The following is a 41561-nucleotide window of genomic DNA, read 5'->3' as shown; positions in this document are numbered from 1 at the left end:
GCTTCCACAAGGAAGCTCCTTATTTTAATGAGGAGAGGATGTCACGATAACATTAAGCATAATGATCTCATATCAAAAAAAGAACTAACATCGTTCGCGTAACGATGCCAGTTCAAGTCAAGTTAAGCTTTTTGAATGGAATGCAGTACTTCTTTATAATGCGGACTATGGATCAAGCCAATGATGTTTCCAAAAGGGTCTACGACCGATGCCGTGAACCAGTCGACACCACGCTCCGTTAGAGGCTCGTATTGCGTGGCACCCAGTTCCTCTAACTTCTTCAACATACCGACAACATCATCCACATGCCAGTATAGCGTCGCTCCTCCCACTCCAGCTAAGGTAGCTGTCTGGGGCGCGTATTTCTTATCAATGATGCCAAGCTCATCTTGGAAGTCCCCGATTCGATATTCAATATACGCTGGGTTTTCGGGATTCGGACTTTGGAAATACGGCTCCACACCCAATAGCTTAGTGTACCATTCTTTGGCCGTATTGAGATCCTCTGCCCAGAAACTCACATTTGCCATACCGCGTAATTGGGGTGTATTTGTCATCTTCATCAAGCTCCTTTAAGTGAATTGGTATAGTTTCTATAATTCAATAATAGAGGATGGATACCATGACTGTATTACAGAAATCCGCAGACATTTATAAAACAGGTGGGAAACTGGATCCTGACGGCTTCGAGCGGAATATTAACTTTGAAACCTATGTGCCGCCGGTCTGTCTGTCTCCATTCGTTAACCATTTTTGGACCATACGCTGGAATATGACGTCGGGGCAGCCCTACATATCGGAGCAAGTTATGCACAGGCCTTATGTCGATGTCTATTTATCTGCGCACGAATCAGGTATTCAGTGCTCATTCCGGGATAAACGGGATTACGAGGCAGCGGATAATGGCAGAATCATCGGTGCTCGATTTAAACCAGGCGCGTTCCACGCTTTTTGGCGCAGATCGCTGGCAGGCTTACACAACGAGACGATTGCATTGCAAGAAGTGTTTGCCGATGCCGACCATTCTTTTATTGAAAATACGCTGGCATTACAGGACGACACAGCTGTCGGCGCTCTTGCCGAGCTCCTGCAAGCACAAAACCCGCAATATGATCCTAACGTTGAAATCATCGACCGAATCATTACGGCGATTGAGTCAGATCATTTCCAGACAGTTGGCGATGTTGCGAAATGGGTTGGCAAAAGCGAGCGATGGCTCCAGCAGCTATTCCAGGACTATATTGGAATCGGGATAAAGTGGCAGCTCCAAAGGCATAAACTGCTTACTGCGGCAAAACTCATTCGTGAATGCGATCAACCAGATTGGGCGGATATTGCCTATGATCTTGGCTATAGCAGTCAACAGCATTTCATTACGGACTTTAAGCGTGTACTTGGTGAAACGCCTCTGCATTACAAGAAAAAACTGAGCTCCCAGGTATTCATCGAATAACTCATCGAATGGATTCGAGATCCTGCGGAATCGTCGCGTTCTTCTGTGATTCATAGGCCATGTCCCATCTTCCATCTCCCCGTGCTCGATGAATTTCGGCATAGCCTGGGGCTTTCATTCGTCCGGTCTCCATTAACTTCTCTGCTTTTCGCACGTTAATCAGGGACCATGGGCTTTTTGACCGCCTCGGCGAATACCTTTGTAAGTAATAAATACAAAAAATAATAAGCGCAGTATTACAAAAAGCCGCAGTGAAACTAAAAAAAGAACCTCTAAAACCAAAGGTTTTAGACGGCTCTTAGGCGAAAAATGCGAAAGGAGCATGGTGAGTCGCATAGTTACGAATCTATCAATATCCAATTCTGCTTAGCCCCTGTTAGAGCCTCGCGAACGTGATGTAATCAACCTGGACAGGCTCTGCCGATTCGATTCGAAGTCCCCGGTTGATCTGTCCCCGGTGATATTGCCCATGTAAGAGGACTTGCGACAGGATGTCCCGGGCGGACGTCCGGAACGGAACCCCGCTCTGGTTCGCATAGTCGATCATTTCGTCCAACTCGGATTCCTCGAGCCCTTCGATATAGGCGCGATATTGCTCGGCGTTTTCTTCGAACATCGTCCGGATCTCCGACAGGTCTTCCGCTTCCTCCCACAACGAATATTGCGCACTGCCCTTGCCCTGCAATCGAGACAGCCAGACTCGTTCCGCGACCGCAACGTGCCGAGCCAGCTTCAGAAGCTCCTTATTCTTCGTATCACTCTCCTCGAGCGCGTCCAAGATGCGTCCGTCCGCCCAGTACAGGTGTTCCATCATGCACTTGATCGTCTTCATTTCGGTTTCCCCCTCTTCGTCTCACCGATTACTTGAACCTGCTGTAGCTTGTCCGGCGTGACAGCTCCTAGAAATCCAATTGGTTAACGTAAACAATTTTCTTTTTTCCATATCGTGTTTTGATGGAACAAATACTCCTGAAAGAGTTCGTCAAAAACCTCCTGGCGATATTCCTGTATTAGCTGCTGCAATAACACAGGTACGTTGTCTGCAGAACTGTACGGTCCTATCAGCTTTCCCCATACATCGCTATTCCACTTAAGCAAACTTCTCCTCCGTTCCTAATTTCCAATTTCTATCCTTTCCACTTATTGTATCACATAAAAAACACTGGAATTAGTGCCCAACATCCTAACTCTCCCATGTCACTTAGGGTACTTCTTAACGGATATGATTCAACTATCGTTCTCCAATCTCTTTCTCTACAAAATGCCGCCCCACGGAGTAATATTCATCCTTATTCACGGCATCGTCCAGCCACTTCATCAGCTTCACCCCGTCCTGTTCGGCTTTGTAGAAATGATTTAATGGGGAGAGTGTATGTGGTGTCCTTCCCGTCTTCTCGTTAAGACCGTAATCAGTGATGTAGTAATAGTAGCCTTGCAATACTTCAGTTAGCTCCCCGGCAGATTGCAGCATGCGGGCCGACCAGCGGTGCACATATTCGCCATCGTCCGAAACGTCACCATTCAGATCCTTTTCAAAGTCGAACAGCAGCTCATCATAAAGCGTATTGGACTGCAAAAGTACCGCATTGTCCGGGAGCAGCTTACGGTTCGCCGTGAATGCGGACGAAATCAAATCGCCCTGGACTTCATAACCAAAAGTTGCTGCAAAGTTGGCCTTCCATTCGTTATCGATAATATCCGGCCAGCGAGCGGCATTTAAGTAGGAGCTGTCCGAATATTGATAAATACGGGCATCCGGGTAGCATTTCGCAATCTCAGGCACCCAGAAAGCAGCTCCGAATCCTCCGGCGCTTTCTCCCGCAATGAGGATCTTTTCCGGCGCGGCGAAATGGTTTGCAATCCATTCCAATGCTGCTCGCGTATTGGCTTGACCGTTGTAACGCATTGTAAACGTCTTGCCTTTATCATCCGTATATTCCTTGGATGCATTCCCGATATGCAGATCACCAGTAGAATAAGGGATATATACAATATTCCAATCCTTGAACGGATTGTCAGGGTTATTATTTTTCAACAGGCCGTCAAGCGTACTTACTTTAAAGAATGGGATGTTAGGGAAATAATATTTGATCTCACCACTCTTCATAACATTACTCAGACTAATCGGCTGCGCGGCAGTCCCAGCATCCCAAGCTACACCGCCCCCAGAAAAATAAATGATCAATTTATCTTCAGCAGCTGCTCCTTTATTGGCAAGTAAATAGTATTCCGAACCGTCGGCAGAAATGACTTGTGCATCCTGATCAAACTTGATTTTATTCCAGACATAGCGCTCCGCAGAATCCCATTCATCCGGTTCAGCAGGTTTTTCAAGAATGAAGAAATAAACATAACCCGCTAAAACACCCAAAACAAGTGCAAATCCGCCTATCGCAGTCAGGAGAATCTTGTTGATTCTTTTCACTGTTTTCTTTCTTGCCACACAAAGACCATCCTTTCAACCGTAAAGTTATAAACCCCGCTATGAACCGAGGAGCACTTGCGAAACTTCGCAAGTAACGACTGGTACATTGAAGCCTGGCAAAAGAAATCAAAATGGAACATTCTCATGCTGATTATACGGTCCAGTGTGATACTTCCACAACACCCCAATTTTTCGCCGTCACTTATGGTAAGGCTCAGCATATCCTTTCTAAGGCGAAATTTAAATTGCCGCTGCCTATCCGCCATAGGCATTAGTTGATTACGGAAGCCAAGTCGACATCTTCCACGCCATTTTGCTTGAAACAAAATGAAACGGCTAGCGCCGTCTTCTGGCGGCGACCGTTTCACGAGAAATATATGAACCTGATCAAAAGCAGTGCAAACTTATAAATTCTTATATTTTAAAAAAAGCCAGCCCCTAAAATGAGACTCGCTACAAAAATGTGTGTATTTTGTCTAAGCACTCATTGATTACTTCAGTCGGGGCTTTTCCGACGATATCAATGCGTCTAGCTCGCCAATCAAGATTTTTTATCTGATCCGTTAAAATGACCCCGTTAAACACCAAGCCAATGGGGAGCAGCACTTCGTATCCCCAGCCTCGGACCGTATGAGTGATTGGGCAAACCGAAACAAAACCCGTCGTTTCATTAAATGCTTTTGGTGACAGCACGATCGCAGACCTTCTCCCAGCTTGTTCGTGACCTGCTTGGGGATTAAAGTTTATCCATACTAGATCTCCTCGGTCTGCACTCATCTAAAGCAATTCCTTCCCTTCTACACCGAAATCCATTTCGTCGTGGCGATTTTCCGGGTTGCATTGGGCCAATAATTCTTCTAATGTCGGCTTTTTCTTCTTTGGTATTACGATGAGCGAATGATCATCACCCACAACCAAGTCAACTTCCGACCCTTGGCTGACCGCAATCCTTTCGGCTATCTGGCTCGGAATACGAATGCCTAGACTGTTTCCCCACTTCTGTACGGTGGTCGACATGGAGAGCCCTCCCTCTTTTCGATTGCTTTCGCTCATTTTATCACACCTTCCATCGACATGTATATACCAGTATATACAACGAAGTTGAAAATGATACCTTAGGCAAGGAGAAGGAGAGCGAATCAATGAAATACAGGCAAATAAGCCTAAAAAAAGAAGTGTCTAAGACATTGAGATGTTCTTTGCCGCTTGCTTAAAATGACATTGTGCTTACTTGTGATAAGGTTCACCGTAACATCTATAGAGCAAAATCGAAAGGCACCCGAGTTGGGTGCCTTTCACTGCCTTAGAATATTCAATATTTACCGTTGCCCTACCTGTCCGTTCCATCAAATAAAATATATAATCGGTTAGTATTCCCGCATATCCTTGCTGCCTCAGCATCGCGGTCCATTGCCCCTGTGATACGTCCCGTGGTTGATCTACATGCCACAGGAAGTCGGAGAAATGCAAATGCGTATCAAGACAGCCATACTTCGGATGCTCAATCGTCATTGTCTTGTCCGGATCAGGCGTACGCCCCAGCAAATCACGGAACTGTTCGGCGACGCCTGAGAACAATCGACGCATCTCGTCAACGATTCTGCCCTGCTCTTCCTCCACCCAGCCCGGCATCTTCGAAAAAATGACCTTGTTCGAAACTCCCGCTGACAACCATTGTCAGTGAAGTTCAATCGGAATCTTCGTCATAATGTTTGGCGATTCCATATGCCACTTCCTGGATCCGACGCTTTAGCTCCTGTGGCTCCCGAATGCGAATGGCTGTGCCGAATGTCATTAGATACATTGGTAGGTGCTTGTTCATCGTCGGGACGTCGAGTAGAAACCGCGCCTCTCGATCGGTCCGTTCCGTCAAATAGTGGCGCATATGCCAGTGGCGGCACACCGCGTTCAGCGTGTCTGGCTCTCCCTCGATGCGGATGACTGTCAGTGGTCCATCTGCCTCCCGTTCTCGCTCGGACTGGTCGCGGAAATAGACGGACGCCGAGAAACGCTCCGGCTTCTCGAACCGCGCTTCAGTCGGCTCCAGCCGCGTTATGCGGTCCACGCGAAACGTCCGTACCTCCTGCGACCGATGGCAGAACGCGACAGCGTACCACTCGTTTCGGTCGTAAGCCAACCCGTACGGATCAACTTCTCGTCCGTCGTCCTGCTCCGCATTCGCTTTGCGATAGGTAATGCGAACCGTTAGCCCGTCCTTCGCCGCCTGCTCTAGGTCACGCAACAACGGAACGACGGAAGGTAGACGCGACGGAGAAATTACATCCAAGCCATTCGACTGTTGGAACAGATCGTGGCTCTGCTCTTCGTGCAGCCCGTTCTCCACCTTCTTAAGCGCGCTTTCCAGCTCCTCTGTATATGGATAACCAGCGCCTTGCGCAAATTTAAACGCATCCACGAGCGCCTTCACCTCTACGGAGTTGAAGAACAATGGCGTCTCCTTGAAGCTTTCCAGAATACGAATGCCACCGTCATGGCCCGATTCCGCGACGACCGGCACACCACTGGCGCATAATGCGTCGATATATCGGTACACGCTGCGAACGCTGATCTCCAAACTGTCCGCGATCTGCGTGGCGGTGAGCTTCCTTCCGGTTCTAAGTATCCAAAGCATCGAAAGCATATTATCCCATTTCGCTATTGGAAGCACCCTCTTTTTCTTAAGAAAATGAAACTGATTTGAGCTACGGCTCCACAATCCTATGCTTATACCTTTACTGTATTGAATTCATCAACTCATAAAAATATTTGGGTTCTTGAGTCTTATTAAGACTATACCAGGCATCTAATGTTTGTGAAGAAAACACGCCCAGAGCTTTCAACACGTGTACAGCAAATTCCAACGGAGCTATTCCAGATGCAGTGATCAGTTTTCCATCAGTTACAACAGACTCCATTTTGTAATACTCTTTACCCGTGTAAGTGGGACAGATCATTTTAAGGTATTCCAGATCATTGCTTGTATGCGGGCGTGAATTCAGCAATCCTGCTTGGGCAAGTCCCATTGTTGCACCACAAATCGCTGCAACCAATATACCTTCCTTTAAACACCTCTGAGCGATTTTTAAGATGGGTTGGTGAATGGTTTCTGTCCATGTATTTCCACCGGGTAAAATCCATGCATCTGTGCTTTCAATGCTGCACTCATCAAGTTTAAGGTCTGGCCGTATTTTCAATCCGCCCATTGTAGTTACAGGAGTCTTTTCCATTCCCACGGTGACTACTTTGGATGGGGCCAGCCCCTTTTTATAAAATCTTCCCGAGTTCAGTTCGGCAGTTAAGTAACCTATTTCCCAGTCTGCCATTGTGTCAAACACATAAAGATATACCGTACTTTTCATTTGAAAATTCTCCTTAATGTACAATTCATCAAGTGATACCAACTATCCATCGGTGACCACTGACTATCATAATTATAAAATAGCTTCACTGACATCTGTTGTCAGTGAAGCTATTGAAGTTGATCATATTCATTCACTCCGACGCAACAGCAACAAGTTTTTCCTTCATCCAAAAAGAAAAAAGCAGCCAATATGGCAGCCAGCAGTTCGAACTATAACTTTCTTTTAACGGGGATCCAAACTTCACAAAATCGATTCCGTTTGGCTATCATCCGTCCAATAGTACTTTTCCAAGCAAGGCCCCTCAACTTGCTCGAAGCTCGCCGACGGGAACTACTCGGAGTAAATACGCTTCCAGACGTTTTCAACTTCGAGGCCCAGTTCTTCACTCTCAGGCACCTTCTCACGGCTGTCGAATACGGCATAAGTCTGGTCAGGAATAGATAGCATCGTAAATTCAGAGGGCACCGCATTTCCGTCCGGCAGAACGGTCCCAAAGAGATAGTGTCTGGTTCCATCTTCTCTAAAGTCTTTAAACGCCTTTTCCTCAACGATACGATAGTTCATTTCGGTTTCTCCTTTAATCTGAATTTGAAAGGAGAGACGAGGAAACGCTTTGAGCTTCACGTTCTTTTTCTTCGCTGCAAGCGGCGTTACCCCATGAATCCGTTGAAAAGCTTTGGCGAATGCCTCTGGACTTTCGTAACCATACTTCAGGGCAATATCGATGACTCTACTGTCAGACCCGGCCAACTCTTCCGTAGCTAACGTAAGTCGACGATTGAGTGCTTTGAATTGTCTCAAAAACTTGCCGTTACTTGTGGTAAAGTTCAGTTTAACGGGTCTATACCGCTACGCCGAAAGAAAATGCTGATGTTACCAAACCGAACATTTTCTTGCGCCCTGTATCCGTAAAATAACGAGTAATGATTGTGTTGTTTATTGCCGGGATAGCTGAAGCTCCTAATCCTTGAATGGCACGAAATAAAATAAGTGTGATGTAATTATCATGAAAACGGAACTCGCGGCATAAATCGCGATCCCAATCACCATAAGATGCTTCGGGCTGAACAAATCGCTAAGCTTCCCAAAGACAATCGATCCGATCCTCTTCCGGTATTCCTCTCCCGCTGTCTTTCACATCTATACCCACATACCCGTCTCCATCCTACGTTCCATGGCAAGCAGCTTGTGCTCTACTCCATGCGGCATGAATCTGTTGTTCCTCGAAACGATGCTCAACCGCAAATTGAATCAATGCTTCTATAGAAGCCGGGATATCTATTGAAGGAATATCCGCCATGATTTGATTCAGGGCCGACGTATCATATTCGTAACATGGTCCTGTAAGATAAGGGCTAAAGATACTTCCGACTGACCTATAGTAGATTTTCTCAAGACCTTTCAGGTTAATAGGCTTCTTATCGACAAATGCATAATTTGTAAATCCAACCGCATCCAATATACGGGATAAATACTCCGCATGATGTATTGATTTGGTCTGGACAATGTTTAATTGACTCCGGTTTGTGTGACTCAATCTCAAGCAAGCTTTTGCTACATAATCAACCGGAACGATATTCATCCCCGAGTTCGGGTTGATATGAATTCTTATCCCGTCTCCCGTATTTTTCTCTTTCATCATCCAGAAGAAACGTCCCCACCCGTAAATCACATCAAATTTAGAAGTATAATATAGAGGGGCGGTTAACAATCGGCCAACGACAACACTCGGCCTCGCAATTTGAATCGTCATCTGCTTTTTGGCACCATACTCTTGAATCATCGTTTCAATAGCCGCTTTAGATTGTTCATAAGGATTTCGATATACATCGGATGAAGAGTGAAGAAAATGATCATTTATTAATCCTGTTCGAATACCCGATGAGAATATCGTACTGATAAACATAAACCTGCAGTCATAGCTTTGCAGTGCATGCAGAAACGACTGTGTACCTAAAAAATTATGGTGAAACACGTCTTGTTCTGCTGCTTGACCCACATGCAAATTTACACTTCCGGCACTATGAAACACTTGGAGTCTAACACGGTCTGGAATATGCTTCTTTAAAATCTTTGCCAAGTCACGGTCTCGAATATCGCCCTCTATGATCTGTATATAATCCATGGCATGGTTGACAGATCCCTGTTGTAAAAAATCAGGAGTCCATGCATTTTGCAACAAACCGCGGATAAATGCCGCTCCATCTCTGCCTTCTTGCCTGCGAATAAGCAAATAGATTTTCCCCTGCTTATGCCCTCTTATGTATTCGGGTAGTTGTTCGTACAATATATGCTGACCAATTAATCCTGTACTTCCTGTAATTAATATATTCTGTTCCATTGTATTCTCCGATCTGTCCAGACTCTCCCTCTTCTTTTACGAGAAAGCGACCCGCGCCTATTCCTTAAGGAATCTATCTGCTTCCAAGCAAGTATAACCGACAAATGTCGAGATCTTATGCAGATTTTCCTCTTTTCTTGCGTGAACTTCTTCAAGAATCTGCTAGATCACGGTATAATTTTTGATAAACGGTGTATTCTCGCGAGTGGAAGCAGAATCAGACTAACTTGAAAAGATGTGATTGGAATGGAACCGAAATTGTTGCTTGTGGAGGACGAGCCGGACATGCTTGAGGAGATGCAAACCTATCTGCAACGTGAGGGGTTCCAGGTATTGACGGCCTGTACCGGCAAGGAAGCGCTCATGATTGCCAGGTCTGAACGGCCTGATCTCATCTTGCTTGATTGGATGCTCCCAGAGAAAAGCGGCATCGACGTATGCCGCGAAATCAGACAATTCTCGAATTGCGGTATTATTATGGTTACGGCCCGATCGGATGAATCGGATAAAATCGTCGGTCTGGAAATCGGTGCGGACGATTATTTGACGAAACCGTTCAGCTTGCGCGAGCTCGCTACGCGCATCCGGGCTTTACTTCGCCGCTTGCGCGGACCTGAAGACAGGTCGATGTTCTTGGAACGAGACAACCTGACCATTTCCGAGGCCAAATGTCAAGTATTCAAGGACGGCCAGCAGATCCAACTGACACCGACAGAATTCAAAATTTTGTACACGTTGGCTGCGCATCCCGGAATGGTATTCAGCCGCCTGCAATTATTAAAAACCGCACTCCAGGACGAATATATGGGCTACGAAAGAACGATGGATTCCCATATCCGGAATCTTCGCCGCAAGCTGGGAGACGATCCGGCGAGCCCTCGTTATGTTCAAACGGTCTACGGCTTCGGTTACCGATTCGGTGAACAATCATGACGCCCACGGTACGCCAAAAAATACTTGTCTACATGGGACTGCTCGTTTTTATTATCGGCGGTGCCTATGTCTTATATAATCAGGTTTACTTGGAGTTTTTGTTCGATCAATTCCGTAAGGAAGAAATCAGTGCAACTTTTTTGAATGCCCCGCCAGGGGAACAAATCGAGATCTTGAAAATTTACGTTATGGGCAAGATGAAGCTGTATTGGTTTGGGAAATGGGGCTTTTTCGTAGCTACCTGCCTATTCTTCAGTTTATGGATTTCGGGGGTACTGACGCGTCCGCTTCGAAAACTTATTGCCGCTATCGAACGCGTTGCACAAGGGGATCTGGAGGTGAGCGTTCCTGTACAAACAAAAGACGATTATGGTAAAGTTATCCAGACATTCAACGATATGACGCTTCGCCTGCGGGAAGCTGAGGACGCCCGCAGACGATTGGTGGCCGATGTCGCTCACGAGTTTCGCACGCCGCTGTCCATTATGCAGCTTAAACTGGAAAATTATCAGCAGGCCGGTCATCATGTCCCGCCGGAAATGCTTCGGATTCACGATGAAGTGATCCGATTGAGCCTGCTTGTAGATGATCTTCATGTCTTGTCACTCGCAGAAGCGGGCCGGTTATCACTCGATCGCAAACCGCTCGATCTGACGGCACACCTTGAACGAATCGTGGACGACGTGAAATACGAAGCGGAAGAAAACAGATTGGAAATTCGCCTCTCTACGACTTCAAGGCCGGTGACCGTAATGGCCGATGCCAGACGGATTACGCAGGTATTCATCAATTTGTTGACTAATGCAATCCGCTACACGCCGGAAGGCGGAAAGATTTCAGTTGTCATTCAAGACAAGGTCGTAGATCGGAATGCAGTCTATACATGTGTCTCCGTGATCGACACCGGCATCGGTATTCCGGCCGAAGAGCTGGCTCACTTATTCGATCGTTTTTATCGCGTGGAAAAAGCACGTTCACGGCATACAGGCGGAACGGGGCTCGGATTATCGATCGTTCATCATTTTGTCAGAGCCCACGGCGGGTTCATCCGCGTCGTTAGCGAGCCTGGTCAAGGTACGACATTTACTGTTTATTTGCCTATTAATAATGATATTAACATAAAGACTCTTTTCTGAGATAAACAATGTTTCGTTCACATGTTACCGCCTATCTAGTTACCCTGAAAAAGTCTGGCTTAGTCGAAACATCCTTGAACTAAAGCGGCCTCACTTATTAGGAGGGATTCGATTGCGAATCAATTTGAATATCATCATTTATGATAATTTCAACCTCTAGTTCTCAGCAAAAAACCAAGTGCTAAACAGGCACTTGGTTTTGACTGCATTTGTATAGGAAACTCATCACAAAGCAGCGTCAGGCTCGAACCCGTTCCAAAGCCTTACACAGCGTCTTACAAATCTGCCAGATCGTTAGCCAGCAGCTTGCCCCCAATTCCCGTGTTGACGACGGTTGCGACGAAGTCTACTCCGGCAAGTGCTAAAGCGCCTTTAGAACCGGTGAGTCGCAGGGGACACAACAAATTGGGGAGCCAGGACACCGTCTCATTTGCGATCTCCAAACCGGGTTTATCTTTGTTGGGAAGAGCCACCAGATAACGTATGGCCAGCCCCGCATCAACGATGGAGAGCACCCAGAAAAACCCGGTAATGGCTTGATCTCTTCGCTTCATTCGCTGCATGTTTTTGGGATCCATAGCTGAGCCGAAGGATACAAACAGTGAATCCAATATCAAAACAGCCCCCCGATAGTAGTGCAAAATACGCTCGGAGCGCGCTAGCTCACTATTATCTTTGTCAGCCTCAGTAGGCGCGGGGATATCACTAGAGATAAAGTTGGCCTGCCAACTAAATATGCTGAGCAGCATGCTCACGGCTTCCATCCCGAAGCTACCGCTTTTTTCAAGTGAATCATCGGCCTTTTCAGCGACGGCATCTAATCCAGTAGTGATGAAACCGTTAATAGCATCTGCTACCAGAACAACAATCCCCCATGAGCGAATCTCGCTTTCGCGCGACGGATCGGGATCATTCTCGGGATCAGGAACGTTCCCGGCATCATCAGACAGTCGCTTGACAGTTGACTTATCTAATTCCGTTGCTTCCAATCCTGCTGCTACTTGACCCGAGAAATCAGGCGTTAACATACCCTTAAACGGTCGTTGGTTAAAGGCAAGCTTGGATACGATGGTGACCGGAATCGCAAGCAGCAAGCCCGATAGATTGAGCAGCGTCAGCTTTCCAGCGCCGATCCGCTCGAACAGCTTCGAAATAAAAGGAATCTTAATCTCGCGGGTAAGCAAATCTTGAAAGAGATTAACCATTTCCTTAACAACATCCAGAAAGCCAAGTGCCATATCCTCGACCAGATCCAAAGCCTGGATGACGACATCTCTGACGGCTTGAATCATAACGGCCAGTGCCTGCTGCGGCTTGAGAGGATTTGCAATGATTTCCTCTATGATGTCCTTCACTCCTTCAAATGCCCGCAGCAGAATGTCCTCTTTGTCTACAGCGCCTTGAGCGAAGGTCGAGAAGTATTGGTCTAACGGTGAACCTCCGCCCTTATTCATCCCCATAGCCGGTACCGGGCTGGCGCCTGGTTGTCGAGAGTTGCCAAGCAGCTTGAAGAGAAACCACTCGGCAGCTTCTGGAAGCTCAAACTGAGAAGATCGTGCCTCTGAAGAATTGCCACCCAGTGTCCGGACCAGGATGTTCATATTTTCTTCCACGGTATGTTGCAAGTTGTCCACGAAGTCTGAGACGGGCTTTTTCGCATCTTCGGCCAGTTGGACGGCGAAATCAAAGCTTGCGTTCACGGAGCTTACCAGATACCTATGTGTATTCAGAATATCGCCCCAGTTGAACAGGAACTGTAAGAACTCAATGAATTGTTTGATGCCCTTAACGACCTTTTCGACAATCGCCTCAACAAACTCCGCAACCTTTTGAGCCGTATCAACTATAAATTCAATCAGGCCCTCAGCGGTCTGGACAATGAGGTGAAAGCCTTTTTTGGCAGCCCCAATCACAACAGACACGGCTTTTTTGACCGCATCTTTGATCCGTGAAAATAAGCGTCTGCGGGAGCGTACAAGAGCTTGATCTTGAGTCGTTGCCTGATTTTTAGCAGCCTGACCCAGCAACCGTGTAAACTCATCCGGGCTGATCTCTTCTTCGCTGATACGAGATGCAGCTAAGGACGAGCCGGAAGTTAATGCTCTCGCAGTATTCGACTTATTATTGTTACCGTCAGCCTCAAACTTGAGCATCCATGGATTGCTGATGGCATCACTGGAAACAACCCGGTTGGCCGACCGAATGCCGCTGTTCCCGCTTCTAATGCTGAGAGGCGCCTCGTCGACATAGGTTACATTAGCAAGCACCTTCTTGATCGTGCTTTGCACGCTGGAAACATCTGCCTTGCTATGCACCTGACGATCAACAATGAGGTCGCCATTAGCATCCGTCGCATTCCACAGCGCATCGTCTTCCAGCTCAGCAAGCTGCCGATGAACCTCTCGATTCGGGAAAATGACAACCCGCTCATTTTCGGCCATCGCGCTGGTGCGGATCTTTAATCCGGGGGTGTCGAGGCCCTCGGCTTCGGAGGTAATCATAATGCGATCCATTTCATTAGGCTTCAGCGTTACAAATCGTTCCTCGTCTATCACATAGGTGGTTCCCTCTACTTCAATTTGAATCAGATCGGTTGCTGAAATTTCCACCTCGCCAGCGCCAGGTGAAAACTTGAGCATCGTTCGATAGGCCGAAAACTCCTCAAGCTCGTCGCCCGCCATTCTATAGTCCTGGCTTAACTTGGATGTATATGAGGTCAACACAGTCTCGGGTGCGATAGTTCTAAAGATTTTGACAGCGGAGATCACATCATTCCCGATTTGCGATTCCTTGAGGTCTTGAACGTGTTCGACGATATCCTCCATTTCCTTCTCTCTATTGGCTTCCTTGACTTTAAAGTCTTCATTGACAAATAAGGTCACGCCCGTATCTGGTCCCAATCGAATGGACGACGCTTGATTATCCAGACCCGGAAAGTCTTGAAAGCTCGTAAAGCTGCCTGGAAGATTGGTTGCACCGTCAGACAATATCCACGTTTTCCCTCTATAGGCCCGGTGCTCATAGAAGGCAGCTTCCCCTGCCGACAGGGTTCCGACTTGCCCTTCATGATCAGCCATTTTGACGACATTGGCGAACAATGAGCGCTCTTCTTGCTGCTCGGTCCAGCTGAACGTGTTGTCTGCGCTCAGTCTCAGCCACTTATTATGCGCCTCATTGACAATAAAGAACTGCGCATGATCCTTGTCCGAATAATCAACAAAGAGCAAAGCGGGCTCTGCCCCCGGCGTTATGACAAAATCCGCGTTTTCCTCGTCGGAGCCCGGAATGAGTTGAGGCTTATCATTCCGAGGATTGAAGTGAAAGCGTAATAGCTCGCTTACGGATTGACGGGGCGCTGTCGTGAGGGAGGATTGCCCCAGGCTCAAGTACTGGCCGTTCGGCGCTTTGATGATCCACTTCCCTGTAAAAGGCTGCCCTGCTGCCGACCAAATACGGATCGATCTTGGGAAGTCGGCCAGCTTCGAGAATCTGATTTCCGTGAGGTCGGCGTATAGCTTTTGGGCCACTCCGCCAAAACTGGCTTGTTTATAAAGTGTGGCACCTGTATTAGGACCAAGCCTTAACCTTTGAAAATTTGGCGATAAGCGAGTCAAATCTTCTGCATCATGCGAGAGAATAACGGCTGCATCATCAACCGCGACCAGCTCGATTTCACCTGCACGCAAACGCCGGTTCACCGGCGTCACCAAGCTTTGCACCTGTGCGGCACCCAGAGCGGTGTGGTAGATGCGAAGGTCCTCGTATTGCGCGACCGCGGCGCCCCTCTTCCAATCGCCCAACCTCAGATCCTTTCCGTTGTTAATATTGGCAACACCTGATGTTGATACGCCTTCCGCCGCTAGCTCCCCATCGATGTATATCTTTAGTGTTTGCCCTTCTCTCACAACGGCTATATGATGCCATTTTTTTTGCTGGAGCACTTGAAGGTCGTTAGTTTTAGCAATTGCGTAATTTTTCGCTTTGTTATCTTCATCGACTTCAAACAGTATTTTTGCTTTTTGCTGCCTCAGCGAGAACCAATTACCATGCCCGCTCACCGATCGATTGCCGATGATGTCGAGATCATCCTCGCCATGGCGGTCCATATATTTCATGCCAAAAGCAACTGTAAAATCGTCAATCCCGAACTGACCGACCACGTTTCCAAAATTAATAAGCGACTCGTTGCCGCGTATGGTGATGGCCTGCCCTATGCGGCCATGTCCCTCCCGTGAGACGCGTTGAACATTTCCTTTGATCCCGTTTATCCGGTCTGTCACTACAGACCCATCTCTTTCGTCAAATTGCCAGTGATAAGCAGGCTGATTGATCATAAGTCCCCTCCTTGGGTTTTCAATTATTTAACCGGAGCTGGAAGCTTCACGGTTAAGGTTTGAGCTTCCCACTCGACCCAATACCCTATTGCTTTCGCTGCTTCCACGGAATGAACAAATCCTTTTAACCTACCCGCATCGCTCCAAATGAGCTTTACATTTTGCAACCACCTCTCGGTTAAACTCGTTTTCATGCATAAACGATCACTCTCCCTTCAACGGCTTAAACTGAATTGGGGACCAGGATTGGCGGCTCCTCATCATCCAGTTTAATCCATAAATGTCGAGATCTTATGCAGATCTTCCTCTTTTTGCGAGGACATTTTCAAGCGCCTTTTCATTCAAGGTATAATTCGGGGTACAGACTAACTTGAAAAAGATATGATTGGGATGGAAGCGAAATTGCTGCTAGTGGAGGACGAACCGTTCATGCTAGAGGAGATGTAAACCAATCTGCAACGGGAAGGGATTCGGGTACTGAGTGCCTGTACCGGCAAGGAAGCGCTCGCCATTGCCAGGTCTAATCGACCTGATCTTTCGCGACATACAAGCGGATCCGGGCTGGGATTATCGATTGCGCATCAATTTGTAAAAGCACACGGCGGGTTCATCCGCGTGACCAGCGAGCCTGGACAACGGACGACCTTTTCCGTTTATTTTCCTATGTAGCTCCTACATTGAAAGGTCTCAGGAGCCCTAATATTTCGCTATTTTACACGCCCACAAACAAACCCCAGTTTATAGACAACAAATTTTTCGCTGTCACTTATGGTACGGTTCGGCGTATCATCTGTAGAGCGAAATTGAAAGGCACCCAGCGTGAGTGCCTTTTCTGATTGCAGATCATCCAACTGTTACGCCTCTTCCTCCACCGCACCCTGATGTTGGCTTACAAAGTCATCAAGCATTGCGCGTACTTCACTTGTTGATTTTGTATTCATTAAGTTGTTTCTTAATTCACTTGCCCCACGAAATCCGCGGACATAGATTTTAAAGAAACGAGGTATGTGCTTGAATGGCCGCGGTTCCAGCGCTGAATAATGATCATGTAGATCCAGATGCAGGCGCAGCAGGCCGAGCAGCTCCTCACTGCTATGATCCCTAGGCTTCTTCTCAAAGGCAAATGGATTATTGAAAATACCGCGTCCAATCATAATGCCATCTACACCATATTGCTCTGCAAGCTTTAAGCCCGTTTGACGGTCAGGAATATCTCCGTTAATGGTCAACAGCGTATTCGGTGCTACCTCATCACGAAGCTTCTTGATGTCCGGGATTAGCTCCCAATGAGCGTCTACTTTACTCATTTCCGCTCTTGTCCGTAGATGGATCGACAGATTAGCAATATCTTGTTTCAAAATATGGGTTAACCACTCGCGCCATTCGTCTATAGCATGGAAACCAAGCCTCGTTTTCACGCTTACGGGAAGTCCTCCGGCTTTGGATGCTTGAATAATAGCTGCCGCAGCTTCAGGACGGCAGATCAGGCCGCTTCCTTGGCCATTCTCTGCTACATTGGCTACCGGACAACCCATATTGATATCGATTCCCTTAAAGCCTTGCTTCGCCATGCCGATACTCATCTGACGAAAGTATTCGGGCTTATCTCCCCATATATGTGCGACAATTGGCTGTTCATCCTCTGTAAACGTCAGACGTCCGCGCACACTTTGGTGGCCGTCAGGGTGGCAATAGCTCTCCGTGTTCGTAAACTCAGTAAAGAAAACATCCGGCCTTGCCGCTTCACTCACGACATGACGAAAAACAACATCCGTCACATCCTCCATAGGGGCCAGCACAAAAAATGGTCTCGGCAATTCACTCCAAAAATTATGATTCATATCAAAAACCTCTCTATCGTTATCGGGGTACTACTGATTATTTCGTTTGTTAACTTCGATCGCAATGAACTCCGGCAAATAATCGGGGGTACAGCCCTTTGAAACCATTTGACCTTTATAAAGCCCCGTTCTCTCACCAAGTTCAACACAACGTGCTCGATTCTGTTGATCATAAACGCCAATCCAGCCTGCTAAGAAATTCATAGCCCACTGAACTTCCGGTTCTTCCTTCGTAATTTTAATTTCGATTGCAGATAGTAAGTCTGCGTTGTTATCAGGCGGTGTTTGCCCCATCCATCTCAATCTCGCTTTATAATACCAGAAAACTCTCCTTTGAAGAGCAGAAGGACTATTCTCCCATAACTCCATCAATGCAATCGTCTTCTTGTAATATCCTTCGCGATTTTTCGTAAGTCGCCTAGCTTAGTGTGACTATTGATCTGTGATAGAATGGTTTCTATTTTGTTCTTATTCATTGGACACAACTCCTTTATAAAAGCATTGTATCTCCGTGGCGTAGCGATTTCCTAACATTCAGATCTTATACTTTTGATTATCAAATCGCAATCATCATCCTATGCCTGTTCAATCAACGGCCGCTCAGCTGTATGCCGCTCTGACCATTTTTCGTTATAATGAAGGAACGAATTCACGAGCGGTATAGCTCAAGAAAGGAATACCTTCCATCATGACGACAATGAACTCCAATACACCGAGCGGACTGAGCGTTGACCATCTGCAGGAGCTGATCGAAGGCTGCGCCCGGAAAGCGGTGAGCACCCCCTACGAAAAAAATTATAGCACCGAGGTTCGCTCCATAGTGCGCCCTTTCATGTCGGAGTTGTCACCCGAGGAGACCTGGCTGTTTGAACTGAACGTCGGGCTGTTCTTGCTCCGCAAGCAATCGACAGGCCGCCATTTAGGCTACTTCGCCCAGCTGGCAACATCCGAGACGTTACATACAATCGAAAGTCAATTCCATAACGAGCTGCCTCCGGAGATCGCGATCAAGCAACAGGATCGGCTGTTGGAGACGGCTACCTATATTCGTAAAACAGCGATTGAGCAAGTAGAGTATCCGCCCGCCTATTTGGATATTTACGTCGAGCTCTGGATTTGCTTATTATCGCCCCTAGCGGCAGATCATCGTCTCATCAAGGAGGAGTTGTCGCATCTGACAGAAGCGCAGAGCAAGGGAAATGAGCGCTTCCCGCTCGTCGCCCTCGCCTGGATGCGCTTCTGGCTAGGGGAGGATCAAGAGGCTTGGCGCCTGCTGAAAGCTGCAGCGCGGCATGGGCTGGTGCCAGGGCAGTTATTTCGCTTTCTGCGGCTGATGGAGAAGGATGGCGAATGGACCAGGCTTGAAACCTGGCTCATCCATTGCGCGAACGAGCAGGTCGGACGCGGCCCCGGCAGTCTTGATGAATATGGCCGCTACTGGGATGCTGTAACCAGGCAACATCCGGAGGCAGAGGAACGAATGTGGAGCGCGCTCGCGAGCCTGCCTTCCTACTGCAGCAGCCTGTACGAGGAGAAGCTGATGCAATACGGTCGTTGGCGGCAGTGGATCGATTACCAGCTTAGCCTCGGCAGCGATCCTCTCAACTTTCTAGCGAGGGATCTGCAGCCCATCGAGAAGGAGGCACCAGAAGCGCTGCTGCCCTTCTACCACCAAGGCGTAGAGAGATACGTGTTATCCAAACAGCGCGACGGCTACAAGAGATCGGTTAAGCTGCTCAAACGGCTAGCCAAGCTGTACAAGAAGCTAAAGCGTGAGCAGCGCTGGGAAGCGTACATTGGGGCTTTCGCCAGCCGGAATAGCCGGTTGCGAGCCCTCCAGGAAGAGCTGAGGAAGGGAGGGCTCATTCCATGACGACCACTACGTATAACCTGGATACAATAGCGGTTCGTATGGTGCTCACTTCGCATGGCGACGCGTTGTTCTTCTCGGACCCGGATTCGCTGCAGGAGTGGACCGGACTTGGGCTTAAGCATCGCCTGTTCGCTTGGCACGAGCCGTCCTTCTATGGCACCGAGCTGGCGCTCGTCAAAGTCGGGGAGCTCGAAGCCGTCGTGCTGCCCGCCGAAGAGGTCATAACCTACTTCGCCTCGGGGCCGCTCCTAGCTCATATGAAGTGGCAGTGGGAAGGCGATGCTGCGCATCTAGCCGCATTGGCTCCGCTCTTGGACGAGTGCCTGGAGAAAGGGATGTACGCGCCCGACCTGGCGGCTTACCGCAAAGGCTCTCTGAACTGGAGCTGGGATGTGACGGCGGTCTGCGCGACCTTCGGACAAGCGCGCCTCGACGAGCTCGACCTCAAGCGCGGCAACTGGAGCGATGAGGGGCGCGACGGGCTACTGGCGGCCTTCTCGGCGGCCGTAACGAGCCGCTTCTACGGTACGGAGTCGGACGAGGTCGAGCTGCGCCGTGAATTCCCGGCTCTATTCACGCGCGAGAACGCGGCGGCTGCTACAGCAGGACTCGACGACGAGAGTTGGCTTGTGCAAATCGGCTGGAAAGCGGATGTCGCGCCGTTCCGCCCGCTGCTGCAGCTCATCGAGCCGTGGGAAGGCGACGAGCATTCCCGCTGGCGGCTGCGGCTCGTGCTGCAGGACAAGAGCGATCCGGCTAAGCTCCGCAGAGTGCGGCTCGGAGACGACGGCTCGGCGGCAGGCAAGTGGCCGGACGCATGGGCGGACGCCATTCGCAGCCGCTCAGAGGGCTGGCTAGAGCGGCTGCGCGCCAGCCTGCCGCACGACCTTCTGTCGCGCGGCGAGGATGTGCTCGGCAAGCCACTTGACGACGAGGCGGCCTGGCGGTTCCTGAACGAGGACAGCCGCCGGCTGCTCGACTCCGGCTGGCGGGTCTTGCTGCCCGCATGGTGGGAAGCCGCCAGCCGCAAGAAACCACGATTGCGCGCTGCGGTACAGTCGGAGGACGAATCCAAGAAACGCGGCGGCGGCAAGTCCTTATTCGGGCTGGACGCGATTATGAACTTCAACTGGCGCATCTCCATCGGCGACGCCGACCTGAACGAGGAGGAGTTCGACGAACTGCTCGCGCGAGGTGAGCGGCTTGTGAAGTTCCGGGACCGCTGGATCGTGCTCGACCCGGCGCTAATCTCACAGATCCGCCGCATGATGGAAGGCATGGACAAGAGCCAGGGATTGAGCTTCCAGGATGTGCTGCAATTGCATTTGCTCACGCAGGGCGATAGTGACGGCGGCGCGAATGACGGGACGACGGACGCCAGCACGGTGGCATTCGGGGGAGATGCCGCCCGCGTTAAGCTAGAGGTCGAGCTGAACGCGCATTTGACTGGGCTGTTCGCCAAGATCAATCAGCAGAGCGAATGGCCTCGGCTCGATCCGCCGGCCGGTCTGCGTGCCGAGCTGCGCAGCTACCAGCAGGATGGGTTCGCTTGGCTGGCTTTTCTCCGCCGCTTCGGGCTCGGAGCCGTTCTCGCCGACGACATGGGCCTTGGCAAGACGGTCCAGTTGATTACCTACCTGTTGCACGCCAAGGAGCAGGCCGATGAAGGCATGCGGCTCCCTTCGCTAATCGTCTGCCCCACGTCGGTGCTCGGCAACTGGCAGAAGGAGATATCCCGCTTCGCCCCGTCGCTGCGGGTGGCCATACATTACGGCTCCGGGCGAAAGAGCGGCGACGCGTTCCGGAACGAGGCTCGCAGCGTTGACGTCGTGCTCACCTCATTCGCTACCGCCTCGCTCGACCAAGAGACGCTCGCAGCGTTCCAATGGGGCGCCGTCTGTCTGGACGAAGCACAGAATATCAAAAACGCCGGGACCAGGCAGGCCGCGGCGGTCAAGAGCTTCCCCGCGCTCCACCGCATTGCGCTCACGGGGACGCCGATCGAGAATCGGCTGGCGGAGCTATGGTCGATCTACGATTTCACCGTGCCCACCTACCTCGGGTCCGCCAAGGCGTTCCAGGTCCGCTTCGCGGGCCCGATTGAGCGCGAACAGGACGGGCGTCGCACAGCGGAGCTAAAGCGGCTAGTGAAGCCGTTCATGCTGCGGCGCAAGAAGAAGGATCCCGCCATCCAGCTCGATCTGCCGGACAAGAACGAGATGAAGACGTATGTTCCGCTTACCTCCGAGCAGGCTGCCCTGTACGATAATTGCGTCAAGGAGCTGCTAGAGAAACTGAAGAAGCTCGACGGCATCCAACGCAAAGGTGCGATTCTCGGTGCGCTGACGCAGCTCAAGCAGGCATGCAACCATCCGGCACTGCTAGACGAGGATACAGGAACGGATCCTGAGGATGGCCCTCTACAGACGGAGGCGATCATCGCCCGATCTTCCAAGCTCGAGAGGCTGCTGGCGATGGTCAAGGAGCTCCGCGAGGCGGACGAGCGCTGCCTTATCTTTACGCAATACATTGGCATGGGCCAGATGATTCAAGATGTACTGCAGCGCGAACTGGGCGAACCCGTGCTGTACCTGAACGGCAGCACACCGAAGGTGCAGCGAGATCGGATGGTCGAACGGTTCCAGTCGCGCGACCTTCCGTCGTCCGAGCAGCCGAATGTGTTCATCCTCTCCCTCAAGGCGGGAGGCGTCGGGCTGAACTTGACTGCGGCGAATCATGTCTTCCACTTCGATCGCTGGTGGAACCCGGCCGTTGAGAACCAAGCGACCGACCGAGCTTACAGAATGGGCCAGACGCGCGACGTGCAGGTGCATAAATTCATCTCACTTGGCACCCTGGAGGAACGCATTGACGAGATGCTTGAGAACAAGCAGCTGCTAAGCGACAACGTGATTACCAGCTCAGAGGGCTGGATAACCGAGCTGTCGACAGATGCGCTGAGGGAGATGTTTTCGCTTCGTCGGGACTGGTCGCGTGATTAAGCGGGAATCGTACCGAAGATTCGGGTTATCTCTATACTTTGGGTAAATTTAAAGGGGGCGTCCTTTTACAGGATACCCCCTTTCGTTAGTTAAAGCAGCTTAATCAGCGCTTCCAGCTCGTCAACTAATTCTTTTGCAAGTTCAAAATTAGTATCCTTTAAAGCCAGTTCTATTTTCATTTCAACTGCTTTTTTACTTTGTTCCGCTGCTAAATAGTCTTGGTCAAAGTGGCTAGCATAAATCATCTCTCTAAATTCTTGCATGCACATTTTTCTGATCTTCTTATCTTCAATAATCAAGACATAGTCCATTCCATTCACAACGGAATAGAAATCATGAGAGATCATGACAATCGCGCCTTTATAGTCTTCGATGGCTTTCTCCAGCGCAACTTGTGCGTAGGTGTCTAGATGACTTGTCGGTTCATCGAGAAGTAAGACGTTTGCTTGACTGGCAGCAACTTTAGCCAATTGAAGCAAGTTTTTTTCTCCGCCAGAGAATGCGGCTATCCTTTGATTAACGATCTCGCCCTCAAAGCCGTAATGAGTGAGATACGATCTAACCTCATCGTAAGTGTTAAATCCAGCATCGATGAATTCTTCTAATAAAGTATTAGAATCATTCAGCATTTCGCCTTGAAGCTGTGATAAATAAGCCACTTTAGCATTGGCATTGATTTCAATCGAATCATGATTGTTGTAAAAGATTTGCCTTAGTAAAGTCGTTTTCCCGGTACCGTTCGGACCGATAATGGCGACTTTGTCGGTAGCTTTGATCTCAAAGCTAACATCATCTAGAAGCTGCTCGTCGAAGCCGACACTATAATGACTAACCTGTATGACCGTAGTATCTTCTTCCATTTCATTATGGATACCGAAACGGATCGTCGGCTGCTTAATAGCAACGAATGGCGCCTTAATTCGACGTGCTTCCAATCTTTCTTGAAAATGAACCCTAGCTCTTAACGCTCTTCCTTTAGAGGCATCTGCGTTATTAGTCGCAATTACTCTTAGATTAGTGATGATCTCCTCGTTGCGCTCAATTTCTTCTTGCTCAGCGACTGCGATTTCTTGCAACTCAACCTTCGTCTGCAGCAATGAGAAATTATAATCTATATATCGTCCATCAAACTCTTGAATCTCCATGTTTTCCAGGTGAATCATTTTGTTAAAACAATGATTCAATAAATATCGGTTGTGCGTAACCACTAGCAGCATGCCTTTGTGAGCGTTAATCAGGTTTTTTAGCGCATTTAGATTTTCAAAGTCCAAAAACACATCCGGTTCGTCCATGATCATCAAATCCGGGCTATTAAGCATTACATTCATGACTTGAATGAGCTTGAATTCCCCGCCACTTAGATCGGAGACCCTTGCTTCTTTGTGCTTCATGAGGTTGGCTAGATTTAGTTTCTTATTGATGTTACTTTCGAAATCTTCCCCGCCCATTCCATCAAAAGTATCTAAAGCTAATTGATACTTTTCGAGTAACGGCTCGATGTCCAATGAGGTTTCCATTTCCGTACAAATCGATTGAATCTCATTCTGTACCTTAATGAATTTTTCACCGATATATTCAAAAACAGTTGTATCATTCGTTCTGTCTAGCTGAGCGAACTGACTTACATACCCGATTGTGCAGTCAGGATCTATCTCTAACTTCCCTTCGAACAAATGTCTTTCTGGATCCATCAGTATATCGATCAATGTGCTTTTACCACTGCCGCTTGTTCCTATAAAAGCGCAATGTTGTCCCTCTTCGATCGTAAATGAAACGTTTGTATATAATTCTTTCTGCGGAAAAGAGAAGGATAAGTTTTCAACTTTTATCATCGTGTTCCCTTTCTTATTGAGAGCTTAGATTATAGGTTTACCGCTGCTAGCGTAACACTGTTTACAACCAATCTCAATCGGATTTGTATCCCATCCCTTTGGGGAAGGCCAAAAAAGAGCCTGCAAATAATCACAGACTCTCACTTATATAAGCTCTTTTTCGTGAATGACGAACCAAAAATATTTCATATTGACGGACTGCGCGTAGAAATCCAGTGTCAGACCCGGTAACTCCAGCAGTTGTTCCCTTCTGCCCGTCGACACTCTGCGAAGCGTCGCCGCCATAAGATAATGCGCTGATTTTCACCTCGTCTTCCTCACGGCTGCTCAGAAACACGATCGGCGCATTCGTGTAGCTGCGTGCGTTCATGCACCAATCAATGCCGTTTTCATTAGCTAGCAGGACATCCAGTACAATCAAATCCGGCTCGAAAGACGCAAGCAGCTTCATGGCTTCAGTCCCGTTATGGCTGCAGGAGGATAGGAAGCCTTCCCTCTCGCAATACACCTGAACAATCTCGCATATATGGGGATCGTCATCGACGATCATAATTTTGTATGTACCCATCACGTCGTCACCTTCCTTCATTCACCATACAAGGAAGCGATACATAGAAGATCGCCCCCGTCTTGCCGTCGCTCTCCGCTCGAACCATCCCTCCATGCGCTTGTACAATTTCCCTGCAAATCGTGAGCCCGAGCCCGCTGCCCTCTACACCCGTCTCCACGCCCGGTCGATCAACCTTGTAATTGCGATCGAAGATCTGCTCGAGCTGATCTGGAGGAATACCCATACCAGAATCTTGTACGCTAATTATCGCATAACGGGTATCATTCACCTCGCCACAGCTAGCGCAAGATGCAGCTTTCTTCGGTACGGACAGGTTGCTGAGGTGATAAGCAGACGATGCCCCTTCTTGTCCAATCGTCAGCACGCATCATTAACTCGGAAAATAAACAGAGGCTGCCATTAAAGTCGCAGAAAGCAACTTTAAGGCAACCCCATTAAGTTAACGATAATTGGCTACATCGGATCATTGTAAATATATATTTGACCCAGCTGCGGAGACCAATGATTGGCATTGGCCGCTTTAAACACCAGCTTCAAATAGTTCATACCGGGCGCAATGCCCGAGGCGGACTTGGTTACGCCGTGCCACCCGTAGGCGGTGCTCCACACCGGGCCGTCGCTATGCGGGACGAGCGTCCAGTTCACGTTGTCGGGAGATGCGTAGAACTCGACCAGATCGGAGGAATCCGAATAGAATGTAGCCGCAAAGCTTTGAATATTGGCTCCCTTGTACACGATATACTGATCCGTGTTTTCCAGTCTGGTCAAGCGGTTGTTATCTCCGTCCGCCATCTGCGCATTGGCGCTGTCAATCCCCCATTTATCCGACATGTCGTAAATATTGGAAAGGCTGTTCAACGGGTCAATCATATACCCATCCATGACATAGCCGTAAGTCAGGACCATTTCTCCAAGCTGTGGGAGCCATTCATGGGGATTCGTATCATGAAACACAAGTTTCAAATAATTCGTGCCCCACGGAATCTCCGAAGATGACAGCTTATAGCCGAACCATCCGTATTCCGTGTTCACAGGTTGTCCGGCTTCAACGGTTAACGGCGTCCAATTCTCGTCATCCCCGGAAACGTAAAATGATACATCGGAGCCGGAATCGGAGTAAAACTTCGCGCTAAAGCTTCTGATGTTAGGCTTGTAATAAACAATAAACTCTTCGGTGTTCTGCACGCGGGATAATCTACCCGTATCCCCCGCGGCCACCTCCGGATTGCTACTGTCTATGAGAAATCCATTCGACTTGCGATAGATTCCTTCGAAATGATCGAGCGGATCCACGAATACGTCATTGGTCAACCGATTCGTCAACGCATCCATGACATTCTTCCGCGCCAGTTTGATGGACGCAGGATCCGTATTGTACTGCGTGCCGCCGGAAATTAGCGATTCCGCGATTTGATGCGCCAGAACCGGTTCCCCGTTATTCGCAAGCATTCTCAACAGCTCCAGATCCTGAATGCCTTCCAGTTGAATTTCGCTTCGTATCGAGCTGAATAAATCATACCCGGCCTGATCCGGATAGACGAGCCAGCTGTCGCCCGGCCACGGAGCGTCCGCATCGTTCAAGACATCTCCGTTGGACCAATAATTGAAGCCCCAATGCAGGTAGCCGCCCAATCCGTTCTTGAAGGCGTACCACTGGGCCAGCAATACGTGGGCAAGCGGCGCATCCAAGTTTCTTGTCAAATATTCACCTGTAGGCATATTGCATATATAGAGCCAAACTTCATCGCCAAGCTTTTGCCTGTTCTGATAATAGCTGCGATTGGCGTCGTAAACATCCTGCTTCACCACGTATACGTCCAAATTGCCTTCGTAAACATTATTAAACAGATGATGGGCTTCGATTGTTTTTACCCCGGGCGCGAGCTGGTGAATTTTTTGGTAGAGCCAGTTATTGTCCGCATGATCTTGCTGGTCGTACGGTTCGTCCCCGCCGCTTTGATAAAAAATCGATAGCCATCCTTTCTTCAGCAAATGATCGTGTAAAGCGGGCAAGTAATGATTCAACCAGTCATTGGCCGCTGTAGATTGAGAGGGAACCCAGGCCAGCTTCGCGCTCCCATTCTCGTCTTGCAGCATTTGAACGTGATATCTCCCATCGCGCTTGCTGAAGATGCTGACGCCATGCAAATACTTCATCGCTCCGGCATCGATAAACAACTGTACCGTCCGATCAAATCGGCTCCAGTCGAACGTGTAGCTGCCATCCGCATGAATTTGCGCATCGGGCTCCAAATACGCAATCGGGTCCAGCCAAATCGTATTGTTTCGGTGCTTGGCCATATAATCGGCGAAATGTTCAAGCACCGTCCACCACTCATTCGACCATTTTGCAATTCCGTATTGCTGCTCAAGATACGTCCATGTGGTAGGATCCCAGCCCGCCGACGAAAACCAGTTATCCACTTTATAATCGGTTTCGTTCGTATCAGGAAGGATGATATCGTATACTTCAAGCGCAACGTCCACCGTATAGCTGCCTTCGTCGGCTTGCAACGTGACCTGTCCCGTATACATGCCCGCCGCCGTTAGCTTGGGTACGTATACTGAATACCAGATTGGCTGCGTCGTATGGGCAGCGAGACTAGCCAATTGACTATCATTAGTGATGCGATCGGGATACAGCATGCTGCCGTTCGGCGCCGTCAGCAATTGCTCGGATGACAATCCTTGCGTATGTTGGGACAGCTCGATGTAGTCCACGAATCGGGCGCTCACGTTGGAAGCCGCGATGACTTGGCCGTTCACACCGATCAGATCGTGAACCTGAACGTTCAGATTGCTTAATGGCACATCGGAGCGAATCGCGATTTGCGCCGCTCTGTATTCATTTTTGGCCGCGATTAGATCAATCGAGGTTTGCGGCGTCGAAGGAGGCTGCGAAGCTCGGAATACCTTCGACAACGCATCGACCGTCCATACCGATGCCTGCAGGGATAGTCCGTGAGCGATCATCCGGCCGGCTGGCGGGAACGGAACGATCATGAGCGACATAACCAACCAAACAACAGGCACTCGGATTGCGTTCTTGCGAATGAAGCTCATCATTGTGCTCACTCCCTTTCCTTAACCTGTATTAAAATCGATTATTTATTACTTGCCGCCGTCTTCCACGCTTTGTCCATGTTGGCCAGCATTTCTTTCGGCGTAATGACCTTCAGGTACACGCCTTGCGCGGAATTCATCAGCTCCGTCGTAGCGGCGCCGCCAAATGCCCAGCCCTGATCGAGGAACGGATAGCTCTTGCCGCTCGCGACCACTTCGGCGATATGCTGCAGCGACGGATTCACGTCTCCCGTTTCCCCTTTAATTGTCATGAAGGCTTGCTGGCTCTTGGCCCAAATCTTCTGGTTCTCCGTCTCGGACCAGAATGCCAAATAACGCTTGGCGGCATCGGCGGCCTTCGTGCTTTTATTGATGGCGAACGTCGTGCCCACGGCCGCCGAAGCGATAACGTCGCGGCCTTCATCGTTGGAAGGCATCGGGAACATGCCGACCTTCAAATCCGGATTGGATGACGTGATGCCGGGCAGCGACCAGTTGCCGTCAATGTACATCGCCGCTTTGCCCGTAGCGAATGCCTGCTGAGCCTGATCAAGGCTGACGCCTGTGCTCTTCTCCGTCAAATAACCCGCTTCTTCCAGGCTGAACCATTGTTCAAGCATCTTCGCCCATCCTTCCGAGAACGTTGCCGTTCCCGCATTCAGCTGCGCGTCGAAATCCTCTTGCCCGGCATATACGGATCCCGGCGCCATCGTGAACAGGGCGGCCAGCGTCATCCATCCGTCGTTGTTGCCGATTGATATTGGCAATTGACCGGACTGCTTGATTTTCTCCGCCGCTTCTACGAACTGACTCCAATTCTGCGGAATGTCGATGGACAAATCGTCAAAAATTTGCTGATTGTAATAGACGCCCAATACGTTCATATCGTTAGGAATTGCGTACACTTGTCCCTCATGCGAGACGGACTTAAGCGACGCCTCCGTAAAGCTGCCGATCCACGACTCGCCGGACAGGTCCATCAAATAGCCTGCGTTTCCGTAAGCAATGACATCCGACAGACCGGGATGGATCATGATGACGTCCGATGCATCGTTTGCGGCGAATCTGGCTTTCAGGAAATCTCTGAATTGCCCGCCGGGCATTCCTTCGTAAACGATTTTGATATCCGGATTTTCCTTCATGAACTTTTCGTTCAATTCGGGAATGGCGCCCAGCTCGGCTCCCGATTTGTATCCGGCAACCTTCAGGGTAACCGGCTCGGCCGGCTTGCTTGCTTCCGGCTTCTGCCCCGCTGCGGAATTGGTTCCGCTTTCATTGGAAGGCTCACCGTTTCCGCCTCCCGTATTTCCCCCTCCGCAAGCCGTTACGAACAGCAGCAAAGACAATACCAACGCAATCCAACCCAATTTTCTCTGTCTCATCGTTATTCCTCCTAGCATTCTGTGTCAAGGATCAAGAAATCCTTTCTTTCTAATCGTAATGGACGGGAAAGACATTGATAATGACGCAAATTCATGGTTTATTCCTTTTTTTTCGGTACTTCATCGCGATTACTGCGCCCGTTCCCGATAGCTCATCGGCGTTAACCGAAATCTCTTGCGGAACAAGGTGCTGAAATACTTGGGGCTGGTATATCCGACGGCGGCCGCAATCTCGTACATCTTTTTATCGGTTTCTCGAAGAATCTTGCGCGCTTCCTCCATCCTGACTTCCGTCACATAGTCGATAAACCGTTGGCCAGTTGTTTCTTTAAACAATTCGCTCAAGTAGGACGGATGCAAATAAACTCGTTGAGCCAACGTCTCCAGGTTCAAGTCCGGATCCGCATACTCTTCTCTGATCATTTGCTGTACCTGTACGATCACTTTGCGGTAATTCCGCTCCTGCACGTCATCGAAGCAAAGCCCGTCTACAAATTTCGCAATTTCGCCGAGCATAACCGGCGGCGTTAACGATAGCGGCAGCCGCTGGGCAAGCTTCAGCCCCTGCTCCAGCAAACTGGAGCCGAGCTTGGATGGAATGACGCTTAATGCCGGTCCCGACAGAAAGGCGAGAAACTGAAAGCATAAGAGGGTGGTTCGGCCTGGATAACGCTCCGATGCTTGCAGAAGCTCCCGTTTCCAATCCTGCAGCAATTGAAGCGTCTCTTCCGAATCGTTCGTTTCGATCGCGAGAGTCAGCTTCTTGACCCAGTCATGCTGAGGCGCGGGCGTAGCCGGGAGGCCGTTCTCCCGTTCATACATGCCGTTCACCGCCTGATTATAAGCGTCCCGCAACCCTTCCAATTGCCGGAAAGAGTCTGAACAGCCGAATGCGCGAATACGCGGGAATGGAGAGCTCTCCCGACAGCCTTTGCCAAGCTCCTGCAAATATCCTTTCCATTCCTGCGATGACGGCAAGCCGTCTCCGCGCAAGACAAATAACGCGCATGATTCCGCGACGATCGTACCGATCGCCTGATCAATCTTTCTCGAAAATGCCTTCAATTCCTTTGCAACCCATTCGATATGGATGCGATCCAATCCATTGGTTCCATGCTCCCAGAATAAAACCAGCACGCCGTATTCCGTGGCATCCGCCTTCCCTTGCATTTGCTTCCAGGCGGTCTTCAGCTCGCAAAACCGATGCTCGCTATCCGTCATCATCCATTCCAGCAGCAGCTTTTCCAAACGTACCGTCGTCTGTCTCTCTCTCTCCGCCATTACGGCCTCGATTTTTCGCACCGATTGCACCAGTTCATCCCTCTGTACGGGCTTGAGCAAATAATCGGATACGCCTTGGCGCATAGCGGATTGCAAATATGTAAATTTCTCATGACCGGTCAAAATAATCTTGTAAAGCTCGGGCTGTAAGCGCTCGAGCTCCCCAGCCAGCGTCAAGCCGTCCATTCCCGGCATATTAATGTCAATAATCGCCAAGTCCGGGCGGGTCTTCTCCAATCCAGCCAACGCCGATGCGGCATCCTCGCAGCTGAGTGCCACCTCCCATTCCGGCAGCAGCCTTCCGATTAATGAGGCAAGTCCGATACGAATCGTTTCTTCGTCGTCCACGATCATTAATTTGGGCATATTCCTCTACTCCTCTGCTCGAAATTTCATTCGAATCGCAATGATGGCGCCTTGATCGGATCTGTTCCGAATCGAGAGCCCGCAGCCTTCTCCGTATATGCTGACAATTCGCTTATGCACGTTGAACAGTCCGATATGCCGGACCCCCTCGGGCTTCCGATTGTTTTGCCTCAGCTGCTCGTTAACGAAAGCAAGCCGTTCGGGAGCAATTCCGCAGCCGTTGTCCTCGACTGTAATGACAATATCGCCGCCGCTCCGTTCACCGCGTATGCGAATCCAGCCTTGTCCTTTGGCCGGCACGATTCCATGGATAATGGCATTTTCAACAACCGGCTGTATAATCCAAGGCAGTGTATACGCATTCATGACTTCTTGATCGAACTGAATTTCGTAATGCATTTTGGGCAGCCGAATTTGCTGCAGCCGCATATAGACCTCTACATACTCCAATTCACGGGAGAAGGAAATATAATCGGCATTTTGCTGCAAGGATAGCCGAAACAGCTTGCCCAGGAGCGCTACCATATCGGCAACCTCGTAATCGCGGTTGATCTCGGCCTTCATACTGATGGATTCCAGTGTGTTATACAGGAAATGAGGGTTAATCTGACTGCGCAGCACTTCAAATTCCGCTTGCTGCTGGTAGATTTTCATGGCCAGCACCCGATGGACCAGCTCGTTGATTTTTTCGACCATATGATTAAAGCTTCGTCCCAACTGGCCGATTTCATCGTTCGCATACGCGCGGAACCGCACGCTGTAATCGCCCAGCTCCACCTTTCGCATCATCCGCTTCATGCGCTTAAGCGGCTTAATGATCATCATCGTAAAGGCCGACGACAACACAAGTGCCAAAAACAGCGCGGTGGCGGATAAACCCCATAACAGGTTGCGGATAATGCTGAGTTCATCGGAAAGCTGGCGCAAAGGAACGGTATTCACGACGGTCCATCCGGTCACGTCCGATCGGACATACTGCACCATCATCGGCTCTCTGTTTATCGATTCCGTCGTGAATTTGCCGAAGCCTCCCGCCAGCTCTACTGGAAAGGCCGTTGAAATAAATTGATCATCCGGATGGTAAATGATCGTACCTTTCTCGTCCACAATAAACAAGGTAGACGACGTCTTGATCTTGGCTTCATTCAGAAGTTCATATAAGTATTCCGTGCTCAAATCGATGAGCAGCACGCCGTACGGAACTCGGTTGGAGACGTTAATAATGCTGCGCGCGTACGAGAAAATATAGGTATCGTTATCGGCGATTCCGTTCGCGTATTTCGAGCGGTACGGAGGAATGACTATCCCTTTCCCGTCGGCCGCCAGCACTTCGCCGTACCAGTCTTCGTCGCGAAACCCGCTATGGTCGATCCACTTGCCCGACCCGTACTGCGAATATTGAACATCGTTGTCATGGATCCAATAAATGCCCTCGATATTTTGAAACGGAATAATAAGCATCATATTGCGGAGCGCGCGGTCGATGGCAATTTTTTCGTTATACAGATCCATAGGGTCCTTCTTGCCGCTCAAACCCTCTACGCCATCCAAATAAAAAGTCATCGATAAGCGGTCGATTTGCCGAATATAGTTGTCCAAGTTCGCGCTGATCTGATCCGTTAGATTCAGGCCGAACTCGCTCACACGCTCCGTCAAGTTTTGTTCGTAACGTTGAAATCCAAGCAAAGTCACCATCAGAACGGGAAGGATGATCATGACGGCGTACACGCCAACGAGCTTTCTGTCCAATCCCCATTCTCTGAAAGGAATCCACCATCGTTTCGTTTTTTTCATCGCAGCACCCTTCATGAGGCAAGATTGGTTAGGTTATCCTCCTATGATACGACAAAAGAAAAAACTTTCAAACGCTAGTATTTATCATCCCTTCACGGAGCCGGCAGTAATTCCTTTTATAATAAACTTTTGCAGGAAGACATACACCAAAGAAAGCGGCAAGACGGACAGCACCATGCCCGGGAACAACAACGACCAATTCGTCACATGCTCTCCGACGAACATGTAGAGCGCGATCGTTATCGTACGATAGCTCTGGTCCTGCAGGAACAGCAACGGAATAATCAGATCGTTCCACGTATTCAGCGAGCATAAAACGATGACGGTGGCCGTTACGGGCTTGATCACCGGAAATACCGCCAGCCAAAAGGCGCGAAACAGCGAACAGCCGTCCATCTTGGCCGCTTCCTCCAGTTCCTTGGGCGTCCCCCGCAAGAAGCCGGAATACAAAAAAACGGCGAGCGGCAAATTGACCGCGGTAAAAATGAGAATGGCCCCGTAATACGTATTGATCAAGTGCAGTTCGTTCACCAGGCGATACAAAGGAACCATTGCCAGTTGAAACGGCAGCATGATGCCCGCAATGAAATATATAAACAAGACGTAATAGGCCTTTTGCGGCTTTCTGGCCAGCGGATAGGAGGCCAGCGAACCCAGTACGGTCAGCAGCAGGACGGTCCCAGCGGTTATGATTACGGTATTGCCCAGGACAAGGTGAAACTGCATCAGCTTCCATGTCTCGATATAATTGCTCCAGCTTAAGGAAGTCGGAAACGATAGAGGCGAGCCGGCCATCTGCGCCGGCGTCTTGAACGTCATAGACACGATAAAGTAAAGCGGATAGACGGACAACAGCGCGATAAGGATCATGAAGCTTTCCAGTACGCCGGTTCGAATGCTGTAGGATCGGGACATTTATCCGTGCACCTCTCTTCTTCTAAGCAATAAAACCTGGATGAGCGATACCGTGAAAACAAACAGAAACATAACCACGCCCATGGCCGTTCCGTAACCGAAGCTGCTTTTGGTAAAAGCGGTGGTATACAACAGCGTCGTCATCGTCTCTGTTGCATAATAGGGGCCGCCCTTCGTGGTGACGAATATAATATCGAACGCTTTCATCGTTCCGATGCTGGAAAGCACGACATTGATCGTAATCGAAGGCGCCAGCAGCGGCAGAGTAACGGATTTGAACCTCGTCCAGCCTCCCGCTCCGTCGATTTCGGCAGCCTCGTATAAATCTCCGGGAATCGTTTGCAAATTCGCCAGATAGATGACCATCGAATAACCGGTATATTGCCACACGGCCATGGCGACGATGCTGTACAACGCGAATTTCGGATCGCCCAGCCAGCTTTGCTCCCATGATGACAAATGCAGCATGCCGAGGAGCGTATTCAGCACGCCGTTTTGCGGTTCGTAAATGTACAGCCACGTATAGCCGACAACGAGCGGGCTTAAGATGGCGGGTACGAAAAACACCGTTTTCAGTACCTGCTTGCTGCGAATTTTGGAATCCATCGCCAATGCGAGCGGAACCGCAAGGCCGTTCTGCAGTATGACGACAAATAAAGTGAATACGAACGTATTTTTAAGAGATTTGATAAAGATATCGTCCGACCATAGGTTCTTAAAATTTTTGAGCCCGACAAAATCCATCGTTTGATAAAAACCGTTCCAATTCGTAAAGCTGTAAAAGAAACTGCCGATCACCGGTCCCAAAAAAAACAAGGTGTAAATGAAAAAGGCCGGCAGTATAAAGCAGGCAAGCAAAAGATGTTCCCTTCTGTTCATCGTTAGCTTCATCAAAGTCGCTCACTCCCCCTTGCTCTTAATGGTAGCGAATCGCGCGGAACGTTAAAATCACGTAAAATCCGTCTTTCCTCTCTTTTTTTCGGAAGTTCGCTTTCCGGCAGACTTGCTTCCAACGCAAAATAGGAAGGCTCGTGGCCTTCCCTTTCCGCTTGCTATCGTCAATGATGGCAGTATTGCCGGGCAAACCGGATTAGGCTCTTCTCTTCCCTACGCCGTATCGAAAGCAGCGGTCCACGCATTAACAAAAATCGCTGGCAAACGAGCTTTAGCTCCCTATATTCGAGTCAACTGTATCGTGCCGGGAGCCGTCGAGACAAGATGGTGAACCGGAAGAGAAGAACAAATGCAGAGGCTAGCTCCGAACCTTCTAATGCAGCGTATTTCGAAGCATGTAGATATCGTCTCCATGATCTGCGCGGCCTTAGAACAGGAAGCAATGACACCCCAAGCCCATGCCAGCCATCACGCTTTTTCAGGCTTCTGCACGTTTGACCCAAAAAAACTTGACGCTACTTATGGTACGGTTCACCCCGATTAATCTTCACCGCCCGGTAAATCTGCTCCACCAGAACGAGCCGCATCAGCTGATGCGGCAGGGTCATGCGCCCGAAGCTCAGCTTCTGCTGGGCGCGCTTCAGCACCGCGGGAGCAAGCCCCGTGCTCCCGCCAATGACGAAAGCCACGTGGCTCCGCCCATACGTGGCTAACTTGTCGAGCTGGCCCGCGAGATCCTCGCTGGACCAGAGCTCGCCGTCGAGTGCAAGCGCGACGACATGGGCGTCCGGCTTCAGCTGCGCCAGCAGCCGCTCCCCCTCCCGCTCGCGCACAGCAGCTTCCTCCGCCGGACTCATCGTCTCCGGGGCGCGCTCATCGGGCACTTCCGTGAGCGTCAGCTTCACGTAAGGCCCGAGCCGCTTGGCATACTCCGCTATGCCAAGCACCAGATACTTCTCCTTCAGCTTCCCGACAGCCGCTATCTGTATATGCATCGGCTACACCACCAAGTAGGCGGCTGCCTCATCGCAGAAGTCGCACTTGCGCGGAGGGTCCCAGTCCGCAAATTTCGTTTCCTTCAAATCCACCACATCCGGCGCGTCCTCATACTCATCGACAAATCGCTCCAAAGCCTTCTCAATACACGGTTTACATACACAATACATACGTTGTTTTCGCTTCCTATCCTAGTTGATTATTCCCAAAGTCTACCCCAGGATGGGCAAAATTTCAACCGCTCTTCAGAGGGAGGAAGACAATAGCATGTCAGCCTTCTCCTTCCACTCCCGATAGGCCGGTTGAACCTCTTCAACCGCCAATTGCTGCGCTAGCAACAGCTGCTGCTGCTCGTAAGCTGCCGTAAGCTCGGACAAGGCTCCACGCAAAGCGACTATAACTTCTTCCATACCGCTAATATCGTATTGCGCAGACATTGCCCGCAGTGAAGCCTCCATCGAATAGCAAGCCGCGACAATGTCGGTAAACAACGCTATGCTGCCATCCAACTGACCCTTATTCAACTGTTGTATTAGCTGCTGAATGGCTTCGTCGCAAGTATTTGCCAAGTCTCGCAATCTGCTCATCGTATTCTGATCCTTCATCATGACCACTCCTCATTTCTTTTCTGCTAATAATGTTGAAGCCATACATTCATGGACCCTGGAGAGTAGAAAAAAAGAGACTCTAGGCTTCTAGAGTCTCCTTGTAAAAGCTGCGACCAATTAGCCAAGCAATTGCAGGACACCTTGCGGCCGCTGATTGGCTTGTGCCAGCATGGCTTGTGCTGCTTGAGACAGAATGTTGTTCTTCGTGAACTCCATCATCTCTTTAGCCATGTCTACGTCACGGATACGGGATTCAGCCGCAGTCAAGTTCTCTGCCGAGGTTCCCAAGTTGTTAATTGTATGCTCCAGACGGTTTTGATAAGCACCCAGCTTGGAGCGAACAGTCGATACTGAATTAATCGCATCATCAAGAACGGATATAGCCGCAGAGGCCTTATCCGCCGAGCTAATATCGAGCGAATATTCCATGCTGCTGCTGCCATTCGTAACCGTCTTCGTTGAGGTCAGAATAGCCTCTTTTCCGTCAGATGCGGTAATCGTCGAGCTTGCCGTATCGCCTGTTACCTTCAAGGCTTGCGAGCGCATGTCTGCAATTTCAATCGACAAGGTTTGACCGCTGTTCGCACCGATCTGCATGGATAAGGAGTTGTCCGTTACACCGTTCTCTACAGTGAATGTCGCATTGTCGGCAGTTGTCGTGGACGTAGTCGTATCGATACTTACGCCGGAGGAACCAAGTGTAACCGTATCACCCAATGCGAATGCCTGCTCGTTCACATCCGTAGTCTCGAATGATCCGTTGCCGTCCGAATCACGCAGCAAGGACATTCTGTAGTCGTCGGCAGTTGTAACGTCTTTCACGGAGAAGAATGTGTCGCCCGCTGCAAGTGTCGTACCGTCGTAATCCAGGCTCACATTGAAGCCAAGGTCGATTTTCTCAGTAGCTCCTGTTCCCGTCAGAGCATAGGAGCCTGCACCTGCCACTGCCGAGCCGTCCGCTTGCTGCAGCTGTGCAGTGAATGCAGTCGATGTGCCTACATCGAACGTTGTAGTTGCAGTCGTACCGCTAGTCAATGCATTCAGCTTAGCGAGGTCCAGATCGATCTGCACGCCATCGCCGGCATCGCCAACTTGAATATTTGTCAAATTATTAGGGTCCGTCAGGTCGGATTCCGTTAGCGTAACAGCTGCGCCACGAGCTGTCGTACCATCTGTTTCACGCATTTGAATCGAATACGTATCGTCATACGAGACTGTCGTAGTGTACGTATTGCCGCGTGTGAACTGTCCAGCGTCATCCGCTACATCCAGCTTCAGCTCGCCGCCGTCGCTGAATGTGAAGGATTGTGTAGCACTAGCCGCACCATCAGCTACTACAACCTCTTGCGTGTCGCCAGTTGCGCTTTGCGTTACGGATATTTTGTTGCCGATTGTAAGCTCAACTTCACCGGCATCCAAGCTGCCCGCCGTGGCATCGCCTGAAGTATCGCTCGCCCATAGTTGAGAGAGATCCGCATCGAATGTAACATCGCCGATTTTAATTTGCGTTGAGCCTGATGAAGAGGTGACTGTCGTTGTAGCCGTTGCACCCGCAATGGCAGTACCCGTCGAATCCTGGAGCTCGAATGTGAAGGAGATGCTGCCATCCGTCTCGTCTCCGTCCGTTTGCGTTACAGCTATTTTGTAGCCGGTAGCGTTATTGTAAGCGGAATTTGATTCGATCGTGACATTGCTGATTACTCCATTATCCATAAGGTCTTTGTCCGCAGCGCCAGCGCCGTCGCCAGCCGTTACCGCAGCGGAGGACGTGATGACATATGTTCCCTCTGAAGCATCCGTCCCATTGTCGGCATTCACATTGGAGATGCCGCCGCCGCTAACCGCTGTGGCATTAATAGCCGTCGTCTTCGTCACTTCAACTTCATAACCCGTGCCGTTCGCCAAGACAGAGTTGGCGTCAATTGTAACCGGATTATTGCCGCCAGTTGAGTTCAGAACGCCATTGACAGCATCGTCCGCTACGCTGCTTGTCGATTTCGCCGAAGTGCTCTGAACAACAACTTTATAGTTGCCTTCCGCAAGATCTAGATCTTCATCCGCGCCTGAATACTCGGAGACACCGTTCACGCCCGTACCCGCAAGCACGTTGTCGCCGACATTCTGAACCGTTTGACCACCTTGGTTCGTTATTTCTATTTTATAATCGCCATTGGCCGTAGCGGCATTGTCATCCACCTTCAGGTTAGCCAGATTGGCGCTTACCGTCTCACTGCCGTCCAATTGCTTCATGACACCGTTCACGGAAATATCGCCATTCAGTATTTTTCTTGTATTGAACTCCGTCGTATTGGCAATCCGATTGATCTCGGACGACAATTGATTCATTTCCTCCTGAATCGCTTCACGGTCCTTCGTTGTGTTGGTATCATTGGCTGATTGTGTTGCGAGCTCGCGCATGCGCTGCAAGATGGAATGCGTCTCGTTTAATGCGCCTTCCGCAGTTTGAATAAGGGAGATGCCATCTTGCGCATTGCGGGTCGCTTGCTCCAGTCCGCGAATCTGTCCGCGCATTTTCTCCGAGATGGCAAGTCCGGCGGCATCATCGCCCGCCCGGTTAATGCGAAGACCAGAAGAAAGCTTTTCCAGGTTTTTGGAAGAGTTGAAGCCGTTTGCCGCTAACTGGCGATTAGTGTTTAATGCGGCGATGTTGTGATTAATTCTCATGTTTCATTACCTCCGTGTCATTTGTTTTTGAATACACATCCGTTTGTATTCGTTCACGCCTCTTATCCCCTGATGAATGATCTCAAGTTGCGCGCCGACTCGAATTCATTCCGACAGGACATAAGCACTATCTTCCATGACACACGCCACTCATCCTAAGTGGCCGAAGGCACTCCGCTTCCTATTATCGTGCTTTATTCTCCGCTTCATATAACTCGCCGCGAACGATGGAGATTTCCCTTGGTGCATCAATTGCCAGACGCAGGTGACCTTCATCGCTCTTGACAACCTTCACCATAATGTTCCCATTGATCATTACGTATTCCCCTGGCTTTCTACCCAATACAAGCATTGCTCAATCCCCCCCACAGGTAAAAAAAATGAGCAAACATGACGCTGCTCCCCTTCATCCTGAAGAGTCACAGCGACTTGTTTGCTCATCCCTAAGTCTTACTATTTTATTCATATATTCCGCGATGCAAAAAGTAAACAAAGAGCCATAAGACACATCGTCAGTCGATAAGATAGGTTATTAGTCTTGAATAGTTTATACTATATTTATCGGCAGCCTTTTCATTTTATTAAGTCCTTTGAGAGGTTTTTTTAATTTTTTTTGTTCATCAGCAACTCCCCGCGCACAATTCTGCTCTCCAGCGGTGCATTGAACGCCAAACGCAATCCTCCATCGTCGCTTTTTATGACTTTAATTACAATGTCGCTATTTATGACGACGCTTTCACCAGGCTTCCTGCCTAACACTAGCAATCCCATCACTCCTTGATTCATTAATTATTGCGGTCCATCCTTAAACTTGAAAAAAACCGGTTCTTTTTAACTATAAAATTGTATCATTTATAGTTACTACTTAGCTATTAAAGCAAGTAATGGCTTTTCGCTCAAAATGGTCACATAGTATCGGAAAAATAGGGAAAAGTGTGCACTTTCGCTCATTTTGCTCACATAGCCCCGTCAAGCATGCCTTGTACCGCCGAAAAGTAGGAGCTATCGCTCAAAATAGTCACATAGTATCGGAAAAATAGTGAAAAGTGTGCACTTTCGCTCATTTTGCTCACATAGCCCCGCCAAGCGTGCCTTGTAGCGCCGAAAAGTAGGAGCTATCGCTCAAAATAGTCACATAGTATCGGAAAAATAGTGAAGAGTGTGCACTATCGCTCATTTTGCTCACATAGCCCCGCCAAGCGTGCCTTGTAGCGCCGAAAAGTAGGAGCTATCGCTCAAAATGGTCACATAGTATCGGAAAAATAGGGAAAAGTGTGCACTATCGCTCATTTTGCTCACATAGCCCCGCCAAGCGTGCCTTGTAGCGCCGAAAAGTAGGAGCTATCGCTCAAAATGGTCACATAGTATCGGAAAAATAGGGAAAAGTGTGCACTTTCGCTCATTTTGCTCACATAGCCCCGTCAAGCATGCCTTGTACTGCCGAAAAGTAGGAGCTATCGCTCAAAATGGTCACATAGTATCGGAAAAATAGGGAAAAGTGTGCACTTTCGCTCATTTTGCTCACATAGCCCCGTCAAGCATGCCTTGTACCGAATGGACCTAAGTAGTAACCATTTATAGGTAAAAATACCTACATAATTTTCATCCACTTCAAATTATATATGCTTCTCCTCACAAAAAACTCATACCCCTCACTGCCGCCACGCGCAAAAAGCCGCATCAACAGCGTGACAATCACTGTTGATGCGGCTTAGCCATCCCACGGTATTCAGCTGTAGATAGTGGCTGCTAATCCTCCTCGCGGTCGCTCAGCTTCAGCTTCAGCGATTGCTTCTCGCTGCCCCGGTAGAAGGTGACGGTAATATCCTCGCCGATCTTCTTCTTATTGTACAAGTACCGGCGAAGCTCGCGCGTCGTGCCGATCTCCTCTTCGTCCAGCTTCACAATAATGTCGTTCATCTGAAGCCCCGCCGTCAGCGCCGGGCCGACCGCTTCCAGCACGATGACACCGTTGTACACGTTATCCGGCACCTTAATGTCGTAATCGCCGCCGTCTTGCGATTCGCTGTCATCATCTGTCGAGGCCTCATCATCCTTCTTCTTGCCGTCCGCATCCTCTTCTTCCGGGAACTCCTCCTGGAAGAACTGCTCCAGACTCTGCTGGCCCCAGTAATGCTCCAGATCCATCGTATAGACACCCAGATAAGGGCGCGGCACGTAGCCTTGGTCTATCAGACTCTTGATGATCGGAATTGCATTGTTGATCGGGATTGCATATCCGATGCTCTCTACACCGAAGTCGGCGATCTTCATACTGTTGATCCCAACCACCCGGCCATCCAGATCAATCAGCGGTCCGCCGCTATTCCCTTCATTTATCGCCGCATCGACGCGTATCACTTCCTGCTCCCAGTCAATCATGCCGTTCCCGTTCAACGATACCGGTACGACCTCCTTCGTAACGCTCACGACGCCAAGCGTGGTCGACTTGCCCATACCCAGCGGATTGCCGA

36 protein-coding genes and 2 pseudogenes (1 of these 38 only partly in view) are annotated in these 41561 nt (G+C 49.5%); 7 read left to right on the top strand and 31 right to left on the bottom strand.

Annotated elements, in window-relative coordinates; translation table 11 throughout:
- Positions 1-122 precede the first annotated feature (122 nt).
- Entirely contained in the window at positions 123-557 is a 435-nt protein-coding gene (locus M6D81_RS20300; protein WP_262678835.1) for a VOC family protein, read from the bottom strand.
- 65 nt (positions 558-622) lie between these two features.
- Between M6D81_RS20300 and M6D81_RS20295 the strand changes: the two genes are divergently transcribed.
- The gene (locus tag M6D81_RS20295; protein WP_262678834.1) at positions 623-1453 is read left to right on the top strand and encodes a helix-turn-helix domain-containing protein; all 831 of its coding nucleotides are present in this window, start codon (positions 623-625) and stop codon (positions 1451-1453) included.
- 376 nt (positions 1454-1829) lie between these two features.
- On the opposite strand, the gene M6D81_RS20290 is transcribed toward M6D81_RS20295, so the two are convergent.
- From M6D81_RS20290 to M6D81_RS20250, 10 genes and pseudogenes are all read right to left on the bottom strand, one after another.
- Entirely contained in the window at positions 1830-2285 is a 456-nt protein-coding gene (locus M6D81_RS20290) for a DinB family protein (RefSeq protein ID WP_262678833.1), read from the bottom strand.
- A 399-nt stretch (positions 2286-2684) separates the two neighbouring features.
- Complete coding sequence (locus M6D81_RS20285) at positions 2685-3896, bottom strand: pectin acetylesterase-family hydrolase (RefSeq protein WP_262678832.1); 1212 nt, start codon at positions 3894-3896, stop codon at positions 2685-2687.
- A gap of 435 nt (positions 3897-4331) precedes the next feature.
- Positions 4332-4655, bottom strand: a complete 324-nt coding sequence (locus M6D81_RS20280; RefSeq protein ID WP_262678830.1) for a type II toxin-antitoxin system PemK/MazF family toxin — start codon at positions 4653-4655, stop codon at positions 4332-4334.
- On the bottom strand, positions 4656-4895 hold the full coding sequence (locus M6D81_RS20275) for an AbrB/MazE/SpoVT family DNA-binding domain-containing protein (protein ID WP_262678829.1): 240 nt from the start codon (positions 4893-4895) through the stop codon (positions 4656-4658).
- Positions 4896-5105: 210 nt separating this feature from the next.
- On the bottom strand, positions 5106-5498 hold the full coding sequence (locus tag M6D81_RS20270) for a hypothetical protein (RefSeq protein WP_262678828.1): 393 nt from the start codon (positions 5496-5498) through the stop codon (positions 5106-5108).
- Positions 5499-5565: 67 nt separating this feature from the next.
- Positions 5566-6510, bottom strand: a complete 945-nt coding sequence (locus tag M6D81_RS20265; RefSeq protein WP_262678827.1) for a helix-turn-helix transcriptional regulator — start codon at positions 6508-6510, stop codon at positions 5566-5568.
- Between the two features lie 100 nt (positions 6511-6610).
- Positions 6611-7237, bottom strand: a complete 627-nt coding sequence (locus M6D81_RS20260; protein ID WP_262678826.1) for a type 1 glutamine amidotransferase family protein — start codon at positions 7235-7237, stop codon at positions 6611-6613.
- Positions 7238-7570: 333 nt separating this feature from the next.
- Positions 7571-8041 carry a helix-turn-helix domain-containing protein gene (locus M6D81_RS20255; protein WP_262678825.1) on the bottom strand — a complete coding sequence of 157 codons (471 nt, stop codon included), beginning with the start codon at positions 8039-8041 and terminating at the stop codon, positions 7571-7573.
- A 40-nt stretch (positions 8042-8081) separates the two neighbouring features.
- Positions 8082-8240, bottom strand: a pseudogene (locus M6D81_RS31875) (MFS transporter); the annotation flags it as partial.
- Between the two features lie 165 nt (positions 8241-8405).
- Positions 8406-9581: an SDR family oxidoreductase gene (locus M6D81_RS20250; protein WP_262678823.1), complete on the bottom strand. Its 1176-nt coding sequence runs from the start codon at positions 9579-9581 to the stop codon at positions 8406-8408.
- A 246-nt stretch (positions 9582-9827) separates the two neighbouring features.
- Here M6D81_RS20250 and M6D81_RS20245 point away from each other — a divergent pair, with 246 nt between their 5' ends.
- Positions 9828-10514 (top strand): response regulator transcription factor, encoded by a 687-nt coding sequence (locus tag M6D81_RS20245; RefSeq protein WP_262678822.1) that lies wholly within the window; start codon positions 9828-9830, stop codon positions 10512-10514.
- Positions 10511-11650: a sensor histidine kinase gene (locus M6D81_RS20240; RefSeq protein WP_262678820.1), complete on the top strand. Its 1140-nt coding sequence runs from the start codon at positions 10511-10513 to the stop codon at positions 11648-11650. The genes M6D81_RS20245 and M6D81_RS20240 overlap by 4 nt, the downstream gene beginning before the upstream one ends.
- Positions 11651-11925: 275 nt before the next feature.
- Here M6D81_RS20240 and M6D81_RS20235 read toward each other — a convergent pair whose 3' ends face one another.
- Positions 11926-15984, bottom strand: a complete 4059-nt coding sequence (locus M6D81_RS20235) for a LamG-like jellyroll fold domain-containing protein (protein ID WP_262678819.1) — start codon at positions 15982-15984, stop codon at positions 11926-11928.
- Between the two features lie 453 nt (positions 15985-16437).
- Between M6D81_RS20235 and M6D81_RS20230 the strand changes: the two genes are divergently transcribed.
- Complete coding sequence (locus M6D81_RS20230) at positions 16438-16653, top strand: ATP-binding protein (protein ID WP_317259155.1); 216 nt, start codon at positions 16438-16440, stop codon at positions 16651-16653.
- 38 nt (positions 16654-16691) lie between these two features.
- Here the strand turns inward: M6D81_RS20230 and M6D81_RS20225 are convergent, their stop codons facing one another.
- The 3 genes from M6D81_RS20225 to M6D81_RS20215 are packed head-to-tail and all read right to left on the bottom strand — an operon-like array spanning position 16692 to position 18197.
- On the bottom strand, positions 16692-16835 hold the full coding sequence (locus tag M6D81_RS20225) for a hypothetical protein (RefSeq protein ID WP_262678818.1): 144 nt from the start codon (positions 16833-16835) through the stop codon (positions 16692-16694).
- A gap of 3 nt (positions 16836-16838) precedes the next feature.
- Positions 16839-17825, bottom strand: coding sequence for a tRNA dihydrouridine synthase (locus M6D81_RS20220; RefSeq protein ID WP_262678817.1), 987 nt, complete (start codon positions 17823-17825; stop codon positions 16839-16841).
- 30 nt (positions 17826-17855) lie between these two features.
- Positions 17856-18197 (bottom strand): DNA alkylation repair protein, encoded by a 342-nt coding sequence (locus M6D81_RS20215; protein WP_410795766.1) that lies wholly within the window; start codon positions 18195-18197, stop codon positions 17856-17858.
- Between the two features lie 316 nt (positions 18198-18513).
- On the opposite strand from M6D81_RS20215, the gene M6D81_RS20210 reads away from it, so the two are divergent.
- Positions 18514-19698 (top strand): hypothetical protein, encoded by a 1185-nt coding sequence (locus tag M6D81_RS20210; protein WP_262678815.1) that lies wholly within the window; start codon positions 18514-18516, stop codon positions 19696-19698.
- Positions 19695-22700 (top strand): DEAD/DEAH box helicase, encoded by a 3006-nt coding sequence (locus tag M6D81_RS20205; RefSeq protein WP_262678813.1) that lies wholly within the window; start codon positions 19695-19697, stop codon positions 22698-22700. The genes M6D81_RS20210 and M6D81_RS20205 overlap by 4 nt, the downstream gene beginning before the upstream one ends.
- A gap of 89 nt (positions 22701-22789) precedes the next feature.
- On the opposite strand, the gene M6D81_RS20200 is transcribed toward M6D81_RS20205, so the two are convergent.
- The 9 genes from M6D81_RS20200 to M6D81_RS20160 form a co-directional block, all read right to left on the bottom strand.
- Positions 22790-24532, bottom strand: a complete 1743-nt coding sequence (locus M6D81_RS20200) for an ABC-F family ATP-binding cassette domain-containing protein (RefSeq protein WP_262678812.1) — start codon at positions 24530-24532, stop codon at positions 22790-22792.
- Between the two features lie 130 nt (positions 24533-24662).
- Positions 24663-25100: a response regulator gene (locus M6D81_RS20195; RefSeq protein WP_262678811.1), complete on the bottom strand. Its 438-nt coding sequence runs from the start codon at positions 25098-25100 to the stop codon at positions 24663-24665.
- A gap of 7 nt (positions 25101-25107) precedes the next feature.
- Positions 25108-25467 carry a sensor histidine kinase gene (locus M6D81_RS20190; protein WP_262678810.1) on the bottom strand — a complete coding sequence of 120 codons (360 nt, stop codon included), beginning with the start codon at positions 25465-25467 and terminating at the stop codon, positions 25108-25110.
- 89 nt (positions 25468-25556) lie between these two features.
- Entirely contained in the window at positions 25557-28169 is a 2613-nt protein-coding gene (locus M6D81_RS20185) for a DUF4091 domain-containing protein (protein WP_262678809.1), read from the bottom strand.
- A 38-nt stretch (positions 28170-28207) separates the two neighbouring features.
- Positions 28208-29548 (bottom strand): ABC transporter substrate-binding protein, encoded by a 1341-nt coding sequence (locus tag M6D81_RS20180; protein ID WP_262678807.1) that lies wholly within the window; start codon positions 29546-29548, stop codon positions 28208-28210.
- A 129-nt stretch (positions 29549-29677) separates the two neighbouring features.
- Entirely contained in the window at positions 29678-31195 is a 1518-nt protein-coding gene (locus M6D81_RS20175) for a response regulator (RefSeq protein WP_262678806.1), read from the bottom strand.
- A 6-nt stretch (positions 31196-31201) separates the two neighbouring features.
- A complete protein-coding gene (locus tag M6D81_RS20170; RefSeq protein WP_262678805.1) occupies positions 31202-32989 on the bottom strand; it encodes a cache domain-containing sensor histidine kinase in 1788 nt (595 codons plus the stop codon).
- A gap of 84 nt (positions 32990-33073) precedes the next feature.
- Positions 33074-33904, bottom strand: a complete 831-nt coding sequence (locus M6D81_RS20165; protein ID WP_262678804.1) for a carbohydrate ABC transporter permease — start codon at positions 33902-33904, stop codon at positions 33074-33076.
- The gene (locus M6D81_RS20160; protein ID WP_262678840.1) at positions 33905-34795 is read right to left on the bottom strand and encodes a carbohydrate ABC transporter permease; all 891 of its coding nucleotides are present in this window, start codon (positions 34793-34795) and stop codon (positions 33905-33907) included.
- Between the two features lie 160 nt (positions 34796-34955).
- Between M6D81_RS20160 and M6D81_RS20155 the strand changes: the two are divergent.
- Positions 34956-35252: pseudogene (locus M6D81_RS20155) on the top strand (SDR family oxidoreductase); the annotation flags it as partial.
- Between the two features lie 61 nt (positions 35253-35313).
- Here M6D81_RS20155 and rlmH read toward each other — a convergent pair.
- The 7 genes from rlmH to M6D81_RS20115 all read right to left on the bottom strand — a co-directional run.
- Positions 35314-35793 (bottom strand): 23S rRNA (pseudouridine(1915)-N(3))-methyltransferase RlmH, encoded by a 480-nt coding sequence (gene rlmH, locus M6D81_RS20150; RefSeq protein ID WP_262678803.1) that lies wholly within the window; start codon positions 35791-35793, stop codon positions 35314-35316.
- 3 nt (positions 35794-35796) lie between these two features.
- A complete protein-coding gene (locus M6D81_RS20145) occupies positions 35797-35964 on the bottom strand; it encodes a CxxH/CxxC protein (RefSeq protein ID WP_262678802.1) in 168 nt (55 codons plus the stop codon).
- 75 nt (positions 35965-36039) lie between these two features.
- A complete protein-coding gene (locus M6D81_RS20140; protein ID WP_262678801.1) occupies positions 36040-36402 on the bottom strand; it encodes a DUF8042 domain-containing protein in 363 nt (120 codons plus the stop codon).
- Between the two features lie 117 nt (positions 36403-36519).
- Positions 36520-39087 carry a flagellin N-terminal helical domain-containing protein gene (locus M6D81_RS31730; RefSeq protein ID WP_317259154.1) on the bottom strand — a complete coding sequence of 856 codons (2568 nt, stop codon included), beginning with the start codon at positions 39085-39087 and terminating at the stop codon, positions 36520-36522.
- 184 nt (positions 39088-39271) lie between these two features.
- Positions 39272-39439, bottom strand: coding sequence for a carbon storage regulator (locus M6D81_RS20125; RefSeq protein WP_262678800.1), 168 nt, complete (start codon positions 39437-39439; stop codon positions 39272-39274).
- 251 nt (positions 39440-39690) lie between these two features.
- Positions 39691-39873, bottom strand: a complete 183-nt coding sequence (locus tag M6D81_RS20120) for a carbon storage regulator (RefSeq protein WP_262678798.1) — start codon at positions 39871-39873, stop codon at positions 39691-39693.
- 963 nt (positions 39874-40836) lie between these two features.
- Positions 40837-41561 carry the 3' portion of a S1C family serine protease gene (locus tag M6D81_RS20115; RefSeq protein WP_262678797.1) on the bottom strand. The gene runs 640 nt beyond the window's last position, so the window shows 725 of its 1365 coding nt (coding positions 641-1365); its start codon lies beyond the right edge, outside the window; the stop codon is at positions 40837-40839.

Origin of the sequence: Paenibacillus sp. J5C2022 (genome assembly GCF_025567625.1) — a bacterium.
Classification (GTDB): Bacteria; Bacillota; Bacilli; order Paenibacillales; family Paenibacillaceae; genus Pristimantibacillus.
Note: the sequence above shows the minus strand (reverse complement) of the source record. Positions and strands in the feature narration are given on the sequence as shown.

Coding starts and splice junctions, on each gene's coding strand:
- M6D81_RS20300 (WP_262678835.1), bottom strand. CDS start 557: ATGACAAATACACCCCAATTACGCGGTATGGCAAATGTGAGTTTCTGG.
- M6D81_RS20295 (WP_262678834.1), top strand. CDS start 623: ATGACTGTATTACAGAAATCCGCAGACATTTATAAAACAGGTGGGAAA.
- M6D81_RS20290 (WP_262678833.1), bottom strand. CDS start 2,285: ATGAAGACGATCAAGTGCATGATGGAACACCTGTACTGGGCGGACGGA.
- M6D81_RS20280 (WP_262678830.1), bottom strand. CDS start 4,655: ATGAGTGCAGACCGAGGAGATCTAGTATGGATAAACTTTAATCCCCAA.
- M6D81_RS20275 (WP_262678829.1), bottom strand. CDS start 4,895: ATGTCGACCACCGTACAGAAGTGGGGAAACAGTCTAGGCATTCGTATT.
- M6D81_RS20265 (WP_262678827.1), bottom strand. CDS start 6,510: ATGCTTTGGATACTTAGAACCGGAAGGAAGCTCACCGCCACGCAGATC.
- M6D81_RS20260 (WP_262678826.1), bottom strand. CDS start 7,237: ATGAAAAGTACGGTATATCTTTATGTGTTTGACACAATGGCAGACTGG.
- M6D81_RS20250 (WP_262678823.1), bottom strand. CDS start 9,581: ATGGAACAGAATATATTAATTACAGGAAGTACAGGATTAATTGGTCAG.
- M6D81_RS20245 (WP_262678822.1), top strand. CDS start 9,828: ATGGAACCGAAATTGTTGCTTGTGGAGGACGAGCCGGACATGCTTGAG.
- M6D81_RS20240 (WP_262678820.1), top strand. CDS start 10,511: ATGACGCCCACGGTACGCCAAAAAATACTTGTCTACATGGGACTGCTC.
- M6D81_RS20235 (WP_262678819.1), bottom strand. CDS start 15,984: ATGATCAATCAGCCTGCTTATCACTGGCAATTTGACGAAAGAGATGGG.
- M6D81_RS20220 (WP_262678817.1), bottom strand. CDS start 17,825: ATGAATCATAATTTTTGGAGTGAATTGCCGAGACCATTTTTTGTGCTG.
- M6D81_RS20210 (WP_262678815.1), top strand. CDS start 18,514: ATGACGACAATGAACTCCAATACACCGAGCGGACTGAGCGTTGACCAT.
- M6D81_RS20205 (WP_262678813.1), top strand. CDS start 19,695: ATGACGACCACTACGTATAACCTGGATACAATAGCGGTTCGTATGGTG.
- M6D81_RS20200 (WP_262678812.1), bottom strand. CDS start 24,532: ATGATAAAAGTTGAAAACTTATCCTTCTCTTTTCCGCAGAAAGAATTA.
- M6D81_RS20195 (WP_262678811.1), bottom strand. CDS start 25,100: ATGGGTACATACAAAATTATGATCGTCGATGACGATCCCCATATATGC.
- M6D81_RS20185 (WP_262678809.1), bottom strand. CDS start 28,169: ATGATGAGCTTCATTCGCAAGAACGCAATCCGAGTGCCTGTTGTTTGG.
- M6D81_RS20180 (WP_262678807.1), bottom strand. CDS start 29,548: ATGAGACAGAGAAAATTGGGTTGGATTGCGTTGGTATTGTCTTTGCTG.
- M6D81_RS20175 (WP_262678806.1), bottom strand. CDS start 31,195: ATGCCCAAATTAATGATCGTGGACGACGAAGAAACGATTCGTATCGGA.
- M6D81_RS20170 (WP_262678805.1), bottom strand. CDS start 32,989: ATGAAAAAAACGAAACGATGGTGGATTCCTTTCAGAGAATGGGGATTG.
- M6D81_RS20165 (WP_262678804.1), bottom strand. CDS start 33,904: ATGTCCCGATCCTACAGCATTCGAACCGGCGTACTGGAAAGCTTCATG.
- M6D81_RS20160 (WP_262678840.1), bottom strand. CDS start 34,795: ATGAAGCTAACGATGAACAGAAGGGAACATCTTTTGCTTGCCTGCTTT.
- rlmH (WP_262678803.1), bottom strand. CDS start 35,793: ATGCATATACAGATAGCGGCTGTCGGGAAGCTGAAGGAGAAGTATCTG.
- M6D81_RS20145 (WP_262678802.1), bottom strand. CDS start 35,964: ATGTATTGTGTATGTAAACCGTGTATTGAGAAGGCTTTGGAGCGATTT.
- M6D81_RS20140 (WP_262678801.1), bottom strand. CDS start 36,402: ATGATGAAGGATCAGAATACGATGAGCAGATTGCGAGACTTGGCAAAT.
- M6D81_RS31730 (WP_317259154.1), bottom strand. CDS start 39,087: ATGAGAATTAATCACAACATCGCCGCATTAAACACTAATCGCCAGTTA.
- M6D81_RS20125 (WP_262678800.1), bottom strand. CDS start 39,439: ATGCTTGTATTGGGTAGAAAGCCAGGGGAATACGTAATGATCAATGGG.
- M6D81_RS20120 (WP_262678798.1), bottom strand. CDS start 39,873: ATGAATCAAGGAGTGATGGGATTGCTAGTGTTAGGCAGGAAGCCTGGT.